The organism is uncultured Xylophilus sp., from assembly GCA_913776965.1.
In the GTDB taxonomy this organism is placed as follows: Bacteria; Pseudomonadota; Gammaproteobacteria; order Burkholderiales; family Burkholderiaceae_C; genus Xylophilus.
Genome location: CAJYQL010000052.1, coordinates 1 through 55,940 on the forward strand (window position 1 = coordinate 1; position 55,940 = coordinate 55,940).

At 64.0% G+C, this 55,940-nt stretch carries 52 protein-coding genes, 1 tRNA gene and 5 pseudogenes (1 of these 58 running past the window's edge); 25 read left to right on the plus strand and 33 right to left on the minus strand.

Annotation, left to right across the window (positions count from 1 at the left end):
- Window positions 1-301: 301 nt before the first annotated feature.
- From QZ500_RS07145 to QZ500_RS07165, 5 genes are all read right to left on the minus strand, one after another.
- Complete coding sequence (locus QZ500_RS07145; RefSeq protein WP_295852851.1) at window positions 302-2,545, minus strand: phage/plasmid primase, P4 family; 2,244 nt, start codon at window positions 2,543-2,545, stop codon at window positions 302-304.
- Window positions 2,538-2,897, minus strand: coding sequence for a helix-turn-helix domain-containing protein (locus tag QZ500_RS07150; RefSeq protein ID WP_295852854.1), 360 nt, complete (start codon window positions 2,895-2,897; stop codon window positions 2,538-2,540). Before QZ500_RS07150 ends, QZ500_RS07145 begins: the two co-directional genes overlap by 8 nt.
- Window positions 2,898-3,016: 119 nt before the next feature.
- Entirely contained in the window at window positions 3,017-3,712 is a 696-nt protein-coding gene (locus QZ500_RS07155; RefSeq protein WP_295852857.1) for a hypothetical protein, read from the minus strand.
- Between the two features lie 455 nt (window positions 3,713-4,167).
- The gene (locus QZ500_RS07160) at window positions 4,168-5,379 is read right to left on the minus strand and encodes a DUF4268 domain-containing protein (protein WP_295852861.1); all 1,212 of its coding nucleotides are present in this window, start codon (window positions 5,377-5,379) and stop codon (window positions 4,168-4,170) included.
- A gap of 24 nt (window positions 5,380-5,403) precedes the next feature.
- Window positions 5,404-5,859 carry a helix-turn-helix domain-containing protein gene (locus QZ500_RS07165; protein ID WP_295852864.1) on the minus strand — a complete coding sequence of 152 codons (456 nt, stop codon included), beginning with the start codon at window positions 5,857-5,859 and terminating at the stop codon, window positions 5,404-5,406.
- A 265-nt stretch (window positions 5,860-6,124) separates the two neighbouring features.
- On the opposite strand from QZ500_RS07165, the gene QZ500_RS07170 reads away from it, so the two are divergent.
- On the plus strand, window positions 6,125-6,625 hold the full coding sequence (locus QZ500_RS07170) for a hypothetical protein (protein WP_295852868.1): 501 nt from the start codon (window positions 6,125-6,127) through the stop codon (window positions 6,623-6,625).
- A gap of 341 nt (window positions 6,626-6,966) precedes the next feature.
- Entirely contained in the window at window positions 6,967-8,286 is a 1,320-nt protein-coding gene (locus QZ500_RS07175; protein WP_295852871.1) for an ATP-dependent helicase, read from the plus strand.
- A gap of 104 nt (window positions 8,287-8,390) precedes the next feature.
- Here the strand turns inward: QZ500_RS07175 and QZ500_RS07180 are convergent.
- A pseudogene (locus QZ500_RS07180) lies at window positions 8,391-9,742 on the minus strand (IS5 family transposase).
- A gap of 237 nt (window positions 9,743-9,979) precedes the next feature.
- On the opposite strand from QZ500_RS07180, the pseudogene QZ500_RS07190 reads away from it, so the two are divergent.
- Window positions 9,980-10,273 (plus strand): annotated as a pseudogene (locus tag QZ500_RS07190) (IS3 family transposase); the annotation flags it as partial.
- Window positions 10,274-10,328: 55 nt separating this feature from the next.
- Here the strand turns inward: QZ500_RS07190 and QZ500_RS07195 are convergent.
- From QZ500_RS07195 to QZ500_RS07230, 8 genes and pseudogenes are all read right to left on the minus strand, one after another.
- A pseudogene (locus QZ500_RS07195) lies at window positions 10,329-10,499 on the minus strand (LysR family transcriptional regulator); the annotation flags it as partial.
- 140 nt (window positions 10,500-10,639) lie between these two features.
- Window positions 10,640-11,920, minus strand: coding sequence for a TRAP transporter large permease subunit (locus QZ500_RS07200; RefSeq protein ID WP_295852874.1), 1,281 nt, complete (start codon window positions 11,918-11,920; stop codon window positions 10,640-10,642).
- A 1-nt stretch (window position 11,921) separates the two neighbouring features.
- Window positions 11,922-12,524 carry a TRAP transporter small permease gene (locus QZ500_RS07205; RefSeq protein WP_295852877.1) on the minus strand — a complete coding sequence of 201 codons (603 nt, stop codon included), beginning with the start codon at window positions 12,522-12,524 and terminating at the stop codon, window positions 11,922-11,924.
- 43 nt (window positions 12,525-12,567) lie between these two features.
- Entirely contained in the window at window positions 12,568-13,479 is a 912-nt protein-coding gene (locus QZ500_RS07210) for an NAD(P)-dependent oxidoreductase (RefSeq protein ID WP_295852880.1), read from the minus strand.
- Window positions 13,479-14,543, minus strand: a complete 1,065-nt coding sequence (locus QZ500_RS07215) for a TRAP transporter substrate-binding protein (protein ID WP_295852883.1) — start codon at window positions 14,541-14,543, stop codon at window positions 13,479-13,481. Before QZ500_RS07215 ends, QZ500_RS07210 begins: the two co-directional genes overlap by 1 nt.
- 41 nt (window positions 14,544-14,584) lie before the next feature.
- Window positions 14,585-15,568, minus strand: coding sequence for a tripartite tricarboxylate transporter substrate-binding protein (locus tag QZ500_RS07220; protein WP_295852885.1), 984 nt, complete (start codon window positions 15,566-15,568; stop codon window positions 14,585-14,587).
- Between the two features lie 629 nt (window positions 15,569-16,197).
- A complete protein-coding gene (locus QZ500_RS07225; protein WP_295852887.1) occupies window positions 16,198-17,001 on the minus strand; it encodes an enoyl-CoA hydratase/isomerase family protein in 804 nt (267 codons plus the stop codon).
- Window positions 16,998-17,681: a GntR family transcriptional regulator gene (locus QZ500_RS07230; RefSeq protein WP_295852929.1), complete on the minus strand. Its 684-nt coding sequence runs from the start codon at window positions 17,679-17,681 to the stop codon at window positions 16,998-17,000. The genes QZ500_RS07225 and QZ500_RS07230 overlap by 4 nt, the downstream gene beginning before the upstream one ends.
- Before the next feature lie 139 nt (window positions 17,682-17,820).
- Between QZ500_RS07230 and QZ500_RS07235 the strand changes: the two genes are divergently transcribed.
- The 12 genes and pseudogenes from QZ500_RS07235 (at window position 17,821) to QZ500_RS07290 (ending at window position 32,332) form a co-directional block, all read left to right on the plus strand.
- Window positions 17,821-19,284, plus strand: coding sequence for an NAD-dependent succinate-semialdehyde dehydrogenase (locus QZ500_RS07235; protein ID WP_295852933.1), 1,464 nt, complete (start codon window positions 17,821-17,823; stop codon window positions 19,282-19,284).
- 46 nt (window positions 19,285-19,330) lie between these two features.
- Window positions 19,331-20,140 carry an aldolase/citrate lyase family protein gene (locus QZ500_RS07240; RefSeq protein ID WP_295852936.1) on the plus strand — a complete coding sequence of 270 codons (810 nt, stop codon included), beginning with the start codon at window positions 19,331-19,333 and terminating at the stop codon, window positions 20,138-20,140.
- A gap of 33 nt (window positions 20,141-20,173) precedes the next feature.
- Window positions 20,174-21,355: an acyl-CoA dehydrogenase family protein gene (locus QZ500_RS07245; RefSeq protein ID WP_295852940.1), complete on the plus strand. Its 1,182-nt coding sequence runs from the start codon at window positions 20,174-20,176 to the stop codon at window positions 21,353-21,355.
- Between the two features lie 5 nt (window positions 21,356-21,360).
- Window positions 21,361-23,127 (plus strand): FAD-binding protein, encoded by a 1,767-nt coding sequence (locus QZ500_RS07250; RefSeq protein ID WP_295852942.1) that lies wholly within the window; start codon window positions 21,361-21,363, stop codon window positions 23,125-23,127.
- 23 nt (window positions 23,128-23,150) lie between these two features.
- Entirely contained in the window at window positions 23,151-24,413 is a 1,263-nt protein-coding gene (locus QZ500_RS07255; RefSeq protein ID WP_295852948.1) for a CoA transferase, read from the plus strand.
- Between the two features lies 1 nt (window position 24,414).
- Window positions 24,415-26,100, plus strand: coding sequence for a GMC family oxidoreductase N-terminal domain-containing protein (locus QZ500_RS07260; RefSeq protein WP_295852951.1), 1,686 nt, complete (start codon window positions 24,415-24,417; stop codon window positions 26,098-26,100).
- Complete coding sequence (locus QZ500_RS07265) at window positions 26,097-27,008, plus strand: AEC family transporter (protein WP_295852954.1); 912 nt, start codon at window positions 26,097-26,099, stop codon at window positions 27,006-27,008. Before QZ500_RS07260 ends, QZ500_RS07265 begins: the two co-directional genes overlap by 4 nt.
- 9 nt (window positions 27,009-27,017) lie before the next feature.
- Window positions 27,018-28,040 (plus strand): D-glycerate dehydrogenase, encoded by a 1,023-nt coding sequence (locus tag QZ500_RS07270; RefSeq protein ID WP_295852957.1) that lies wholly within the window; start codon window positions 27,018-27,020, stop codon window positions 28,038-28,040.
- A gap of 42 nt (window positions 28,041-28,082) precedes the next feature.
- Entirely contained in the window at window positions 28,083-29,225 is a 1,143-nt protein-coding gene (locus QZ500_RS07275; protein ID WP_295852959.1) for a phosphoenolpyruvate carboxylase, read from the plus strand.
- A gap of 10 nt (window positions 29,226-29,235) precedes the next feature.
- Window positions 29,236-30,555 (plus strand): annotated as a pseudogene (locus tag QZ500_RS07280) (glycerate kinase).
- Window positions 30,556-30,647: 92 nt separating this feature from the next.
- Window positions 30,648-31,397: an electron transfer flavoprotein subunit beta/FixA family protein gene (locus QZ500_RS07285; RefSeq protein WP_295852962.1), complete on the plus strand. Its 750-nt coding sequence runs from the start codon at window positions 30,648-30,650 to the stop codon at window positions 31,395-31,397.
- A gap of 2 nt (window positions 31,398-31,399) precedes the next feature.
- On the plus strand, window positions 31,400-32,332 hold the full coding sequence (locus tag QZ500_RS07290) for an FAD-binding protein (protein ID WP_295852965.1): 933 nt from the start codon (window positions 31,400-31,402) through the stop codon (window positions 32,330-32,332).
- A gap of 37 nt (window positions 32,333-32,369) precedes the next feature.
- Here QZ500_RS07290 and QZ500_RS07295 read toward each other — a convergent pair whose 3' ends face one another.
- Genes QZ500_RS07295 through QZ500_RS07315 form a run of 5 tightly spaced genes read right to left on the minus strand, consistent with a single transcriptional unit; the run spans window position 32,370 to window position 37,012 of the window.
- A complete protein-coding gene (locus QZ500_RS07295) occupies window positions 32,370-33,386 on the minus strand; it encodes an FAD-binding oxidoreductase (RefSeq protein ID WP_295852968.1) in 1,017 nt (338 codons plus the stop codon).
- Entirely contained in the window at window positions 33,383-34,342 is a 960-nt protein-coding gene (locus QZ500_RS07300) for a 4-hydroxythreonine-4-phosphate dehydrogenase PdxA (protein ID WP_295852971.1), read from the minus strand. The genes QZ500_RS07295 and QZ500_RS07300 overlap by 4 nt, the downstream gene beginning before the upstream one ends.
- Window positions 34,339-34,803 carry a nuclear transport factor 2 family protein gene (locus QZ500_RS07305; RefSeq protein ID WP_295852973.1) on the minus strand — a complete coding sequence of 155 codons (465 nt, stop codon included), beginning with the start codon at window positions 34,801-34,803 and terminating at the stop codon, window positions 34,339-34,341. The genes QZ500_RS07300 and QZ500_RS07305 overlap by 4 nt, the downstream gene beginning before the upstream one ends.
- Window positions 34,800-36,041 (minus strand): aromatic ring-hydroxylating dioxygenase subunit alpha, encoded by a 1,242-nt coding sequence (locus tag QZ500_RS07310; protein WP_295852974.1) that lies wholly within the window; start codon window positions 36,039-36,041, stop codon window positions 34,800-34,802. The genes QZ500_RS07305 and QZ500_RS07310 overlap by 4 nt, the downstream gene beginning before the upstream one ends.
- 5 nt (window positions 36,042-36,046) lie before the next feature.
- Complete coding sequence (locus QZ500_RS07315) at window positions 36,047-37,012, minus strand: tripartite tricarboxylate transporter substrate binding protein (protein ID WP_295852976.1); 966 nt, start codon at window positions 37,010-37,012, stop codon at window positions 36,047-36,049.
- Between the two features lie 126 nt (window positions 37,013-37,138).
- Here QZ500_RS07315 and QZ500_RS07320 point away from each other — a divergent pair, with 126 nt between their 5' ends.
- From QZ500_RS07320 to QZ500_RS07330, 3 genes are all read left to right on the plus strand, one after another.
- Window positions 37,139-37,906: an IclR family transcriptional regulator C-terminal domain-containing protein gene (locus QZ500_RS07320; RefSeq protein ID WP_295852978.1), complete on the plus strand. Its 768-nt coding sequence runs from the start codon at window positions 37,139-37,141 to the stop codon at window positions 37,904-37,906.
- Window positions 37,907-38,045: 139 nt separating this feature from the next.
- Window positions 38,046-38,213 carry a twin-arginine translocation signal domain-containing protein gene (locus tag QZ500_RS07325; protein ID WP_295852981.1) on the plus strand — a complete coding sequence of 56 codons (168 nt, stop codon included), beginning with the start codon at window positions 38,046-38,048 and terminating at the stop codon, window positions 38,211-38,213.
- A gap of 126 nt (window positions 38,214-38,339) precedes the next feature.
- Entirely contained in the window at window positions 38,340-38,948 is a 609-nt protein-coding gene (locus tag QZ500_RS07330; RefSeq protein ID WP_295852984.1) for a DNA/RNA non-specific endonuclease, read from the plus strand.
- A gap of 12 nt (window positions 38,949-38,960) precedes the next feature.
- On the opposite strand, the gene QZ500_RS07335 is transcribed toward QZ500_RS07330, so the two are convergent.
- Entirely contained in the window at window positions 38,961-39,395 is a 435-nt protein-coding gene (locus QZ500_RS07335; protein WP_295852987.1) for an SOS response-associated peptidase family protein, read from the minus strand.
- Here QZ500_RS07335 and QZ500_RS07340 point away from each other — a divergent pair.
- The 3 genes from QZ500_RS07340 (at window position 39,375) to QZ500_RS07350 (ending at window position 41,884) form a co-directional block, all read left to right on the plus strand.
- Window positions 39,375-39,611, plus strand: coding sequence for a hypothetical protein (locus QZ500_RS07340; protein WP_295852990.1), 237 nt, complete (start codon window positions 39,375-39,377; stop codon window positions 39,609-39,611). The genes QZ500_RS07335 and QZ500_RS07340 overlap by 21 nt on opposite strands.
- A gap of 241 nt (window positions 39,612-39,852) precedes the next feature.
- A complete protein-coding gene (locus QZ500_RS07345) occupies window positions 39,853-40,824 on the plus strand; it encodes a tripartite tricarboxylate transporter substrate binding protein (RefSeq protein WP_295852993.1) in 972 nt (323 codons plus the stop codon).
- Window positions 40,825-40,906: 82 nt separating this feature from the next.
- On the plus strand, window positions 40,907-41,884 hold the full coding sequence (locus tag QZ500_RS07350; protein ID WP_295852996.1) for a tripartite tricarboxylate transporter substrate-binding protein: 978 nt from the start codon (window positions 40,907-40,909) through the stop codon (window positions 41,882-41,884).
- Window positions 41,885-41,947: 63 nt separating this feature from the next.
- On the opposite strand, the gene QZ500_RS07355 is transcribed toward QZ500_RS07350, so the two are convergent.
- Window positions 41,948-42,700 carry an IclR family transcriptional regulator gene (locus tag QZ500_RS07355; protein WP_295852999.1) on the minus strand — a complete coding sequence of 251 codons (753 nt, stop codon included), beginning with the start codon at window positions 42,698-42,700 and terminating at the stop codon, window positions 41,948-41,950.
- 149 nt (window positions 42,701-42,849) lie between these two features.
- Between QZ500_RS07355 and QZ500_RS07360 the strand changes: the two genes are divergently transcribed.
- Genes QZ500_RS07360 through QZ500_RS07370 form a run of 3 tightly spaced genes read left to right on the plus strand, consistent with a single transcriptional unit; the run spans window position 42,850 to window position 45,941 of the window.
- Window positions 42,850-44,124, plus strand: a complete 1,275-nt coding sequence (locus QZ500_RS07360) for an aromatic ring-hydroxylating dioxygenase subunit alpha (protein WP_295853002.1) — start codon at window positions 42,850-42,852, stop codon at window positions 44,122-44,124.
- Between the two features lie 17 nt (window positions 44,125-44,141).
- Window positions 44,142-44,921: an SDR family NAD(P)-dependent oxidoreductase gene (locus QZ500_RS07365; RefSeq protein WP_295853004.1), complete on the plus strand. Its 780-nt coding sequence runs from the start codon at window positions 44,142-44,144 to the stop codon at window positions 44,919-44,921.
- Window positions 44,922-44,966: 45 nt separating this feature from the next.
- Window positions 44,967-45,941, plus strand: coding sequence for a PDR/VanB family oxidoreductase (locus QZ500_RS07370; RefSeq protein ID WP_295853007.1), 975 nt, complete (start codon window positions 44,967-44,969; stop codon window positions 45,939-45,941).
- Between the two features lie 90 nt (window positions 45,942-46,031).
- Here the strand turns inward: QZ500_RS07370 and QZ500_RS07375 are convergent, their stop codons facing one another.
- From QZ500_RS07375 to QZ500_RS07415, 9 genes and pseudogenes are all read right to left on the minus strand, one after another.
- On the minus strand, window positions 46,032-47,489 hold the full coding sequence (locus QZ500_RS07375) for an aldehyde dehydrogenase family protein (RefSeq protein WP_295853010.1): 1,458 nt from the start codon (window positions 47,487-47,489) through the stop codon (window positions 46,032-46,034).
- A 9-nt stretch (window positions 47,490-47,498) separates the two neighbouring features.
- Window positions 47,499-48,278 (minus strand): SDR family oxidoreductase, encoded by a 780-nt coding sequence (locus QZ500_RS07380; RefSeq protein WP_295853013.1) that lies wholly within the window; start codon window positions 48,276-48,278, stop codon window positions 47,499-47,501.
- Window positions 48,279-48,409: 131 nt separating this feature from the next.
- A pseudogene (locus QZ500_RS07385) lies at window positions 48,410-48,847 on the minus strand (OB-fold nucleic acid binding domain-containing protein); the annotation flags it as partial.
- Between the two features lie 6 nt (window positions 48,848-48,853).
- Window positions 48,854-49,662, minus strand: a protein-coding gene (locus QZ500_RS07390) for an IS5 family transposase (RefSeq protein ID WP_295853016.1) whose coding sequence is annotated in 2 segments (ribosomal slippage) — window positions 48,854-49,332 and window positions 49,332-49,662 — 810 coding nt in all. Because the reading frame shifts where the segments join, the coding sequence is not laid out codon by codon here.
- Between the two features lie 23 nt (window positions 49,663-49,685).
- Window positions 49,686-49,979 (minus strand): hypothetical protein, encoded by a 294-nt coding sequence (locus tag QZ500_RS07395; RefSeq protein ID WP_295853019.1) that lies wholly within the window; start codon window positions 49,977-49,979, stop codon window positions 49,686-49,688.
- Between the two features lie 128 nt (window positions 49,980-50,107).
- On the minus strand, window positions 50,108-50,461 hold the full coding sequence (locus QZ500_RS07400; RefSeq protein WP_295853022.1) for a hypothetical protein: 354 nt from the start codon (window positions 50,459-50,461) through the stop codon (window positions 50,108-50,110).
- A 9-nt stretch (window positions 50,462-50,470) separates the two neighbouring features.
- Window positions 50,471-51,445, minus strand: a complete 975-nt coding sequence (locus tag QZ500_RS07405) for a hypothetical protein (protein ID WP_295853026.1) — start codon at window positions 51,443-51,445, stop codon at window positions 50,471-50,473.
- Window positions 51,446-51,604: 159 nt separating this feature from the next.
- A complete protein-coding gene (locus QZ500_RS07410; RefSeq protein WP_295853028.1) occupies window positions 51,605-52,501 on the minus strand; it encodes a hypothetical protein in 897 nt (298 codons plus the stop codon).
- Window positions 52,502-52,515: 14 nt separating this feature from the next.
- Window positions 52,516-53,130: a hypothetical protein gene (locus QZ500_RS07415; protein ID WP_295853031.1), complete on the minus strand. Its 615-nt coding sequence runs from the start codon at window positions 53,128-53,130 to the stop codon at window positions 52,516-52,518.
- Window positions 53,131-53,489: 359 nt separating this feature from the next.
- On the opposite strand from QZ500_RS07415, the gene QZ500_RS07420 reads away from it, so the two are divergent.
- A complete protein-coding gene (locus QZ500_RS07420) occupies window positions 53,490-53,786 on the plus strand; it encodes a helix-turn-helix transcriptional regulator (protein ID WP_295853033.1) in 297 nt (98 codons plus the stop codon).
- 12 nt (window positions 53,787-53,798) lie between these two features.
- Here QZ500_RS07420 and QZ500_RS07425 read toward each other — a convergent pair whose 3' ends face one another.
- From QZ500_RS07425 to hemW, 3 genes are all read right to left on the minus strand, one after another.
- Window positions 53,799-54,248, minus strand: coding sequence for a type I restriction endonuclease subunit M (locus QZ500_RS07425; RefSeq protein ID WP_295853036.1), 450 nt, complete (start codon window positions 54,246-54,248; stop codon window positions 53,799-53,801).
- Window positions 54,249-54,700: 452 nt separating this feature from the next.
- Window positions 54,701-54,788, minus strand: a tRNA-Ser gene (locus tag QZ500_RS07430).
- 51 nt (window positions 54,789-54,839) lie between these two features.
- Window positions 54,840-55,940 carry the 3' portion of a radical SAM family heme chaperone HemW gene (hemW, locus tag QZ500_RS07435; RefSeq protein ID WP_295853052.1) on the minus strand. It continues 141 nt past the right edge of the window, so 1,101 of the gene's 1,242 nt are visible here — the last part of the coding sequence; its start codon lies beyond the right edge, outside the window; it ends in the stop codon at window positions 54,840-54,842.

The window sequence follows — 55,940 nt, forward strand, 5'->3', positions numbered from 1 at the left end:
AGCGCGGCCCAGCTGGTGGGGACAATGCGGGACTGTAGGGGCTCGATGTCGGAACCGCGCCAGAGGCCCTCAATCGCGGCCAGCGCATCATCCGCACTGCGGCCGGGCGCAGTAGGCGAGAGCGGAAAAAGCTGGGCAGACATGGATATGCGTACACCTGTATTTGCATACAGTGTAGAGTATCCCGCCAAGTGGGCAAGCATGATCATCGTCAGTCCTACTCCCGCCCCGACGCGTCGGTATGAACTCAGATCCATGTTGGTGCTGCCTTGTCGCGGTTGAAAGACAACCACAAACTGCCTCATTCCATCAATTTCAGATGCTTGTAGACCATGCCGAAATTCCGGCGCTTGCGGCGGTAACCTTTGTCCTCCATGACCTGCGGAAAGGCCTGATTGCTCAAAGGTTCACGTTTGCTTTTGCGCGCATGCTTCGCGTAGGCGTCGTACGCCATGCTTGCGGTGATCTCTGATTCGTCATCCTCGCGACAGCAGTCATCGATCCAGGCCTGAACAGAGTCTGATCGACGCTTGGCCTCGCGCAAGCACTCGCGCACCGCGTTGCACAAATCCAGCTTTCCGTCGCTGCGGCGGTACATTGCGACGCCCTGCATCAGCCAGTTGAAGATGCCCGGTAGTTCAGCATCGAGATCCTTTTCAAGGTTCACATCGCTGGTTTTGGCCGTCCAACGCGCCTTGCACGGGATCGGCACGATGCGACGCCACATAGCCTTGTCACCCGCGGCGATCTCCGGCAAGTGATTTGTCGAGATCCAGAGCTTGCCTGGCGGCGTGAAGGTCACCATCTCGCCATAGTTGGCCCGGGCTGAGATCGTGTCGCCACCGCTGGCCTGCTTCACGAAAGCTTCGTCGAGCCGGCCCTGCGCCAGCTCGGAGCATGCGATGAACAGCGCGTGCTGCAACACCATGAGGGCCGGACTGGGTCCGTTAGGGTTGCCGCTGTACGCCTTGGACAGCACGTTGGGCGAAAGCGATGTTGCATAGGGCCCCAGCACCTTGGCGATCATCCGCATGAATACGCCTTTGCCGTTGCCACCCTCCCCGATCATCAGGAAGAAGCGCTGCAGGTCAGGGTCACGGCACAGAGTTGCACCCATCGCCTGCTGGATGAATTCATGCAGCGCCTGATCTCTGCAGCAGAGCTCGTCCATGAACTGGTCCCAGCGGGATGCGCGGGCTTGCGGGTCGAACTCAACAGGGCAGTGCAGCGTCAACATGTCCTGCGGCATCGCCGGACGGAAGGTGCCCGTGCGGGTATCAATGACACCGTTCGCTACACCGATGAGATGGCGGAAGGTGTCCATTTGCTTCGAGTCAATCATCATCGTCGGTAGCGTCTGTGCATGCGCAACGATCGACTTTGCACCGGCCGCCTTCGCGTAGCCATCGAGCGTCTTGGACGGGCTGCGGGTCTGGTGGTCTTTGACCAATTCGAGCGCAAACTGCACTGGCACCCCCTTGGTAGGGATCCATGCCGGCGACCGAAAAGCGAACCAGGCCTCCCGATCGGGATCGAAGCGCAGTCGATCTCCGTATGCTGCACAGAAGTCGTCGGCGAGTGAAGCTTCGGTGTGGACAACCGCCTTGCCGTCGCCGCCGTATTGCCGCGCCAAGTAGAACAAGCTGGCGATACCGACGCCGCCGCTCTGCGTGAAGCCGTCCCACGTCTTACGCTGCTCTTCAACGTCAAACTTTTCGGGCGCCGACTGAGACCAGCGGTCCCAGATGGCACGGCCCTGCGCCGTCGGGTCTACGCTGTGGAGTGCTTGGCCCACCTTGAGCCAGTCTTTGCGATCGTCGGCGGGGATGCATTCGAGTGCCGCGAGGACCCGCTGATCGACGCCAACCTTCGGCAGGCGGGATTGATCCAGACCAAGACATCCAACTGCGCCGCAAACACCAGCAGGACTAGTACCGGCTTCAAAGTCCAACTGGAGCGACCGTACCAAGATCTCCGACGTCAGCGGCTGGTCACGCGGCTCGTCGCGCAACAGCCGAGTCTGGAAAGGCACCTTGCGCTTGAAATTCCAGGTGCCAGGCAGCCGCATCATCCGAGGCAGGTCGGATACGCTGGCGTCGGTGCCGAACTTGCCCGCGAGTGCTTTCTGCAGGATCGTGAAGTGCTCGACCGGGATATCCACCAGCCAGTAGGCGTGCAGTTTTTGGTTGGAGGTGTGCACGATGAAGTCGGGCGGCACCGCAAGATCCACGAGCTGACGAGGGGTCAGGTCACCCTCGTCCTTGTCGATGAACACGGCATTCACGCGATCGACATCGTCACGTCGCCGGCTAGCACCCGTGGTGTTGTTGATAGAAATTGCCACCTCTAGGTCTCGCGCCTGGGCACCCTCGACGAATGCCCAGGCCTTCTTGCCCCACGCGCCGTAGAAGGTTTGCGGCAATGCGTCGGTGTTGCGCTTGCTGAAGGCCAAGAGGTGGAACAGGCGATCGCCATGAAGGCGACGCACGAAGCCTTTGATGGAAGGACGGGCGGCCTGCAGAGCTTCAAGTTGCTCGTCAGTCATGGCCGGCTCCGTTCGTTTGCTCGGCGGCGCGCTGCGCTGCCCGGCGGTGCATGCGTTCGTCGCGCTGCAGACGCTGCGCCTCGATGAAGGCCAGCACATCCGACTCCAGCCAGGCGCGGGTGCGGGGACCGGTGACGATTGCCGCAGGGAAAACTCCGTCTCGGATGCGGTTGTAAAGCGTGCGGCGCGACCAGCCGGCCAGCTCAGCTACTACCGCGCTGGAGAGCATGCGCGGATACGCGAGTCGGGACGCCACGGCCTGGATGTGGCGGTTATCGGCGTTGTGCTCCTTCGTGTTGCAGGTAGCGTGCAACCGTGCTGCGGGCTCGGCGTCGGTGTCGTCTTGGTTCATGGAAACCTCTTGTTAGATGGTCCAGCCGAACATCAGCTGGTCGCGTCATCGTCGGCAAAAGGTCCCAAATAAAAAAGCGGACCCGCTAAGGGTCCGCTTTACAGGTAGCAAGAACTTAGTTATGCGCTCTGATGAACGATGCTAGCTGAGTCAGCTTCCACGATCATGTCGATCCCTTTCAGCTGCGTCACGATGGCATCGACGCCCAGAAAATTGGGAACGTTCTGGCAAACCATTTTGATGTACTTCGCCTTCTTTGTAACCGACGCACCAGCCAGCTCTTCGGGGAGCATCTTCGCCAGCAGCCCCGCCAGCAAGATTCCCTGGTTATTACGCAGTTTTGTGAGGACGGAGGCCCTGTGACCGCGTTTGCCATTATCGTCATCGTGATTATCATCATCAGCGGCGACCAATGAGGGCGCGGACTTTACAGAGTCACGGTACGCCAAACCAACAGCATCGACTTCGAAACGTTGCTTCACCAAAAGATCGATTGCATGCTTGCCGTCGACCTTGGTGTTGCCATCGACTCTACTGAATTTCGACTGAACAGCAACGGCTAATGAACCCCGACCCGACGACGATGCCAGGGAAATCAGGAACCGCCTGCGATCCGCGTATTCCTTGGACAACGAGTCGTCATCCCTGACTTCCTTTCGAACACACGGTGTAGCAGCAAAACCCATGCTCAAAAGAACAAGCTGCCAAACTGCGATCACCCTCACACCCGTCCACGGCCTCAACTTTGCGAAAACCTCGTTCGGAACCTTCGCACCGTACATTGCCATCACACCGTCATTAGAAACATTACTCATAAAAATCTCCAAGTTAGCCACTCAGCAGGAATTTGCCGAGAATCTTGAAGAAAACATGAGCTGAAGGATGTAAGAACATTGCGACCTTTTTGAATAAACCAACAAACAGTCAGTACTTATACACCAACTAAGCACCTAGATGGGAATTTCAAGTTGTACATAGAAAATTTAATTTTGACTGAAGGCCTGAACTTTTCCGTGTTGTTGCCCGCGCGCCCCCCCCCCGAGGATGAGTGGTGGGCGTGTAGGCTTTTTTTGTATTTTTGCTCTACAAAACATGGGGGGCTTAGAGCGGCGTAGACAGGTTGCAGCCAGCCCTACACCTGCTGCACACAAGCTTGTAGCGACTCCCGCTGTGCAAACGGAGATGGTTCCTGTAGCGTTGAACATTAGCGCTTCAACTTGACGATGTGGATCCCCTAGCCTGTGGGTGAAGTTCGGGGCGCCCTCGCCTGCTAAGTTGCAACAACGCCTGGGGCAGCATCGTCATCAAGACCATCCATGCTTGCATCGTCAGGCACGTCAATCGGCCCATAGCTTGCCCGAGCTACTTTAGCCATAGCCCGCATGGTGCCGATCTCGCCGTCGAACGTCCGCTCCATCCGTTGAACATGTTCAACCAGCCACGCGATCATTGATGGCCAGCTTTCACGGTTGTATCCGTCGAACGGTGCCTTGAATTCGACAAGTGATACCTTCTTTTCTTCCAGGCGGCGCCATGTAAGAGCTTGGCCGTAAGTCGCTTCGATTCGAGCGCGATTGGCAAACAAGTGATCAAAGAGCGCTTTGTTGATGTCTTTGGATCGCGTGTTGACCGCAAACTCGACACGTGCTTGGTCATGGTTGAAGATCATTGAGTAGTAAATACCACTCATGCCCGATCCCGCATTGAGCCAGTGATCGCGACCGGGGCTGACATTGCCGTAGAGTTCGACGTTCGCTATACGAAGCGCGTCAAGCGTCGCATGCCAAAAGTCAGCACGAAGCTGATGGCGAGCAGCTTGGCCTCGTGCAGATTCCTCTTCTTCCTCTTCCTTTTCGGAAATGCCGATCATGAGTTGCTCGGCCTCCGGCAAAGGAATCACCTGTTCGACTGACAAGAACAACTGGCCGCCGTCTGCGAAGGGCGTGACCCTGAAGCACTTGACGAACACCCGGTGCTTGAGCAGCCACAAGACGGTAGAAGTGACTTCCTTGCGGAACTGCGCGGCCACCATGATGAGGCGCTGGTCATGCCCCGTGTTGATGACAGCCTCATCGAAGTCTTCTAGCCCGAGGAAATCGCAGATCAGCGATTGCGCGTTCTGCCCCAACTGCTGCTTGTCCAAGTGCATCTGGAAGATCGCCGCAACTTGAGACTTGGACAGCGTCGAGCAGTACGACGCATACTTGAGCGCCTGCCACACTACATCTTTGCCTGAATCGTCGAGCTTGTTTTCGATGATGACTAGGCTGCCTTGCTTGTCGAGCGCGAGGAGATCCAGTCGCTCCTTGGTGTCATCAAAGCCGTCGAACTCCTTCTGAATGATCAGTAGTTCCTCGCCCAGTGCGTCGGGCTGATGGGCTAACCACTCCTGCAGGTGATGCCGTTCGGTGAGGCCGAGCGCCGAGAACGACATGCGTTTTAGTTTGGCAATGCGGTTGGAGACGCTGTCGATACGGTACATAGACGGGCGTGATGGAAGTGGATGTCAATCGGTAGGCAGAGCACCTGCCCGCATGGAGCGCACGGCGACTAGTGTCAGCAGTTGACGGTCATCTGGGCGGCAGTGCCCCTGCTCCCAAGCATTGATCTTTTGTGCCGACACGCCAGCGAGGCGGCCGTACCGCGCGGCGGACACGCCAAGCTTCGCGCGGTGGGCCGCCAGACGTGACGGGCTAAATCGCCGGCGTACCGATCCGTCATCCGCAACACCAGCAGCATCAACATCATGGGATCGGCCGCTATGGCGCGGGTGGCCGACTGCTGCGTTCCACTTCTCCAGCTGCCTGATCACCTTGGTCAGGTTGTTGACCTCAACCCTTAGGTCTGTCACCGCCTTGCACTGTTGCGCGAGCGCTTTGCGCAACGTCTCAGCTTCGGCTCGAACCTCTTTGCGGGCGAGACATTGGATCTCATCTTTGAGGATGGCAGCAATGTTGGGCATGGGCGCATTCTGCGACAGGCGATGCCGATGCAGAGCAGCTCACACTGCTGGTGACTGCGCAGAAGAGTGGCAATGCACCCACGTGCCCGGACCAGCATACTGACCTTTGATCCATAGCAACTACCACATCCACGAATTCTTAGCTACCGACCCCGAGGTGGGTCCGTTGGTGCTCTTTTGCCTAGCGGGCAAACATTGGCTCATCTGGACCGGTTCTGTCGAACCGCCGGATTCATTAGCCTAACCTCCACGCAAAGGACTCCACATGCCTACCAAGCTCGAAGAAATTCTCCCCTACCACTACCGCATCGTCAAAGCGCTTCCGTTCACCACCGAAATCGGCACCACCCTCGAAATGCAGTTCGGAACGAGGCCACTCGAGCTCAGATTTCGTAAGCCCAAAGAAGGCGCGGATACGATCACGTGCGCCAACCGCTCGAACGGCTTCATCGTCCGCGTCGAGCGAGGAGCGATGTGTACTTGGGCGGGCCCGTACCCGTTCAAATTGACTGACCACGGCTTCTACGAGTTCGTCCTCCACGCGGAACCGAGATCGAGTCGGACAGTGTGTGGAACTATCCATATCGTCTGTCGGCCGCTGAACGACGATGAAAGAATCTGCTTGCATCCGGTGATCTTCGACGCTTATGTGATGGGAGGCTCCGGGGAAATGGCGAGCGACGAGTTGTTCACCCTCGAACATTATTACGACACGGTCACAAACGAAGACGATCCCACGGAGTGGACGGGATCCGAGTTCGGCTGAACAATAAGTTGGTGACATAGACAGCATCACAATCCGAGCGGCCCTGGATCTTTGAACGTTCAGGGCCGTTATTCATCTGGCTTCGTTATCGGTCGCAGGCCGGGACCTTGGTGGATAGACCTTAGCAGCCGGCCCAGAGCATTACCGAACAAAGCAGATGACGCGGACGACTTCGACCGTTGGACTTGGCTTCGCACTCTACCGGGCTAGTGACTTTCGCTGTCGACTGAAGCAGGCGAACATTGGTGGTGTTCCGATCGTGTACGGCGGAACCTGCGCGTCCAGACCTGAACCTTACATCGACTTTTGATGTGACTGGTGCAAAGGCTACCCTCGACGCAATGCCCGCCGCAGGAACCGCTGTTGTGCGCGAGTTGAGGGCAAAACGGCTCGGCATCGATCACCTGATAGTCGATGAATACCAAGACTGCACGCCCGCTCAACATCGGCTGATCGCTGCGTTGGCCCGCAAGGCGCGGACGACGATGGTGGTGGGCGACCCGATGCAAGCTATCTATGGGTTCGGCGGCAGTCGCTATCGCTCGCTCCGCAAGGTGCTGCGCAAAGCAGGCGTCGAGGGCGAGGTGCAGGTCCGCCGTCTTGACCGGTCGCGTCGCCTGACACCGCAGATCGCTGTCCTGGCCTCGGCCATCAGCCGGCCGTTGGGTGCAGAGACAATCAAGTCGGCTAAGCATGAAGTCGATGGTCGGGTGCCCAAGCTGCTGATGGCCCCGGACATGAACACCTTAGGACGCGACATAGCTGGGCGCATTCAGCGTCTGCTGTCCAAAGGCATCAAACCTCGCCAGATCGCGCTACTTGGCCGGGTGAAGGCCCTGCTTCACCCCGTGGCGCAGCACCTTCGTGCCCTCGGCATTCCGACCATCCTGGCGGACACCGACAAACACCTGGGCGATGTGTTGAACGTGCTGTGGCTAGCTGACCGTGTAGAGCAGATGCACGACTTGGGAGCAGGGCTCTTCGGGGTCGGTGCAAAGAAGCGCAACCGAAGGCGAATACAGTTGTCTCCGGATTTCGAGCGTGACTTACGCGATGAGTTGAGTACCGGTCAGGATGTCTACCTTAGCCTGACTGGTGATGACGCAGTTACCGAAACCGTGGATGTCAATAACTGCGACGAGTCGAAGGTCAATGCCCGGTGGACAAAGTTCGTCGCTGAGTTGGCAAAGATGCGACGTGGAAGTGATCTCGAAGGCCGGTATCGCATGTGCGCCCTCGCCTTTTTGCGGCTGCATGGCGGGGTACGTGCCAACAAGGGCATGCGCGACCAGCTGAATGCCTGGACGCCCCGATGCCGAGACTTCGCAGACGCTGCAGCCATGGCCCAGCAGCTGCGAGCTGTTCAAGGTCGGAAGGCCATTCATTGCTCGTCCATCCACGGCGCCAAGGGCATGGAATGGGACTATGTATTCGTATTGGGTATGACCGAGGGCGTGTTGCCTGACCGTCGCGCGAAGACGAAGGAGCAGCGGGATGAAGAGCGGCGCATTTTGTACGTTGCCGTCACGCGGGCCGCGCGTAGGCTGTGGTTGGCGCATGCCCCGGTAAAAGTGGCAAAAGTCCAGCGCGAGTACCGCCAGTTGAGCGCCCTTGTAGCTGGTCTATCGCCTATAGTCCTGAAAAAGACCAAGGTGCGTTGACGGGCTTGACAACGGGTTTGCTAGATGCAAACGCAAGATAACTTGGCAAATTTAATCTCGGGGCACTGGTGTGCTTTAGTAGTCCGCCCTGAACAATTCCGCTCTCAGTCGCTGGCCGGTCGGTGATTGCTTGGAGCGGCGAGCAGTGCCGCGATGACTGCCTGCATCGACAGTCCGAATCGGGCGCATAGAAGCCGCAGCGCGGCCAGGATCAGGCGCAGGTTGTGCCCGGCGCCGCACATCACCGCGTGCAGCGCATCGCCCAGCGCGCCCTTGAGCGGATTGCGACCCAGCCGCCCGTCCATCTTCATGTGTCCTATGGCCGGCTCGATGGCACTGCGCCGGCGGATCATGGCCTTGAGCGTCCTGGTGATACCGCGGCGCTGTCCCGAGCGCAGGATGCGCACGCCTTCGATCTCCACGCCCCGATAGCCCTTGTCCACGACCGCAGTTGCCGGTGGCCTGTCCATGCCGGTGAGGATGCCCACCTGCTCCAGCGTCTCGACCAGCGTATGCCCGTCGTAGGGGTTGCCCGGCATGGAGCGCATGCCCACCACCAGGCCTTCCTTCAACGTGGTGGCGATGCTGACCTTCACACCGAACTCGCAGGGTGTCCTGGCTTTGCCTTTGCTGATGCACTCCACCTCGGGCGCGTGCAGGGCGTACAGCTTGTTCTTGTCCTTCTTCGGGTCAGGATGCGGCCGGTGCGCTGCAGCAAGTCCTGGACCTTGGCCTGGGCCGCCTCGGGTAGTACGTGGAGTTGGCGCTGCACCTCGCGATGCACCCGCCCGACGCGGGTGCGCAGCGTGCGCACCGCCTTGCGCATGCGCTTGAACTGCTTGGCGTGCGCGTAGCGCCCGATCTGTGCGGCCAGCCGCGGAGCCACCCGGTTGTAGTTCTGGCGCAGCCGCAGTCCGTTGTCCTCGGCCGCCTTGACCAGGTGCTGGCGGCTCCTGTCCAGCAGCCGGCTGTCGGTCGGATGGGCGATGGCCTTGGGCATGACGGTGGTGTCCACGATCACCTGCTGCGTGCTGGCCTTGTGGATCACGCCGCCACGCCGGGCGGCATCGATGCTGGCTGCCAGCAGTGTCTCCACGCCCTCTTCTCCGACGCGCTTTCTCCAGCGCGTCAGGCTGGACGAATCGATGGGTAATTCGGTCTGCAGGTAAGTCTCGCCGCAGAAGAACTGCCAGTACGGGTTCTCCACCCAAGTGTTGACCACGGCCTCGTCGGAGGCATCAAAGGTGTGTTGCAGGTACAGCAGGCCAGCCACTAGACGCGGCGGCAAGGCTGGCCGGCCACGGCCGGAAGTGAACGACACCGCGAACGTGCGCTCGATCTCAGCCCAGTTGATCAATGCGGCCAGCCTGACCAGTGGGTGCTGCATGTTGATCTGCTCGTCCAGCCTGGGGCGGAACAGTTCGGCCGTTTGCGGCTGCGAAAGCTTCGGACCCATCGGCCTCCTCGGAGCGATTTGCAAGAAAACAGGAACTGGCAAAACCATAACCTGCAAATCCTGCGCCAATCAATCTGAAAAACCGCCAACCAGATCAACAGCTTGCAAGTTGTTCAGGGCGGACTACATACCGGCAGCTTTCCGTGCGGCTCGCCGAGATCGACGCACCGGAAAAGGCGCAGCCCTTTGGTCAGCGATCGAGAGCATCGTTGGCGGCCCTGTGCTTCGGCACACCTGATCGTGCGCTCCGACCAAGGCTGGCACTACAAGATGCAGCCCTACCGAGCGATGCTCGCGCGACGCGAAGCCAGGCAAAGCATGAGTCGCAAAGGCAACTGCTTCGACAACGCGGCGATTGAAAGCTTCTTCGGCACCCTCAAGGCCGAGTATTTCCATCTCGAGAAGCCCGACAGCATTGATGCGCTCGAAGCGGGCGTGCATGATTACGTCCACTACTACAACCACGAGCCCATCAAGCTCGGTCTGCAAGGGCTCAGCCCGGTGGAATACCGGCTGATAAGTACCGCTTGAACGGCGGCATCGTTACCGTCCAACTTCTGGGCGTCAGTTCAAAGCCGGGGCGGTTCAAGTCCAGCTTTCGGGGAAGTCGGGTAAACAATGGCGCGCCCAGTTGATCTTCCAGATCACGGATCGCCCGTGAAAGCGAGGCCTGATCAATATGGATCCTTTCGGCTGCACGGCGGAAGTTGAGTTCCTCAGCAACCGCAATGAAATAGCGAATATGTCTAAGTTCGATCATTAAGCCCTGACCCACTCCCTCCCGTAAATCCACTCTTCCGGGCTAGAACACGCGACGCGCAATTGCATTGCAAGCGCCCCGGCTACGCGGGCGTTGCGAAGATCAATCTCTTTTCGAACCTACGAGTAAGCCAATGCTTATCCACCCAAGAGCCTAGCCGGCCAGATCACCAGTTGAGGAAACAGGACCATCAGAAACATCATTGCGAACTCCGCTGCTGCGAAGGGCAGAGCGCCCCGCGTCAGCTCGTCCATCCTCATTCTCCCGACACCTGCGACAACATTTAGTACGACGCCAACAGGCGGAGTGATCAAGCCTATTGAGTTGTTGATGATGAAAAGCACACCGAAGTAGATTGGGTCGATCCCCGCTTTGGTGATGATCGGCATCAGGACCGGTGTGAGGATGAGGATCGTGGGTGTCATGTCCATGGCGGTACCAACCGCAATGACCAAAGCCATGATGAGGAACATCAGGAGCATCGGACTCGAGATGAGCGGCTCGAGTAACTCCACCAACATGGTAGGCAGATCGGCGACGGTGATCAGCCAAGCAGACACCATGGCAGCAGCGACCAGGAACATCACGACGCCACTTGTCTTGGACGCCGAGACGAAGAGGGCGTAGAACTGGGAGGGCCTCAGCTCCCGATAGACAACCGTGGCGACGAACAACGCATAGACAGCAGCCACAACGGCCGCCTCGGTAGGGGTGAAGACGCCGAACCGCAAGCCAACCAAGATGATCAAGGGTAGCAACAGCGCCCATGTTGCCTCCCGCAGGGCCTTGAGTACCTCTGTCGAGGATTTGCGTGCGGGAGGAATCACCTTTTCGCGGCGAACGAGCCACCACCAAGTAGCCCACAGGGACGCGCCAATCAGCAGACCCGGAAAGATGCCCGCCAGAAAGAGCTTGGATATTGAGACATTGGCCGTGACGCCGAAGATGACGAAACCGATGGACGGCGGAATGATCGGTCCGATGACCCCCGATGCGGCAATGAGACCACCTGAACGGCTCCTGTCGTGACCAGCCGCGACCATCATCGGAATGAGCAATGCCGCCAAGGCAGCGGCGTCGGCCACTGCGGATCCTGACAGTGCGGAAAGCAGGCATGCTGACACGATCGCAACGTAGCCCAAGCCGCCACGGATGTGTCCAACGACGGCCATCGCGAGGTTGATGATGCGTCGCGACAACCCGCCCTGGTTCATGGCCTCGCCTGCGAGCATGAAGAAAGGTACCGCCAGCAGAGGGAAGCTGTCTGCGCCGTTGATTACGTTCTGAGCAAGGATCTGGGCATCGAACATGTCGAGATGCCACATGAGCGCGACGCCACACAGGAGGAGCGAGTAGGCGATGGGCACGCCGATCGCCATGCACCCTAGCAGGGCGCCGAGGAAAACTGCAATCGTCATATCAGGAGCCTCGCGTATCGGAGCCGTTGCCCACCTGCGGTAGTCGTTCGTTCGCGTCACGGTGCGCGATCTCTGCATTGATGCGGTCGATGTCGGCTTGCTCTTCCGACTCATGCACCATCACCAGTTCATCCTCTCGCAATTGACCGGTGAGAGCTCTCCAGAGATCGTGGAAGAGGAAGACAATGGCTGAGACGCCATAGATAACGCCGACGAAGTAGAAGATCGCCACCGAAGCGCCGGAGGTCGGCGCTCTTACATCCCAGTTGACCAGTGTCTGCTGCCAGCTTCCACTCAATAGCAGCCAGGTCGCGTACAGCATCAGCCCGTGAGAGACGATGAGGCACACCTTCTTGCCCCACACTGGAAGCCTTCGAATGAGCGCGTCGGTCCCTAGGTGTGCGTGCTCGCGGACTGCGACGATGGCTCCGAGAAAAGTCATCCATACGAAGAGCCAGCGCGATACCTCTTCCGACACGGGAATGCCCGAATTGAAGCCGTATCGCAATACGACATTGGTGAAGACCATCAACACCATCAGCGCAAGAAGGACCGCCATGACAGCCTCCAGACTGCGGCAGTACAAGGAAAATAGTCGGGTCATTCAGTAGCCCCAGATGTTTTAAACGAGGTGTTTCAAAAGGCACTCAACCACCGGGCCGCGTTGCGTAGAGTCGGACAATGGATACGGTCTCGTCGTCTCCATGGCCGCTCTGCACGAACCGCGAGTACTGGGCGGTTGCGGCTTCGACTACGGGGAGATTGAGCGGAATGCTGCGCCGAAGTGACTCAACATGGCCCAAGTCCTTCAGCAATTGCGCGGCGCGCCCTGTGGGTGGTACAAAGTCTTCCGATGCCATCCGCGGCCACGCTCTTTGGAGCGCCTGCGAGTCCGCCATGCCTCCCGCCAGGCTTGTTGGCACAAGAGCGGCATCCAGGCCGAGCTCACGGGTCAGCGCCAGTGCCTCGGCGAGCAACACGAATGTTCCACCCACCAGGGCTTGGTTGATCGCCTTCATGACCTGACCTGATCCGACGTCGCCGACACGCGTTGAGCGTGTTGCCAGGGCTGCGAGGATGGGCTGGACACTTTCCAGGGCGTCAGCGCTACCGCCGGCCATGATGGTCAGTCCGCCTGTTTCGGCGGCGGCTGGTCCACCGGATACCGGCGCATCGATCCATTCGATGCCATGGGCGAGCGCGCGCTTCGCGATGTCCCTGCTCTGCTCAGGCGCCAGTGTCGAGAAGTCCAGCACTAAACGCGGGCGCCGGCTGTGTGCGTGAGCGACACCCTCGGGACCGAATACCACGGCGTCGACCGCGACGTGATCCAGGACGCACAGGCAGATGATGTCGCACTGTTCGGCCACGTCGGCGGGCGATTGGGCACGGCTTCCGCCGGCAGCCGCCAATGCGTCGCATCGATCCGCCTCGCGATTCCAGCCAACCACTGCAAAACCGCGCGTCGCCAAACGCCGCGCCATCGGCAGGCCGAGCAGGCCCAACCCGATGAAGCCCACACGGTTGCCGTGCGCTTCGAACGTCTGCGCGCGGTGCATCACTGCCGGGCAGACGTGGCTGTGACGCGTACCCGGGCGACTTCGTCGCGCAGCTCCTTGGTGATGGTTGCGCCCGAGTCCTGTGCGAGTTTCTCCGCGACCGGCTGCACCTTCTGGCGCAGCCGCTCGACCTCGGCCGATGCCAAGTCGTTGACCTTCAGGCCCGCCGCCTTGATGGTCTCCAGGGCCTTGGCCTCTGCATCGCGGGACACTTTGCGCTGGTAGGGTTTGGCTTCATTCGCTGCTTCCAGCAGGATCTTGCGCTCGTCCTCTGACAGCTTGTCCCAGGTTCTCTTGCTCGCGATGACAAGCAGAGGGTTGTAGGTATGGCGAGTAATGGACAGGAACTTCTGTGCTTCATGCAGCCGCGAACCGACAATGGAGGTGAGCGGGTTCTCCTGACCGTCCACGGCACGGCTCTCCAACGCGCCGTAAAGCTCGGGGAACGACAGCGCAACGGGATTGGCATCCAACGCACGCATCATGTCGACGTAGATCGGAATCTGCTGGACCCGCACCTTCAGCCCACGAAAGTCCTCGATCGTGTTGATCGGCTTGGTGCTCGTGGTGAAGTTGCGAAAGCCATGGTCCCAGTAGCTCAGGCCCACGAGGTTCTTGCTGGGCAAGATGGCCAGGAGCTTGGCGCCGAACGGTCCGTCCAGAACGGCATCCGCTTCCCCGGCGCTTTGAAACAGAAACGGCATGTCGAACATCCCGAACTCCTTGCTGACTCCCGTCAGCGAGCCGGGCACCATCACCGACAGGTCGATCGTCCCGCCCTGCATCGATGAAACGATCTGCATGTCGCTACCCAGCGTGCCGCCAGGGTACAGACGGACGACCAGCTTGCCCGCGCTCTTTGCATTGACCAACTCGGCGAAGCGCTCGGCGCCGACACCATGCGGGTGCTCCTTGACGTTCACGAAGGACATGCGCAGGATCTTCTTGTCCTGCGCGTGGGCATTGACGCCGCCGCCGAGCGTCAGCGCCATACCGAGCAGTCCTGCGCCGATCGCTCCGCCAAGAGAGCGAAGGTGCGGGAACTTCAGAATCGAAGGAATCATTGGTTGTCTCCAGGAGGTGACGCTATAGCGCCGTTTAAGAACTAGCTGCCGCTTTGGTCGAACTTGATGCCCTGGCTTTGCACGATGGACTTCGCGCGATCCAGGGCCTTCTTGATCTCGACCCCGAACTCTTCGGATGTGGTACTGACTGGCTCGGAGCCCGTCTGCACGACACGCGCCTGCACGTCGGGCTGAGACATGACCTTTTTTGTGACTGCGTTGAGCTTCGTCTGGATGTCGCGAGGGAGGTTCGCAGGGGCTACCAGGCCGTACCAGACGCCGTCGTTGATCGCGCCAAGACCCAATTCCGCGTAGGTGGGAACTTCTGGCAAGGTGGCTAGCCGCGTAGGCCAGGCCACGGCCACGGGTCGAGCGCGCTTGCTCTGGATTGCTTGGATCGACCCAGGCATGCTGTCGAAGAACAGTTCCAGCTGCGCCCCCATCAGGTCCGTCAATGCGGGGCCGGAGCCGCGGTAGGGCACGTGGGTCAATTGGGCACCGATGAGTGACGAGAACAGCGCCCCCGTGAGGTGGTGGACGCCGCATGTTCCTCCCGTGGCGTAGCGCACAGCGCCGGGGGCTTTGCGGGCGATGTAAGACTTCAATTCTTCAAAGTTCTGGGCCGGTACGTCCATGTTCATGACCAGCACGTTGGGTGTGCGGGCCAGATTGCCGATGGGCGTGAAGTCCTTGACGGGGTCGTATCCGCCCTTGGGATTGCAGGCGACATTGGCCGCATGGGTTCCGACCGTTGCCAGTCCGAGCGTGTAGCCATCGGCGGGTGACTTCGCGACTGCCAAGGCCCCGATCGCCCCGCCCGCTCCGGCGCGGTTGTCCACGACGACAGGTTGACCGAGTTCCCTGCTGGCGGCATCTGCCCAGATCCGGGCCACGATGTCCGTAGCCCCGCCGGGTGCGAAGCCCACGACGAGGCGGATGGGTTTGGTTGGGTACGTCTGGGCTGAGGCGCAGACCGCCGTGGCCATCAGCAGGCAGGCGGCAGCAATTCGTTGAACACAAGACATCTAGTTTGTCTCCTTGTTTGTGGGCTTTTCTGTGACAAGTGTTCCGCATATCTTTATAAGTGTCAACACTTGAATACAAAGTGCATGCTTTGAAGGAGGGCTGCCCCATGCGGTGCAGATGACCGCCGTTGCATCAGCAGGCCAGCATCATTGGCGGGCGCGCGTGCCGGGCTTGAAGCGGTGGCTGCCGTGGCGCCGAAGCTCTCCCGCGTGGCATGGCTCAAGGCCATGTGGTCCTGCCAAGGCGTGTTCCATAGCGGCGCGCCCACGGCGGTGAGAGTCGTTCAAAGGTGTGGCGGCAACTGCGCGTGAGTGGTGGCCACTGCGCTCGCGAGGGCAAGCGTTCGTCCACTCGCAAGCACGCTCTGCACTGAAGCGCCGGCTGCATGAGAAGGGCGCGACGTTCCGGGAGATTTCAAACATCCCTCGCCTGGACTGGGCCAACACCGGTTCGGGAGGGCGGCATTTCCCCCGGCGCAGATGGCCGCCGACTTGGAGACCAGCGACCCAACCACCTTCACTCAGGCGAACAAGACATCGACCAGCGTTGCGCTGAGTCGTGCCAGGTTGGCGCGAAGCGCCTGAAAATCTCACATGGTCAGCGATTCCTGGTCACTGCGACGTACGTCTCAGTCCTGCCGCCACTGGGGTGCGCGCTTCTCGAAGAAGGCCTCATAGCCTTCGCGCGCGGCCGGCAGTTGGTAAGCGTGGACGAAGCACTCTGCTTCGTATTCCAGATGGGCACGGAACTCGGAACGAAATGTCCGGTCGGCGAGCCGCGCCATCGCTTGGATGGACGAATTCGGCTGCGCCGCAATCTCGCCCGCAAGCGTCCGCACCCGTTCGTCGAGTGCTTCGTCATCGACCACCTCGTCGATCACGCCGAGAGCAAGGGCCGTCGCCGCGTCGAGCGATTGGCCGGTGTAGAGCAGCCGCTTGGCCAGGGACGGGCGGATCTGGCGGGTAAGAAGAACGATTCCTCCGGTGCCCGGCCATGCGCCCCGCTTGACTTCAGGCAGGGCCAGCATGGCGTTGCGGGTAGCGACGCGGTAGCTGCATCCCAGTGCCAGCTCGAGTCCACCGCCCATGCAGGCGCCACGGATGGAGGCGATGATCGGAACGTCGAGTTCGACCAGGGCGAGGATCATCCGGTGCGCGTTATGCACATGCGCACGGGCAACCGCAGGGTCGAATCGCTGCGGATACTCGCTCAGGTCGGCACCGGCGCAAAAGCTTCTCGGGCCGCTGTCTAACACGATGCACCGCACGTTCGGATCATCTTGAACAGACAGGAAGAACGAACCCAGTTCCCTGCGCACGACCTGGTTCAGCACGCCGAGCGGCGGGTTGTCGATGGAAACGTGGCGCACTGCTGCCGTCGAGCCTACCCGCACGGAGAGGGCGCTCCATGATGGAGTCGTGATGTCGTTCACGGGTGGGGAGCGGAGCGGGTCACCGTGTCGAGCATCCGTTGCTTGCCGGTGAGGATGTGGCTCTCGAAGTAGTCGGCCGCTTCCGCGACCTTGCCGTTTCGAAGCGCCTCGACGAGCGCGGAGTGCTCCGCATGCGACAGCTGCATCTGCGCCATGGTGTACACGCCCTTGCGCAGGTACAGGCTCAGTTCGGCCTCGATGGTGTTGTTGAGCTCGATGAGCCGGGGGTTCTTGGTGATGGCCATGAGGTGGTCATGAAAGGCATTGTTGAGCTGGTGGTACGTGCCACCATCGCGGTTGTTCAGGGCAGCCTCCATCTGCTCCAGCAACTCCACTAAACGCCCCTCCTCCTCCGCCTCCAGCCGGGTGGCAGCAAGACGACCCGCAGTGCGGGCAATTCCGGCACGGATGTCGTACAGATCGAGCGCCGCTTCAAGCGACACCTTGCGGACCTCGGCCCCTCGATTGGGAATGATGCGCACAAGGCCGCTGCGCTCAAGGGCGCGCAGAGCCTCCCGGGCCGAATTGCGGCCCACACCCAAATTTGCGGCCAGGGCTTGCTCGTTGACTCGCTCGCCCGGCTGGAGTGTGCCGTTCGCGATCATCTGCCGCACCCTGTCTTGGATCTCGTCCAGCCGTGTCGCGATCACCTCGGCATCTCGAACTGCAGCTTTGCTCATAGCTTTTCCAAGAAGTTTTCATTGAGTCTACAGCACAAAACAAAACCCATCCATTATGCGTACACTTTAAAATCAAGTGTTGACACTTCAAGAGATATTGTTATGATTCGACCGTCTTTATCGCTCGGCGGATCACATCATGGAACTTGAGGACCTCTACGTCTCCCACGGACAGTTCATCGGTGGGGCGTGGCGTCGCGGCGCCGTGGACGCATGCGTCATGCTCAATCCAGCCACTGAGGAGCCGCTGGGCGAGGTGGCTCAAGCGGATGCGGCACAGGTGGCCGAGGCCATTGCCGCCGCCTACGCGGCACGCAGCAGCATGCGCGCCTTGACGGCGTGGAACCGCTCCGCCTTGCTGCGCCGGGCCGCCTCACTGATCGATGAGCGGGCCGAAACACTGGGGCGGCTGGTGGCGCTGGAAACCGGCAAGCCAGTTCGGCAGGCGGTTGGCGAGGCCAAGGCCTCCGCCGAATCCGTGGACTGGTTCGCCGACGAGGCGCGGCGTGTGTTCGGCCTGAGCTACGAAAGCCGTGTAAAGGGAGATCGGTACCTGGTGCACATGGAGCCCCTGGGCGTGGTCGCGGCCTTCGTGCCCTGGAACTTCCCTTTGCTGCTCCTGGCCCGAAAGATGGCGCCGGCCCTTGCGGCCGGCAATGCCCTGGTGATCCGTCCGTCCAGCGAGGCTGCTGGAACGACCATGGCTCTCGTCAAGTGTTTTGAGGATGCGGGCTTTCCCGCGGGGGCCATCAATCTGGTCGTCGGCCGCCCGGCCGAGGTCACCCCGACGATCATGAGCGATCCCCGGGTCGCCAAGGTCAGTTTCACCGGCTCGGTGCCCATCGGCCGGCAGATCGTGCGGCAGTCGGCCACTACGCTCAAGCGCGTCAGCATGGAGTTGGGCGGCCATGCGCCAGTGATCGTGCACGCCGATGCCGACATCGACGCCTTCGCTCGCCTCGCCGCGGCAGGCAAGTTCCGCAACGCTGGCCAGGTGTGCGCGGCGCCGACACGGTTCTACGTCCATGAGTCCGTGGCGGCGCAGGTCGAGGAGAAGCTGGTGGCGGCGACGCGGGCGTTGAACGTCGGCTCGCCGCTGGCCGATACCACGGACCTGGGGCCGCTCACCACCGCGCGCCGCCGCGCCGCCATCGAGGAGATGGTGGAACAGGCTGTTGCGGGCGGGGCACGGGTGATGACGGGAGGGCGGCGACCCGCATCCTCGGAGCGCGGCTACTTCTACGAGCCCACGTGGCTCACGCAGTTGCAGCCGGACGCCTCGGTGCTCAATGACGAGCCCTTCGGGCCGCTGGGCACGCTGGCGCCCTTCTCGACGCTCGACGAAGTGGTAACCGAGGCCAACCGGCTGCCCTTTGCCCTCGCCGCCTACGTCTTCACCCGCTCGCTGGCCAAGGCCCACGCGACCGCCGACCGCCTTGAGGCCGGGGTCATCGGCATCAACACCTTCGTCGCATCCACCGCCGACACCCCCTTCGGCGGGGCCAAGGACAGCGGCTATGGCCGCGAAGGCGGCCCGTACGCCATCCGAGACTACCTTGACACCAAGTTCATCAATGTCGCGATGCCGGCCGATGCCGAATGACGCGGCAAGCGACGGCCCACCATACCCCAGCGCACCAGGAGACACCATGAAAGTCATTCCCAACCACGCCAAGCAACGCCTCTTGAACGGCGAGCTGGCCCTCGGCATGGGCCTGCGCCAGGCCCGCACGGTCGACATCTCGCAGATCGCCAAGAGCTGTGATTTCGACTGGCTGTTCATCGACATGGAGCACAACTCCATGAGCATCGACACGGCAGCGCAGATCTGCCAGGCGGCGCTCGGCGTTGGCATCACCCCCATGATCCGTGTGCCCGCTCATGACGCGTTCCACAGCACCCGTCTGCTCGACACGGGCGCGCAAGGCATCGTGGTGCCTCATGTCAGCACCGCCGAGCAGGCGCGTGCCGTGGTGTCCTTCTGCCGGTTCACGCCGCTGGGTCACCGCTCGATCCCGGGCGTCCTGCCGCAGACCCGTTTCATGTCGCTGCCGGTGCCTGAGACGGTTTCGCTGATCAACAGCGAAACCCTGCTGGTGGCGATGATCGAGACGGTCGAGGGCCGCGACAACGTGGACGAGATCGCCGCCGTGCCGGGCATCGATGCACTGCTGGTCGGATGCACCGACCTGGCAGCGGAACTGGGCGTGCCGGGCCAACTGGGCCACCCCGGCGTCAAAGCTGCGCTTGACACGGTGTTTGCCGCCTGCACGCGCCACGGAAAGGCTTGCGGAGTCGGCGGCGTCTATGACGAGGTCCTGATGGAAGAGTACATCCAAAAGGGCGCGCGGCTGATCCTGAGCGGCTCCGACCTGGCCTTCCTCATGGCCGGCGCGCGCAGCCGATCGAGCCGGCTACGCAGCATCGAACTGGCTGCCCCGGCGCGCACGTTCGCCTGACGGGCACCGCAGAACAAACCAAGCGAGACAACCATGAATTCTGCATACACGCTGGCCATGCTCGATCGGCCAGACCTTCGGCCTTACCTGAGCGACGAGCAGTTCGAGTTCCGCCGCAGCGTCAACCGCGTGCTGGCCAAGCACGCCAGCCCCGACTACATCGGCAAGTGCGATGAGGACAAGCGCTTTCCCCAGGAACTGATCGACGTCGGCGTGCAGCAGGGGTGGTTCGCGCTCACGCTGCCGGAAGCGTACGGCGGGATCGGCGACTACATGGACATGACCGCCTTCCTGGAGGTCGCCGCCTACTACAGCGTGGCCCTGAGTCGATTCTGGAATGCCAACATCAACATGGTCGGCGGGGCGCTGGCGCGCTTCGCCTCCGAGGAGATCAAGTCGCAAGTCCTGCCGGCGCTGGCCCAGGGGGACGGCTGGCTGGCGTTCGCGCTCAGCGAGAACGGTTCTGGCTCGGATGCCGCCTCATTGACTACGCGCGCCACGATCGACGGCGATGACTTCGTGATCGACGGCACCAAGATGTGGATCACCGGTGCCCTGCAGGCCAAGTACATCCTGACTGCAGTGCGCACGGACAAGGACGCCAAGAAGCACGAGGGCATCAGCCTGCTGCTGGCGCCCACCGACGCGCCGGGCCTGGACATCCGGCCGATCGACCTCCTGGGCGGCAGCGCGATCCGGACCTGCGAGGTGAACTACGTGGGCGTTCGGGTGCCCAGGCGCCTGCTGGTGGGCGAACTGCACATGGGGTGGAAGCGGCTAACCGCCGTGCTGGCCAAAGAGCGTGTCGCGCTCTCGGCCATGTGTGCAGGCGCAGCGCAGGCGGCAGTGGATCTGGCGCGCTGGTATGCACTGGACCGAAAACAGTTCGGCCAGCCCGTGTTCGACTTCCAGGCCGTCTCGCACATGATCGTCGACATGCAGACGCAGGTCGATGCGGCAAGGATGATGGCCTATCGTGCCGCGCGACTGCTCGCGGATGGACAGCCCTGCGATGCCGAATCGTCGCAGGCCAAGTACTTCGCATCCGACGTCTATGTGCGTGTTGCCACCGAGGGCCTGCAGATCATGGGTGCCAACGGCTACGCGATGGAATATCCGATGCAGCGGCACTACCGCGAATCGAAGCTCTTCCAGATCTTCGGTGGGACCAACCAGATCCAGCGCAACATCGTTGCGCGCAGCCTCAGGGGATGACGCACATGGCAAAGAGCATTACCGAACAATTGACGTCGTTGGGCCTGAAGGTCGCGGAAGACAAAGCGGATGTCGTGGTGGTGGGCGGCGGCGGCGCGGCGTCGCGCGCCGCGTTGTCCGCCCGGCTGACTGGCGCCGACGTGCTGGTGCTGGCCAAGGCCCCGTTGGGCACGGGTGGCAGCACCGTCCATGGTGCCAGCGAGATCATGAGTATGGGGGCCTCAGGCTACGGCGACACCGCCGACAACCCGCAGGTGCACTATCACGACACGATGGCGGCCGCCAGCGGCTTCATCGACCGCGACCTCGTGCGGGTCCTGGCAGAGGACGCACCCAAGCGGATCGCCGACCTGATCGAACTGGGCGTTGCCTTCGACCGGGCTCCGGCCGAGAGCGTTCCAGGCAGCTACGCGTCGGACTACAAGCTGATCCGCAGCGATTTCGGTAGCTATGCACGGGCGCTGGGCGTGTCCGGAAAGACAGGCAAGGCCTTAGTCAGCGCGCTGAACGAGCAAGCGATCGCCCAAGGCGTGCGAGTGCGAGCGCCGGCGGCTTTGGTCGATTTGCTGCTCGATGCGTCCGGCCGCGCGGCCGGTGTGCTGGCTTACGACGCACAATCGAACGAGTGGATCGTGGTGCAGGCCAAGGCCGTGGTCCTGGGGACGGGTGGTGCCCACGGCATCTTCTCGCAACAGGTCTCCACGGCGGAGATGACCGGTGACGGCCAGGCCGTGATGTACCGCGCAGGCGCCGAGTTGGTGAACATGGAGTTCCACCAGTTCGGCCCGGCCCTGATCCATCCCTACGTCCAGTTGTTCTCGAAGTCGTGCTTCGTGCTTCACCCGAAGATAACGAACTCGTCGGGACATGCCTTCTTGAAGGACTACCTGCCGGCGGGGGTCAGTGAGGAGGAGGTGATGGACGAGAAGGTCTTCCCCTTCACCGTGAGCAATCTCTCACGCTACCTGGACATCGCCATCGCTTCAGAGATCGCCGCTGGCCGTGGCACCGGCCGCGGTGCCGTGAACTTCTCGCTGGCGCACGTGGCCGCCGACCGCCTGCAGGCCACCATCCCTAACACGATGCGATGGATGAAAGCCAATGGCGTGGACCCACAGCGCGACCTCATGGAGGTCGGGATAGCCTTCCAGTGTCTCAATGGAGGCGTGCGCATGGTCGATGCCGATGCGCGCTCGACAATCCCCGGTGTTCATGTGATCGGGGAACTGGCTGGTGGCGTGCGTGGCCCCGACCGGCCCGGCGGCAATTCGCTGGCCGAGGGCCAGGTATTCGGCCACCGTGCCGGCGATGCGGCGGGCCATGAAGCACTCGGCAGCCGGGCGTCAGCCTCCCCCGAAGGCGAAGCGGTCGTGCAGCGTCTGGCGACCGCGCTGGCCGCCAATCGCGACATCGACGTCGAGGGCAGTGCCAAGCACCTGCAGAAGGTCATGCAACGCCACGCGCTGGTCGAGAAGAACGAGGCCGGGCTTTCCGAAGCGCTGGTCCAGGCCCGCGACGTTGAAACGCAGCTGGCACAAGGGGGCGGCGCAGATCCGTCGACTCTACCGCGTGTGCTGACGCTTCAAAACATGGCGACTACCGCCGCGATCATCTTGGAGGCCTGCCTCGCGCGCCGGGAGACTCGCAGCGGCCACCTGCGTACCGATTTTCCTGAGCGCGACGACGCGGCCTTCGGGTTTGCCTTCGTGCAGACCCGGTCCGAGAGCGGCGCGAGCCGGTTCACGCCCCTGGCTTACCCGGCAGCAGAGTAAGTCAAAGAACGGAGACAACGAGTATGAGCAAGGAAACCGGCAGTCGGCTGCCGTTAAGCGGCTACACCATCCTGGACCTGAGCGTCATGACAGCCGGTCCGGTCGGCACCATGCTCCTGGGCGACATGGGCGCTGATGTGATCAAGGTCGAGGAACCCGCGCGCGGCGACCTCGCCCGCGATCTCGGCAACCAGTTCGTCCATGGCGAGAGCGTGCAGTTCATGTCCCAGAACCGCAACAAGCGCAGCCTGCGCCTGGACCTGAAGTCGCCGCAAGGCCACGACGTCTTCCTGCGCATGGCCCAGACCGCCGACGTCATCGTCGAGAACTTCCGGCCCGGCACGGTCGATCGCCTGGGCATCGGCTACGAGGCCGTGCGCGCGATCAATCCGCGCATCATCTACGCGAGCGCGTCGGCGTTCGGGCAGACGGGGCCCTACGCCGCATGGCCGGCCAACGACCCGATCGTGCAGGCGGTGGCCGGGCTGATGGACATGACGGGAGAGCCCGAGGGGCTGCCGGTGCGCCTGGGCGCGCCGCTGCCTGACTTTGGCGCTGCCGCCATGATGGCACTGGGCATCACTGCCGCGCTGCTGCATCGCGAGCGCACGGGAGCGGGGCAGCGCCTGGATACGTCGCTGCTGGGAGCCTCGCTTTTCAGCACGATCCCCCGGGACGGGGAAGCCATCCGCAGCGGCAAGGCACCATCGCGCCTGGGCAGCGGGCACCCGACCATGGTGCCCTACAGAAACTATCAGGGATCGGACGGCAAATACTTCTTCGCCGCGTGCTTCACCGAGAAGTTCTGGCGCAACTTGTGCCAGGTGCTGAACCGGGCCGATCTGCTGACCGATGCGCGCTTCATCGACAACACGCGCCGCACCGAAAACCGCGAGCAGCTCGACGCGATCCTGGAAGAGATCTTCGCGACGCAGCCAGCGTCGCACTGGGTCCAGGTCCTATCGCAGGCTGATGTTCCCAGCGCGGCAGTGCAGGACTACCACACGGCCTTGACCGCCGATCTGCAGATCAAGCATATCGGGGCGGTGCTCCACCTCGACCATCCGGTCGCCGGGCCTCTGACCAATCTGGCCAATCCCATCAACTTCCATGGCTCGCCCACGCAGGTTCGCCACCCACCGCCCGTGCTCGGGCAGCACAGTGCGGAGGTGCTTCGGCAGTTCGGCTTCTCGCAGGAGGAGATCGATGGGCTGACGAGCCAGGGCGTGGTGAGGGGTTCGCGCCTGGACGACGCCGCCGTGCATGACGAGGCAAAGGGGCGCTGAGATGGTGAACCGCCACCATGAGGAAGTGACGGCCGACTACGTGATCGTCGGCGCGGGCACGGCAGGCTGCGTGCTGGCCAATCGCCTGTCGGCCGATGGCTCGCAACAGGTGGCCTTGGTGGAAGCGGGCGGCCGGGACCGGCATCCGATGATCCACATCCCGGCCGGCTTCATGCGGCTGCTCGATCATCCTGGCGTGACCTGGAGCTACCGGACCGCACCGCATCCGGATACGGCTGACCGGCCCATCCTTTTTCCGCGCGGCAAGGGGCTGGGCGGCTCGAGTTCGATCAACGGCCTGCTCTATGTCCGGCCGTTCGCGGCGGACATCGACACCTGGGAGTCGATGGGTGCGGCAGGGTGGAACTACCTGAACTGCCTGCCCTACTACAAGCGCTGTGAGACCTGGCAGGACGGAACCGACCCCCGCCGAGGCGCCGACGGTCCGATCATGGTCACGCGAGTGCTGGCGCCGCCTGCCGTCTGCGCGCCTGTCGTCGAGGCTGGCCGCGAGCTGGGCTTTGAGTTCCTCGATGATCCCAACGCGGACCCGCGCGGCCCGTCGATCTGGTACTACCAGCAGACCCGCCATGGCCGTGTGAGGTCGAGTGCCGCACGAGGCTATCTTTGGCCGGTCGCGTCCAGAAGGAATTTGACGATTCACACCGAACTGCGGGCCCTTCGGGTTCTCATGGAGGGTGAAGGTCCTCAACGTCGCGCGGTCGGGCTGCAGTGCATACGCGCTGACGGAGCCATCGTGGTACTGAAGGCGCGCAAGGAGCTCATCCTGAGCGCGGGCGTGATCGGCACGCCGAGGTTGCTGGAGATGAGCGGCATCGGCGATCCCGACGTCCTCGACAACGCAGGCGTGCCGACCCAGGTTGAGTTGCGCGGAGTCGGAGCCAATTTCCAGGACCACTACGTCACGCGCCTGTGCTTTCGTATCCAGGGCATCGCGACCGCGAACGAGCGTGCGCACGGAACGGCTTTGGCGAGCGAGGTCGCCAAATACGTCGTGTCCGGCAGTGGCATCCTGACCTACAGCGCAGCGGTTGTGGGCGCTTTTGCCTCCACGGGCCTGGTGGAGCGACCCGACGTCCAGTTCGTGATCGCGCCAGGCAGCTTCAAGGAGGGGCGGATCGGGGAACTCGAGGATCTGCCTGGTCTTTCGCTCGGCGTGTGGCAGATGCGGCCGGAGAGCCGGGGCAGCGTGCACATCGGATCCGCGAGTAATGACGAACCACCGCTGATCGACCCCAAGTACCTCAGCCACCCACTGGACCGCGAGACGGTGGTGGCTGGCCTGCGTATCGGACGCGCCCTGGCGCAGCAACCCGCTCTGGCGCGATATGTGGTGGAAGAAACCCTGCCTGGCGGACGGGCTGGGGACGACGAGGCCTTGCTGCAGTATGCGAGGGTCAACGGTTCCACGGTGTACCACGGTGTCGGCACCTGCCGCATGGGCCCGGATGCAGCAGCCGGTTGCGTGGTCGACGAGCGGCTGCGTGTTCACGGCGTTGCAGGCTTGCGCATCATCGACGGTTCGGTCATGCCCGCGGTGACCTCCACCAACACCAATGCGACGGTCTTGATGATCGCCGAGCGGGCGGCCGACATGCTCCTGGCTGATTATCCAGGGGCGGGGACGCCTGGCCTGGGCGCGTTGCTGTCGCCATACGCGGTATGACGGGGCAGGGCTGGCTGGCGGCCTATGCCCACATCGCTTCGCTGCTGCTGCCCGTCGCCTGCTGCGCCAGCGTCGGGGCGTTCTGGGCACGTTCCGGAAAGTCCTACCCCGGGGAGTTCGTAGCACACTTGGCCACGGTGGTCAGCACGCCGGCGTTGGTGTTCCACACCCTGGTGACCACGAAGCTCGACGATGCGCGTCTGCTGGAGGTGGGAGTCGCTGCCCTGGTCGGTCTGTCGGTGGCCGCTGCAGCCAGCAGCTGTGCCCTCGCGGTGTTTAAGCTGCCGGTTCGCGCGTTGACGGCGGCGGCGACCTTTCCGAATGCCGGCAACCTCGGCCTGCCCGTGGCTTATCTGGTGTTTGGCGAGGTCGGCATGGCCGTAGCGATCACGTTCTTCGCCGTCAACTCGGTCGTTCAACACACGTTGGGAGTCTGGTTCACCAGCCGAGGCGGAGCCCACGGGCAGCGTTGGCCCAAGGGCGTCGCGATCGCCTGCGTACTCGCCCTGGCTGCGCGCGCCAGTGCGATGCCCGTGCCGACCCCGGTGCTGGAATCCGCCCGCCTGATCGGTTCACTCGCCGTGCCACTAATGCTGCTCAGTCTCGGCTATGCGCTGGCGACGGTATCTCGCAGCGGCCTGGGCCGTGGGGCGGTGCTCGGCGCGACACGCCTGCTGGCAGGCCTGCTCGGCGGCGCGGCGGTTGTCTATCTGCTCGGACTGCCGCCGTTGACGGCGGCCGTGGTCGCATTGCAACTGGTCATGCCAGTGGCTGTGGTGAGCGCTATCTACGTGCAGCGGTTCAGCTCCGAGGGGAACGTGGCGGCCGGAGCCGTGCTCGTGTCGACCGTGGTGTTTCTTGCGCTGTGCCCCCTTTGGATTGCCTTGGTGGGCAGTCGAAACCTATGAGGACCATAAATGACTTCGAAAACGGAAGACGGCGCGAATCGGCGCCGCAGGTTGCTGGTGACGGGCCTTCCGACCGACGCGGTCGTCGAGCGTGCGAGTGCGGAGTTCGACGTGCAGTTCTGGCGTGAAGCCGATCCCATCGGAGACCGACTGCTGGACGTGGCCAGCGGCTTCGAGGCAGTTCTGATCATGCCCGACGATAAGCTCAATGCAGAACGCATCGGCCGCTTGCCTGCCAGCGTCGAGGTCCTTGGAACCCACTCCGTGGGATACGATCACATCGATCTGGACGCAGCGACGGCACGGCGGCTGCCTGTGTTCAACACGCCGGATGTCCTCACGGATGCCGTCGCAGATCTTGCACTGTTCCTCGTCCTCGCTGCGGCCCGTGGGACGACATCGGCGGAAGCCGCGCTGCGACGCGGCGAGTGGGGACGATGGGCGCCGACGCTGTTTCTGGGCCGCTCTCTGAGCGGACTTCGCCTGGGCATTTTCGGGATGGGACGCATCGGGCAGGCGATCGCGCTGCGCGCAGCTGCATTTGGCTTGCGTCTGCACTACCACAATCGCACGCGGCTGGCGGAAGACAAGGAGCGAGGCGCTCAGTTCCATGAGAGCCTGGAGAGCCTGTTGAGCACGAGTGACGTGTTCTGCATCTGCGCTCCCTCAACCCCGCAGCTCAGGGGCAGCATCGATTCCCAGCGTCTGGCACTGCTGCCTCGCGGGGCGATCGTCGTGAATGTCGCGCGGGGAGATCTGGTGGACGAGGCTGCGTTGTTTGCAGCGGTTCAAGAAGGGTGCTTGGGAGCCATCGGCACGGATGTGTATCGCGGGGAACCGAACATCGATGCACGATGGCTGAAGCTCAGCAATGCAACATTGCTGCCGCACATCGGCAGCGCAACGCACGAGGTTCGCACCGCAATGGGCATGCTGGCGCTCGACGGCATCCATTCGCATTTCAGCGGTGCGCCTGCCGCCAATCTCCTCAATCCGCAGGCCTATGCGGCGACGCACAGGAGCTGGGATTGAGCCACAACCACCAGCCACTACCAGCCACTGATCGAGGACATCGTGCGCGCCTTCTACGGCCTGCCGGGCGTGCACGCGATGCTGCAGCGCTCGGGCGCCGAGCAGGACGTGATGCTGGGCTACAGCGACATCAACAAGGACGGCGGCATCTTCACCAGCAATCGGGAGCTGTACCGCGCCGGCCGCGCGCTGGTGAAGCTGTTCGACGAGCTGAACGAGAGCCAGGGCCTGCCGATCCGGCTTCGCATGTTCCACGGGCGCGGCGGCACGGTTGGGCGCGGCGGCGGCCCGAGCTACCAGGCCATCCTGGCGCAGCCGCCGGGCACGGTGCGCGCGCAGCTGCGCCTGACGGAACAGGGCGAAGTGATCGGCTCCAAGTACGCCAACCGCGAGATCGGCCGGCGCAACCTCGAGACGCTGGTGGCCGCCACGCTGGAGGCCACCTTCCTCACGCCAAACAAGGCCGCGCCCACCGCCTTCCTCAACGCGGCGGAGGCGCTCTCGCGCGCCAGCATGGCCGCCTACCGCGCGCTGGTGTACGAGACCCCAGGCTTCGTCGACTACTTCTTCGGCGCCACGCCGATCCGCGAGATCGCCGAGCTCAACATCGGCTCGCGCCCGGCCTCGCACAACCCATTCACAACATCGAGGACCTGCGTGCTGTGCCCTAGAGCTTCAGTTGGGGGCCAGTGCCGGCTGGCCATCAACGGCTGGTACGGCTTCGGCAGCGCCGTCATGGGCTTCGTCGAGGGCGCGCCCGACGCCAAGGGCCGCAAGGAGCGCGAAGCGCTGCTGCAGCGCATGTACGCGCAGTGGCCCTTCTTCCGCACGCTGCTGTCGAACATGGACATGGTGCTGGCCAAGAGCGACTTGCAGTTGGCGCGACGCTATGCCGGATTGGTTGGCGAACCCGCCCTGCGGGAAACAGTGTTCTCGATGATCGAAGCGGAGTGGCACCGGACCTCCGACACCCTTACGCTGATCACGGGCGCCCATCGGAGGATCCAAGACAACCAGGAGCTCCAGTTGTCCATGCAGTACCGCTTCCCCTATATCGACCCGTTGAACTTGCTCCAAGTGGAGCTGCTCAGGCGTTTCAGGAACAGCGATCATGGGGATCATGTGCAGCGCGGGATTCACATCTCCATCAACGGCGTAGCGGCCGGCCTGCGCAATACCGGGTGATGTGGCCATCATGGACAGTCGACCTTCCTCTGATCTCAAGCCGCGCGCCTTCCTCAAACACCTCTACCGCACGGCCGTGCGCCGTGCTCTGCCGCTGGAGAACATGGAGACCTTCCTGCCCGCGCCGCCCAAGGGCCGCACGCTGGTGCTCGGCGCCGGCAAGGCGGCCGGCTCGATGGCCCATGCGCTGGAGGCGCTGTGGCCGAAGGACGCGCCGCTCGACGGCCTGGTCGTCGCCCGCTACCACCACATCCCGCCGCGCCCCGAGGGCCTGGCGCAGCGCATCGAGATCGTGGAAGCGGCCCACCCCGTGCCCGACGAAGCCGGCCTGAAGGCAGCCGAGCGCATGCTGGCGCTGACCGAGGGCCTGACGGCCGACGACCTGGTGCTGTGCCTGATCTCGGGCGGCGGTTCCTCGCTGCTCACGCTACCGGCCGAGGGCCTCACGCTGGCCGAGAAGCAGCGCATCAACCGGCAACTGATCGAATCCGGAGCCCCCATCGGCGAGATTAACTGCGTGCGCAAGCACCTCTCGCGCATCAAGGGCGGCCGGCTGGCGGCGGCCTGCGCGCCGGCGCAGGTGGTCACGCTCACCATCAGCGACGTGCCGGGCGACGACCCGGCCGTCATCGCCAGCGGCCCGACGGTGCCCGACGTCACCACCTGCGCCGACGCATTGATCGTGCTCGACCGCTACGGCATCAAGGTGCCCGCCGCCGTGCGCGCGCGGCTCAAGAGCGGCGCGCTGGAAACGCCCAAACCGGGCGACGCCGCCTTCGCTGGCCACATTACGCACCTGATCTCCACGCCGCAGCAGTCGCTGGAGGCGGCGGCCAAGGCGGCGCGCGCCGCCGGCATTGAGGCGCATATCCTCTCCGACGAGATGGAAGGCGAGTCGCGCGAGGTAGGCAAGGTGCATGGCGCGCTGGCGCGAGCCGTGGCCCTGCGCGGCTAGCCTTTCGCACGGCCCTGCGTCATCCTCTCGGGCGGCGAGACGACGGTGACCGTGCGCCAGCGCCCGCCCGGCACGCCCAAGGGCCGCGGCGGGCGGGCCGGCGAGTTCTGCATGGGCCTGGCCGGCGCGCTGATGGGCCGGCCCAGGGTGTGGGCCCTGGCGGCCGACACCGACGGCATCGACGGCGTGGAAGACAACGCCGGCGCCTTCGTCACGCCCGACACCCTGGCGCGGGCGCAGGCGCAAGGCCGCAAGCTCACCGACTTCCTCGACCGCAACGACGCCTACGGCTACTTCGAGGCGCTGGGCGACCTGCTGGTTACGGGGCCGACGCACACCAACGTCAACGACTTCCGGGCTGTGCTGGTGCTCTAAGCCTCCTCCGACAGCCCTGTCGCGGTCGCCGGAGCTTGAAAACTGAGATTTGCAATCGCGCCGACAGGCGCATCTATTTGAGGACAAAGCGAATGAAGATTCTGGTCCCCGTCAAACGGGTCGTCGACTACAACGTCAAGGTTCGCGTCAAGTCCGATCAAACGGGCGTAGACATCAGCAACGTGAAGATGAGCATGAACCCGTTCGACGAGATCGCCGTAGAAGAGGCCGTGCGGCTGAAGGAAAAGGGCGTGATCACCGAAGTGATCGCCGTGTCCTGCGGAGTCGCGCAATGCCAGGAAACCCTGCGCACGGCGATGGCTATCGGCGCCGACCGCGGCATCCTGGTCGAGACCACCGAAGAACTGCAGCCCCTCGCCGTGGCCAAGCTGCTCAAGGCGCTGGTCGACAAGGAACAGCCCGGCCTCGTCATCCTGGGCAAGCAGGCCATCGACGACGACGCCAACCAGACCGGCCAGATGCTCGCCGCGCTGGCCGACCTGCCGCAGGCCACCTTCGCCTCCAAGGTCGAAGTCGTCGGCGACAAGGTCAGCGTCACGCGTGAGGTCGACGGCGGCCTGGAGACCATCTCGCTGTGCCTGCCGGCCGTCGTGACGACCGACCTGCGCCTGAACGAGCCGCGCTACGTCACGCTGCCCAACATCATAAAGGCCAAGAAGAAGCAGCTCGACAACGTCAAGCCCGAGGACCTCGGCGTGGACGTCAAGCCGCGCCTGAAGACCCTGAAGGTCGCAGAGCCGCCCAAGCGCGGTGCGGGCGTGAAGGTGGCCGACGTGGCCGCCTTGGTCGAGAAACTGAAGAACGAAGCGAAGGTGATCTGAACATGACCGCACTTGTCATTGCCGAACACGACCACGCCACGGTCAAGCCCGCCACGCTGAACACCGTCACGGCCGCCGCCGCCTGCGGTGGCGACGTGCACGTGCTGGTGGCCGGCGCCAACGCCGCCAAAGCCAGCAAGGCCGCCGCGCAGATCGCCGGCGTTGCCAAAGTCATCATGGCCGATGGCCCCAGCCTGACCGAAGGCCTGGCCGAGAACGTCGCCGCCCAGGTGCTGGCGATCGCCTCCAACTACAGCCACATCCTGTTCCCGGCCACGGCCGCGGGCAAGAACGTGGCACCGCGCGTGGCCGCCAAGCTCGACGTGGGACAGATCTCGGACATCACCAAGGTCGACAGCCCCGACACCTTCGAGCGCCCGATCTACGCCGGCAACGCCATCGCCACCGTGCAGAGCAGCGACGCTACCAAGGTGATCACCGTGCGCACGACCGGCTTCGACGCAGCAGCCGCCGCCGGTGGCAGCGCCGCCGTCGAGACGGTGGATGCCGTGGCCGACAGCGGCAAGTCCGCCTTCGTGGGCCGCGAAGTCACCAAGAGCGACCGCCCCGAACTCACCGCCGCCAAGATCATCGTGTCGGGTGGTCGCGCGCTGGGCAGCTCGGAGAAGTTCAACGAGGTGATGACGCCGCTGGCCGACAAGCTGGGCGCTGCGCTGGGCGCGAGCCGTGCTGCGGTCGATGCGGGCTACGCCCCAAACGACTGGCAGGTGGGCCAGACCGGCAAGATCGTTGCGCCGCAACTGTACATCGCCGCCGGCATCTCGGGTGCGATCCAGCATCTGGCAGGCATGAAGGACTCCAAGGTGATCGTGGCGATCAACAAGGACCCCGAGGCACCGATCTTCAGCGTGGCCGACTACGGCCTCGAGGCGGACCTGTTCAGGGCCGTGCCGGAACTGATCGCCGCGCTCTGAAATAGCGTCATTCCGAGCATCCGTGATGTGCTGGTTTTCAGGGAAGCGGATCTGCACTAGGCACAAACACATCGGCGTGGAAGTCATCCACGCTCAAACCTTTCTCCAACGCGGCAACACGCACCGCCGCCACCATTGCAGGGGAGCCGCAGCAATGCATCACGCAGCCGGCCAGGGAATCGAAGCGGCCGCGCAGCGCATCGTCCGCGCGGCCGGCGAAGGCGCCGGGTACCGCATCGGCGGCTGCTTCGGAGAGCGCGGGCACATAGACGAAGTCCGGCCACTGCCGGCGCCACTTCTCCACCGCCGCTGGTAGATACAGACCGGACGGATCGCGGGCACCCCACACCAGCGCGATCGGGCGGACGATCTTGCGTCTGGCGATGTCGTCGAGGATCGATTTGACCGGCGCGAATCCGGTGCCGCCGGCGACGCACACCAGCGGCCGGGGGTCGTCCGCATCCAGCGCTACGCCGCCGAAGGGCAATTCGATGCGCAGCGTGTCGCCCGGCTTCAAGGCCGACGCCACTGCGGTGAAGCGGCCGCCCGGTACATGCCGTACATGCAGGGTCACACTGTCGCTCTCCTGCGGCGGATTAGCCATCGAATAGCTACGTACGTCGCCCTCGTCCAGCCGCACCTGCAGGTACTGGCCGGCCTGGAACTTGGCGCGCTGGCCGGCCGGCAGCCGCAGCCGGATCACCGACACATCGGGCGCCGCCCGGTCGTTACCGTGGACCTTGACGGTCAACGTCTTGCGTGCCGAGGGATCGATGCGCTTCCACTGCGTGGGGCGCAGTACCACGTCGCCGCCGACCGGCTCGCAGGCGCAGTAGAGGACTTGGTCGGGCCGGCAGGTCTCGTTGCGGATCGCGGCGCCGGCGACGCCGCCCACGGTGCCGGCCGCGATGGCGCCGGCACAGTTGCCGCACACCCCCTTGCGACAAGAGTAGGGCAGTTCGATGCCGTTGTGCAGCGCGGCGTCGAGCACCGTCTGTCCGGGTGCGCAGTCGAAGGCAACGTCGGTGTCGGCGATGGAGATGCGGTGGGTCATGACGAAGAAGAGGAGTCGTGGCCGGAAAGCAAGGCGATCGTCCGCAGCAGTGCGGTCGGATCTGCCGTGCCGCGCCCGGCGATGTCCATCGCGCTGCCGTGGCCGACGCTCGAGAGCAGTACGTCGGCGCCGATCGACAATGCGCTGGCCGCATGCGGGGCGAGCAGCTTGATGGGGATATGCCCTTGGTCGTGCAGCATCGCGACGTAGAGCTGGTGCCGGCGCTGGGCGAGCACCATGTCCGCGCCGAAAGGGCCTTCGGCAGCGATGCCCTGCCGGCACAGTGCCTCGACCGCCGGCCGAGTTACGGCATCGTCCTCCGCGCCGAAGAGGCCATCTTCGGATGCATGCGGGTTGATGCCGAACAGCGCGATGGACGGCTGCGGCAGCCCCAGCAGGCCGCAGGCGCGCACGCCCGCCAGTGCGGCGCGCTGTACCAGCGCGGACGTCAGGCGGCCGAGCGCCGTCGCCACGCTTTCGTGCAGCGTGACATGCACGATCCGCAGCCCTGCGCCGACCAGCATGAGAAACACTTCGTCCTCGGGCACGCCGCAGACCTGCGCCACCAGCGACGGATAGCCGCTGAACGCAATGCCCGCCCGGTGAATCGACGTCTCGTGGTGCGGGCAGGCGATCACCGCATCGGCCTCGCCGCGCCGGCAGGCTTCCAGCGCTGCCGAGGCCGCCGCCACGGCCGAGGCGCCGGCTTCGGCGGCGACGACGCCGAACCGGGCGTCGCTGTCGAGCGTGCCGGCTTCGACATGACGCATCCCGGCTGGCAAGCCCCGGAGGCCGCACGCCTCCGCAGCCTGCTCGAGCACCCGCCCCGGGCCATAGACCACGATACGCGAACGCGCCTGCACATCGAGTGCGGAAACGGCCTTGAGCGCGATCTCAGGACCGATGCCATGGGGGTCGCCGGTGGCGAGCGCCAGCTGGACGGACTTTGCGTTCACAGCGGCAGCGCTAGCAGCGTATCAGTTACGGTGCTGTCGCAGACAGCGACGCGCTCGGCCAGCAGCAGCCGGCCGTCCTGCCGCACGAAGCGGTCGCGGTATGCGCCGGTGGCGAAGACCGCGGTCTCGCCTGTGTGCATGATCCGCGCGACGACGAACGGCGTACTAGCGGTGGCGTTGTCGGCTTCGGCGGTCTGCACCATCGGTATGCCCAGCAGGTGGCGGTAGCGGTGCCGCTCGTAGATGTTGGCTTCGCGCAGCGCGGCGATACGGTCTTCGAGCATGTCGCGCGAATCGGCCCATACCACGCCGGCGGGCAGGCCCTCGCGCTCGTTCTCTACGTGAGTGATGCGGTAGTGACAGTGGGCGGTGAAGAACGCCGGCCACTGCTCTAGTGAGTCGCTGTCGATCGTCTGGGCATAGGCCGCGTTGAAGGCGGCGATCTCGAGCAGGTTGATCATGCCTCCGCTCCCATGTGGCCGCGGTAGGCTTTCCAGAAGCCGCGCACCGACGTCTCGGTCGCCCGGCCCTCGCTCGAGCCGGTGTCGCCGCCACCCATCTCGACGACAGCGTCCAGGTCGGCTGCGCCCGCGATCCCGCGCTGCACGAAGCCGCCGACGGCGCCGTCTTCCATCGAGATGAAGCCCGCCGGCCCCACTAGGTTGGACTGCTTCAGCCGCACTGTGCGCTGCGCGGGCGTGTCGTCGGTATAGCCCAGGTAAGTCCAGTTCAGCTCGGTGCGTGCCACGCCTTTGGGTAGAACTTGCCGCACCGCCAAGCAGTTCTGGATCTGCTGCAGCACGAAGCCCGGGAACACTGAGAGTATCTGCAGCGTGACGCCGTCGTCGTACTCGACGAAGCCCTCCAGTACGCTCGGGTCCTTCAGCCGGTAGCGGTCGTTGTCCGAGCGGAGCGCCTGATCCTTGTAAGTGTTGTCGCGGGCGGACTTGTCGATCATCGAATAGCTCACGTGATGGCCACCCGTTTCGTCGACGATTACGCCGCCCTTCTGCGAAAGGCGGTTGAGCTCGAATGTGGTGAAGAACATGTGCAGCAGGCTCGCGTGGTAGCTGTCCTTGACGTTCTCGACATAGAGCTTCCAGTTGTTGGGCAGCGCCTGGGTGAAGCGGCCGATGACCTCCACCGGCTTGTGAAGCACCCGCTCGATGCGCTCGCAGATATCGGGCCCAAGATAGTCCTCAATGTCGGGCACGTCGTCGGAGAAGCTGCCGAACACCAGGCCGCAGTAATTCGCGACGCGCAGCTTGCGCGGACCGTGCTCCTCCTTGCAGAAGGTCTCGGGCATGCCGCCCTGGCCCTTCACGCCCTTCTCGAAGGCCACGCCGGTCAGGTCGCCCTGCAGGCTGTAGCTCCAGGCGTGATAGACACACTGGAAGTTCTCGGCCCTACCGGACTTCTCGAGGGCGATCAGCGCGCCGCGATGCGCGCAGCGATTCTCGAAGGCGTAGATGTCGCCGTCGCCGTCGCGCGCCACCACCACCGGCGTTTCGCCGGCGAAGGTGGTGCGGTAGCTGCCGGCCTCGGGCAGTTCGGCCTCCAGGCACAGGTAGTTCCAGACCGGGCCGCGGAAGATACGCTCCTGCTCGCGGTCACGGGTCTTCGGGTCCACATACAGCGCGTAAGGAATACGGGTGTTGTCCCGGTCCTTCCATCGAATCGTGTGTTCCAGTATCGACATGCTTTTCACTCCAGTGTGACGTTGGCGCTTTTGATGACCTTGTCCCAGCGGTCGGATTCGGCCTGGATGAAGCGGCCGGTCTGCTCCGGCGACCAGCCGCGGGGCTCCGCACCCTGCTCGGCGAAACGCGCTCGCACGTCGGGCAGCGCCAGCGCGCGGGCGAGGGACCTGTGGGCGGCGGCGACTGCGGACGCCGGCGTGCCGGGCGGCGCCACCACGCTGAAGAAAGTCACCGCGTTCATTGCCGGCAGTCGGGATTCCGCGAAAGTTGGCACCTGCGGCAGCGCCCTGGACCTCTGCTCGTCCGCGACCGCGAGAATGCGCAGCTTGCCCGACTGGTGAAAAGGCGCCGAAGAGCTCAGGTTGTCGAAAAAGGCGTCGATCTGCCCGCCCACCAGATCCACGAGCGCGGGTGCGGTCCCCTTGTACGGTACATGCGTCATTTCGGTGCCGGTCAGCTGCATGAACATCGCCGCGGTCAGGTGCGACGTCGAGCCGTTGCCCTGCGATGCATACGTCACCTTGCCCGGGTTCGCCTTGGCGTAGGCGATGAATTCCGCCAGGTTCTGCACCGGCATGCGGGTGCTGACCGCGAGCACGTTGGGCACGGTGGCCAGCACCGTTACCGGCACCCAGCGCGCCGGGTCGAATGCCAGCTTCTTGTAGAGGTGCTGGTTGATCGCGATCGGCCCCGGTGGCGAGGCCAGCAGGGTCGAGCCGTCGGGTTCGGCACGGAACGCGGCCTCGGCGCCGATGTTGCCGCCAGCGCCGACGCGGTTCTCTATGAAGACGCCGGCCGGATAGTCCGAGCGGATCTTCTCGGCCAGCACACGGGGCAGCACGTCGGCCGTGCCGCCGGGCGAGAAAGGCACGATCAGTTTGAGGGGCTTGGGCTGTTGCGCGCCCGCGTATCCGAACGCGAACAGGGTCAGCAGCACCGTGGCGGCCTTGCGCCGTGCGGAAGGAATCATCGTCGTCTCTTCGATTCGTCGTGGGAGAAGGTATTGGGCCTCCGACATATCGCTGGATCAAGCCGGTTTTGCGCTATGCGCAAGAATGGTGTTCTCTCGATTTGTCCTTGCTTGCGCAACCCCACCATGCCCGAACGCCATTTCGTCGCCTCCCTAGACAAGGGCCTGGCGGTGCTCACCTGCTTCGGCCGACAGCACGGCCGGCTGACGCTGTCGGAGGTGGCGCGGCGCACGGAAATGTCGCCCGCCTCGGCGCGGCGTTCGCTGCTAACGCTGCGGGACCTGGGCTATCTGGAGAGCGACGGCAAGCATTTCTGGATGCAGCCGCGCGCGCTGCTGGTCGCACATGCGTTTCTCGCGTCGCGGCCGGCTCCCTCCCTGGCGCAGCCGCTGCTCGACGCGCTGTCCGAGCGCACGCGGGAGTCGGCCTCGCTCGGGCAGCTGCTCGACGACGACGCGATCATCGTCAGCCGCTCCACCGCACGGCGCAGCCTCAGCGTCGGCCTGGGCATCGGCTCGCGCCTACCGGCCTACTGCTCAGCGCTGGGGCGGGTGCTGCTGGCCGGGTTGCCGCCGGCCGAAGCGGCGCGGCGGGTGCACGGCATGGCCCGCCCGGCCTTGACGCCGCGCACTGTGGTCGACGCGGCGCAGGTGCTGGCGCTGCTGGACCGCTGTCGTGCCGTGGGCGACGCGGGCAACGACGAAGAACTGGAAAGCGGCGTGCGCTCGATGGCCGTGCCGGTGCGCGACGGCGGCGGGCAGGTTCATGCCGCGATCAGTATCGCAGTGCGCGCGGAGAGGATGGGCATGGAAGAGTTCCGCGATGCCTTCCTTCCCGCACTGAAGCGGGCGCGGGACACCCTGGAAAAAAGGCTGTTCCCGGCCGCGCCGTAGGTGACATATGGCGGCCTTGCCGCCCCATCCCGCGTTCGGGACGGTATTTCCCGGATTTGAAGCTTCCGCCGCGCAGTTCCGGTCCCTAGCATTTGCACGCATGCGGCCCGCTGCAGGCCGTCTATGACCTGGAGACAACGTGACCACAAGACGCCATCTGATCCGGCAAGCTGCCGCTGCGGCCGCTGCGGCCGCTGCGGCCGCTGCCTTCTTGCCGATACCCCACGCCTTCGCCCAGCCGGATGCCTATCCGAGCAAGCCCATCCGGTTCTACTGTGGCTTTCCCCCGGAGCCGTGGCGGACGTAGTGGCGCGCATCGTCGCGCAGCCGCTCACCGCCTTCAGCGTCCGCCCCTTCACAGTCCAGCACAGCAGGATCGATACAGGCAGGCTTCGAGAAATACCTCCAGCACTTTCCATCTGCACCGCCGGCGGTGGCCGCCCCGACTAGACAGCGTGCGCTTTGCTTCGACGGCTATGCCGTACTCTACAGCGGCGATAGCAAGACCCCCGTGTATGCGGTGCAGCGCTTGACCCGCAGTAGCCTCATCGCTGCGAACGGCCTCCCCCGCAGCGATCGGTTCTATCCCGAGGCTCGCCTACCAGTCGCTGACCGTGCCCAGCTGGAGGACTACCGCGATTCGGGCTACGACCGCGGGCACATGGCACCTGCAGGCGACATGCCGACCTTGGCCGCCAAGGACCAATCTTTCTCGTTGGCCAACATGGTGCCGCAGCATCCGCAGCTCAATCAGAAGGCCTGGAACCAGATCGAGGCGGCCACGCGGAAGTACGCGATGCGCGCAGCCACCGACGTGTATGTGTTCACCGGTCCCCAGTTCGGTCGTTCGCCGGCGTCCATCGGTCCGAGCAAGGTCTGGGTGCCGGCCGCCACCTGGAAGGTGGTCTACGTTCCGTCCGAGCGACGCAGTTGGGCCTATTGGATGCGCAATGATGCGGGCCCGCACTCGCTTCAACCGGTCGAGTACAGCGACTACCTGAAGCGTGGCGGCCCAGATGTGCTGCCGCAAACGATTCACTGATTGCGGTAGCGCCTAGCCTGCCCTCGGCTCTCGCGGCTGCGCCTCGGCCACCAGCCGATCCGCTGGGAACTGCCGCATGAAGTCAATCGTCTTCTCCGCCGGCGCATCCAGCCAGTCCACGTACAGACCCCGCGGCAGGATCACGACCATCCGCTTGTCCTGCATGTCAGGCGGCCGCTTCGGGTCTGGACGGTGTAGCTCTTTGAAGATCGGGTGCGTATCGGCGTTAATGGTGAGCATGGTGTAGCTGCGCACGATCTGGCCTGCCCTATCGGTCCATTCTTCCCACAAGCCGGCAATGCCCAGCAGTTCGCCATCCGTGCGACGAATGCGCGTCGGCACATGCAGACCCGAGCGCCAGTCAGGTTCGTAGATCGCTACCGCCGGAATGATGCCTTCCTGCGCGCGCCACGGGTGAATGCGCGCGTGGCCATGAAGGTCGGGCACTTCCTGTCGATCGGCCCCATCGTGGCGGAGACCGATTTCCTGGCCACCATTCCCCGCAACCTGGCCTTGAGCTTCGAACGCACGCTCAACGTCCGCACGCACCAGCCTCCGTTGCGCTTGCCGAGTTATGCCGTCAGCCAATACTGGCATGCCCGCTTCAACAAGGAAGCCGGCTCGGTATGGCTGCGCGCCACCCTCAAACAGCTTTTCAGCTAAGCCGCGGCGCGGGCGAACGCACGCGCCGGCGCCCTCACGCCCACACCCTTTCCTCAGCCTGAAGCCATGCCGCTGCGCAGCCTGCGGCAGGGTTGCGCACGCCTAAGGAAAACCCTAGCTTGTCTCGCTTTTGTCCGTGCAATGATACACGTGTCCTATTAATGGACTCACCACAACGCACTGGTGCACCGCCTTCCGAGGCTTGGTGCGCCCCTTCTCCACGCCCCGCGAGACAAGAGACATGAAGCGACGCACCCTGGCCGGTCTGACCGCCATCGGCCTGTTGGCCTCCCTAAGCACCTACGCGCAGGAGGCATTTCCCTCCCGCATCCGCATCGTCACCGCGTTCTCGGCCGGCTCGGGACCGGACGCCATGCTCCGCGTCATCGCAGACAACCTGTCCACCGCCTGGAAGACTCCGGTCATCGTGGACAACAAGCCGGGCGGGAGCGGTTTCATCGCGATTACCGAGGCCAAGCGGTCGGCACCCGACGGTGCGACCTTGCTGCACATCGAGGGCATGAACGTGACAGCGGTCCCGCACATGTATGCCAAGCTGCCCTACTCGGCCAAGCGCGACCTTTTGCCCATCACATCGCTGCACGGCAACTACTTCTACGTGGCCGTGCCGGCTGATTCGCGGTACCAGACCGCAGGCCAGTTGATCTCTGCGGCGAAAGCGGCGCCCAACAAGGTGTCCTTTGGTTCATGGCAGATCGGCAGCATCGCGCACCTGGGCGGTGAGATGCTGTCCGACCGTGCGGGCGTGGCCATGCTGCACGTGCCCTACAAAGAGAACTCAGCGCTGTACACCAGTCTGGCGCGTGGCGATATCGACTGGGCCTTCGCGTCGATAGCGAGTGCAGGCAACCTGCAGAAGGCCGGCAAGCTACGTTTCATCGCGGTGGCCGGCCCCCAGCGAGACATTGCACACCCTGAGGTCCCGACGGTGGCGGAAAGCGGCGGCCCGGCCGGCTTCGAGGCCTCATCCTGGGTAGGCCTTTTCGCGCCTGCCGGAACGCCAGCACCGCTCATCGCGCGCATGAACGCCGACATCAACAAGGTGCTGCAGAGCGATGCCATCGCAAGCCGCATGAAGGATGTGGGCTACACGTCCATGGGCAGCTCCGTCGCGGCCATGAACGCACTGATCGACCGGCAAGGCGATGAACTCGGCAAGGCCGTCAAGAAGATCAATCTGACGCTGGATTGAACCCAGCGCCTCAGGCCCTCCCACGCGGTCCCGATGAATGGCCGTGGCCCCGTGCGCCCGGCCGCCCCCACAGGAGATAGACATGACACAGATGCAACGCCGCACCGCATTGGCCCTGATCGGCGCGACCGCGGCCGCCACCAGCCCCTTTGCGTGGGCTGCCGACGAGTGGGCACCGACCAAGGTGGTCCGCATCGTCGTTCCCATCGTAGGCAGCACCAATGACACGCTGGCACGCCTGGTGGCGTCCAAGCTGCAGGATGTCCTCGGCCAGCCGGTCATCGTGGACAACAAAGGGGGCGCCGGCGGCAACATCGGCGCCAACGAGGTGGCCAAGGCCGCACCGGATGGCCATACCTTGCTGACCGGCTTCAATGGTCCCATCGCCATCAACAAGTCGCTCTTCAAGTCGATGCCCTACGACCCCGAGCGGGACTTGGCCCCGATCACGCTGGCGGTGTCCTCGCCGCAGTTCCTGGTGGTGCACCCGAGTGTGCCGGCCAACAACGTCAAGGAACTGATCGCCCTGTCGAAGAAGAAGCACCTGAGCTACGGGTCGGTGTCCGTCGGCAGCGCGTCGCACCTGACGATGGAAATGCTGAAGACCGCCTCTGGCGCTGACATCACCCACGTGCCCTACAAAGGCGCGACCCAGGCCGTGGTCGATCTGGTCGGCGGAGTCGTGGATGCCGCCTTCCTGGTGCCAGGCAACATCCTGCAGTTTGTCCAGGAGGGCAAGGCCAAGGTCATTGCCACCACCGGCGCCAAGCGCTTTCCGTCGATGCCCCAGGTACCGACCATGATCGAGCAGGGCTACCCCGGCTTCATCGCCACGTCCTGGATCGGCTTTCTCGCGCCCGGCAAGACGCCGCCCGAGATCATCCGCCGCTACAACAAGGAGATGGTCAAGATCCTGCAGATGCCCGAGATCAAGGCCCAACTCGAGAAGATGGAGTTCGAGGTGGTCGCCGGCTCACCGGAGCAGTTCGCCGCCTGGATCAAGGCCGAGATCCCGCGCTGGGGGGCGGTCATCAAGTCGACAGGCGCGACCGTCGACTGAACACCTGGGCTATGGCGGCAGGCGCCTGCCCGGCCCCGGACCCGGTGTTTGCGGCTCTGCGGCTCAGCGCTGCCCCAGCGCCTGCGACAGCTTCTCGGCTTCCTGCTTGAGCAAGCCAGCGACATGTGCGACGCGCTTGTCGTCCATGCGCACGCTGGGCCCGAACACGGCCAGCGAGCCCATCACCTTGCCGCCGCCTACGAAGTAAGGCACGGCCACGGCCACCGCGCCAGTGATGAGCTCATCCTTGCTCACGGCGAAGCCGGCCGTGCGTATTTCCTCCAGTCGTTGCAGGTAGGCCGGCACATCCGCCTTCTTCACCTTGTCCTTGGTCAGGTAGGTCTCGGGATTGGCCACGTGCGCCAGGATGACCCGGCCGCTGGCGCCCAAGGTGACGTCTTCGCGGTAGCCCACGCCGCGCTTGAAGCTCAGGGGCTGCGCGCTGGGCAACTCCGCCACGCAGATCCGGCTCGGCCCCTGGTGCACCAGCAAAGACACCGTCTCTCCCGTCTCGTCCCACAGCCTGCGCATGGTCGGTTGTGCAACCGTCGCCACATCGAGGCTGGAACTCCACACGTGCGCAAGGTGGGCCACCGAGGGGCCCAACTCGAAGCGCTGCGGATCGCCAGAGGACACCACGAAACCGTTGTGCTCCAGCGCCTTGAGCAGACGGTAAAGCGTGGGCCGGCTCAGATCGACCCGCTTCAGCAATTCGCTGGCCGTGAGGCGCTGGTCGTTGACCGTGAACGCAAGAAGGATCTCCAGGGCACGGTCGACGGCGCGAACGCTGTCTCCCATTTTTTCGATCTCGGACATGGAATGGCGCTTTCAGTGGACTGCACCGATGTTACCCGTGCAGGCGCGACCGCCCAGAGGCTGCACATCCCCATTGACCTCGAGATCTTAGTTCGTAAAATGGACTAAGTTATCAACCAACGGACAAATGATCCGGCGAGAGGCCCAAGATGAACAAGGAAATGTCTGAGACACTGACCCGCGTTGGCCCGGGCACGCGCATGGGCAACCTGCTGCGGCGCTACTGGGTGCCGGCACTGAAGTCGGACGAAATCCCCGAGCCGGACGGCCCGCAGGTGCGGGTGGGCTTGCTGGGCGAGAAGCTGCTGGCGTTCCGCAACTCGGACGGCCGGGCCTGCCTGATCGGTGAGTTCTGCTCGCACCGCGGCGTTTCCCTGTACTTCGGCCGCAATGAGGACAACGGCATCCGCTGCGCCTACCACGGCGTCAAGTTCGATGGCAACGGCCAGTGCGTGGACGTGCCCTCTTCTCCGCAAGCCTGCTCCCGCATGCACATCAAGGGCTACCCCTGTGTCGAGCGCGGCGGCATCGTGTGGGCCTACATGGGCCCGCCGGAGGACCAGCCCGCCCCACCGGAGCTGGAGTGGTGCATTCTGCCCCCTGAGCATGTGTTCGTCTCCAAGCGACTGCAGTACACCAACTACCTGCAGGCCATGGAAGGCGGCATCGACACCGCCCACGTGTCCTATGTGCACAGCTTCGAGGTCGACCATGACCCCATGCACAAAGGCGTCAAGGCCCTCGACTACATCAAGGCCGATGGCAATGTGAAGTTCGAGATCGAGCAAACCCCGTTCGGCCTCAGCCTGTTCGGCCGCCGCAACGGCGAGCCCGACTCTTACTACTGGCGCATCACCCAGTGGCTGTTCCCGTGGTTCACGCTGATCGCGCCTTTCGGCACGCACGCGCTTGGGGGGCACGTATGGGTGCCCATCGACGACCATAGCTGCTGGGCCTGGAGCATGAACTGGCAACCCGACCATCCGCTGACCGACGAGGAACGCGAGGCCATGGAGGCCGGCAAGGGCATCCACGTTGAGTATGAGGCTCCGGGCAGCTTCATTCCCGCACAGAATCGGGACAACGATTACGGCATGGATCGACTGGCGCAGAAAGAAAAGCGTGCCTACAGCGGCATCTTCGGCTTCTCGGCCCAGGACTACTCCTTGCAGGAAAGCATGGGAACCATCCAGGACCACGAGGCCGAGCGGCTGCTTCCGACCGACCGGGCCATCGTGATGGCGCGGCGCATGCTGCACGAGGCCGCGCTGGGCCTGGAGGAAGGCAAGACCCCGCCGGCACTCGATGCCGCGGCACAGCACGTGCGCCCCGCCGGCGTGCTGCTGCCCCGTGACCTGGATCCGCTGGAATGGTCCAAGGAGAACCTGGCCGACAGCACCAAGAAGCCGGTGTTCAGCCTGTGACCGCCGGAGCCCACCCCATGCACCAACCCCGACTCGGCGGCAAGGTCGCCCTCATCACCGGTGCCGGCTCCGGCATCGGCGCCGCGGCCACGCTGCTGTTCAGCCAGGAAGGCGCCTCCGTCGTCATGGTGGACGCCAATGGCGAGGGCCTGGAGCGCACCCGCGCCCGCATCCTGGAGGCCTTGCCGCCGGCGAAGCTGCACACCATCGTGGCCGACGTGTCGGACCGTGGCGCCGCGCTCGGCGCGGTGGAGCAGGCCGTGTCCCGCTTCGGCCAGCTCGACGTGCTGGTCAACAACGCGGCCATGCGCAATTACACGGCGGCGGCAGATGCCAGCCCGGAAGAATGGCAGGCCATGGTCGCCGTCAACCTGGTGGGCATGTCCAATTACTGCCATGCCGCATTGCCGGCGCTGCGGCAGTCGGGCCAGGGCGCGATCGTCAATGTCTCGTCCTGCTATGCCGTCACCGGCCGCAAGGGGATGGCGCTGTACGACGCCACCAAGGCGGCCCAGCTGTCGTTCACCCGCTCCCTGGCCTTCGAGGAATCGCCGCATGGCGTGCGCGCCAATGCGGTATGCCCCGGCTCCACGCTGACCGACTTCCATGTCGGCCGCGCAGGGACCGCTGGCAAGAGCGTCGAGCAGTTGAAGACCGAGCGCAAGGACACCTCGCTCATCGGGCGCTGGGCCGATCCGACCGAGATCGCCTGGCCCATCCTGTGGCTGGCCTCGTCCGAGGCGTCCTTCATCACCGGCACGACCCTGCTGGTCGACGGCGGCCTGCACATCATGTAAAGCTGCCACCCGCCGTCTCCGGCGGGTGGCCCGTCGAGGAATACCATGGCTTCCACGCCTCCCCAGGCACAGATCGTCGGCATCCGGCTTGAAGCGCCCGATGTCATCAGCCTTGAGCTCCGCCCCGCCACCGGGGCGCCCGCATTCCAGCCCGTGACAGCGGGTGCGCACCTGGACCTGCATCTGGGCAATGGACTGGTGCGCAGCTATTCGCTGACCAATCCCGGCGAGACACACCGGTATGTCGTTGCTGTCAAGCACGATCCGAACAGCCGGGGTGGTTCCCGCTTCGTGCACGAACAGCTGCGCGTCGGCCAAACCTTGGCGATTGGCACGCCCCGCAACCACTTCGCCCTCGATGAGGAGGCTGACCGCGCTGTCTTCGTAGCCGGTGGCATCGGCATTACGCCCATCTACGCCATGCTGCAACGCTGGTCGGCCTTGGGTAAGCCTGCCCACTTGGTCTACTGCGCCCGTAACCGCGAAGGCGCTGCCCTCCTGCCGGCCATCGAAGCGCTGCAAGCGCAGAACCCAGCGCTGTTGACCGCACAGTTTCACTACAGCGAGACCCAAGGCGGCGCGGCGGACCTTAAAGCCTTGCTGGAGGCGCACCCCCAGGACACGCATTTCTACTGCTGCGGGCCCGCCGGCATGCTGGATGCGTTCGAACAGGCCTGCGCCGAACTGGGCCATGTCCACAGCCACCTGGAGCGCTTCGCGGCCTCACCCAAGGCGTCAGAGCAGGAAGCGTTGCCGGGCTATACGGCCGTGCTGCAGCGCTCGGGAATCAGCGTGCATGTGGCGCCAGGCGCCTCGCTCCTCGATGCCATCGAGGCCGCCGGCGTGCACTTGGAATACAGCTGCCGCGAAGGTGTCTGTGGCGCCTGCGAGACGCGTGTGATCTCCGGCGATGTCGACCACCGGGACCACATCCTGAGTCCCCAGGAACAGGCGGCCAACCGGTCGATGATGGTGTGCGTTTCCGGCTGTCGGTCCGGGCAGTTGGTACTGGACGCCTAACACCGGGCCTGGAAGTGACAAGCGGGGCACAGCCCCGCTTTTTTTTTGCCTGAATGCGCCCGCGCTATCGACGCGGACGCTGTTTCTTAGTCAGCCTCCAGGCGCAACAACCCCCACACTCTGGTAGATGTGCTTGATTTCCGTGAAGTCGAAGAGCGCATCGACACCATGCAGGCGGCCCAAGCCACTGCGGCGGTAGCCACCGGTCTCCGCTTCAGCAAACAGCCGGTTGTGGTCGTTGATCCAGACCGTGCCATTGCGCAGCGCACGCGCCATGCGCCAGGCACGCGCACCGTTGTCGGTCCAGACGCTGGCCGAGAGACCGAACTCGGTGTGGTTGGCGCGTTGTACCGCCTCCGCCTCGGACTCGAAGGATTCGATTACCACGAAGGGTCCGAAGATTTCCTCCTGCACGAAGAACGCACTGGTGTCCCGATGCGCAACCAGGATGGGAGACACGAAGCAGCCGCCCGCCCATGCACCGTCCAGGCGCCGGCCTTGCAGCACCACTTCGTCGGCCAGGTCCATGGCCTGCGCGATACGTGCCTGGACGGCATCGGTGGTACCGGAGTCGATAAGCGGTCCCATGTGGTGGCCTTGCACCAAGCCGGGCCCTATGCGCAGGGCGCCCAGCGCATCGCGCATGGCGTTCTTCATGGCTTCGTAGCGCGAGGCATGGACCAGAATGCGGCGCGCTGCCGTGCACTGCTGCCCCGAGATGACCGTAGCTGCGGCGGCCAGCTGCGGCGCGACTGCGGCCACGTCGGCATCTTCGAAGACGATGCAGCAGGACTTGCCGCCCAGCTCCAGCGACAGCTTCTTCATGGTCGGTGCCGCCGCCGCCATGATGCGCTGGCCGGTGAGGGTGGAGCCTGTGAAGCTGATGACATCCACCAACGGCGAGGTGCTGAGATAGTGCGCCCCCGCGTGGCCGGTCTCGGTCACGAAGTTGGCAACGCCTGCGGGCATACCCTCCACCGCAAACAGCTCCTGCAACACCGCCGCGGAAATGAGTGCCGTCTGCGGCGCAGGCTTGACGACGCAGGTGCACCCGGCCGCCAGGGCAGGCGCCAGCGAGCGGATCAACAGCACCACTGGCGCGTTCCAGGGCACGATGATGCCGACCACGCCGGCCGGCTCCTTGAGCATGGTCGAGAAGACGCCAGGCTCCACTTCCAAGGCGTGGCCCGGGATGTGGCGCGCCAGGCCTGCGTAATAGCGGATCTCGGAAATCGCGCCCGCCATTTCGCCGCGCGACTGGGCCAGGACCTTGCCGTTCTCCCGGGTCAGCAACTGGGCGAGTTCCTCGGATTTGCTTTCAAGCCGGTCGGCCCAGCGGTTGAGCACCTGCTGGCGCAGGCGGGGGTTCTGGGCCCATAGAGGCGTCTGGAAGGCGCCATGGGCGGCAGCCACTGCAGCCTGGAAGTCCTCGACGCCTGCGTCGACAAAGTGCCCAAGCGCCTCGCCCGTAGCAGGGTCATGGCTGGGGACCACAGTGCCCCCGGCGCTCGGCGTCCACACGCCATCGATGTAGAAACTGGTATTCATGCAATGCCCTCAGTGCGTGACGGATCCACCATCGACCACCACCGTCTGTCCGGTGACGAAGTCGCTGTCGGCGCTGGCCAGGTAGATCAGGGTGCCCGTCAGGTCGTCGGGCGTCTGGTCGCGCTTGATGGCTCGCGAAGACACGATGCCTGCGGCGATGTCGCCCTGCCAGTCCGGATTGCTGGCCACGTTGGCGCTCAGCGTCAGCCCCGGGGCCAGGGTATTCACGCAGATGTTGTCGTTGCCAAGCTCACGGGCCAGGCAACGCGACATGGCGACGATGGCGCCCTTGGACGTCACGTAGTGCAGAAACAGAGGTGTGCCCTTGAAGACCGTCCCGGAGGCCACATTGATGATCTTGCCGTAGCGCTGCTTGCGCATCACGGGTGCCACTGCCTTGGCGCACTCGAAAGCCCCGCGCACATTGACGGCCATGACCTTGTCCCACTCGTCGGAGCCGATCTGCTCGAAGGGCTTGAGCGCCAGGTTGCCGAAGATTGCTGCGTTGTTCACCAGCACGTCGATGCGGCCGAAGGCACCCACGGTGCGCTCCACCATGACGGCCACGGACGACGCGTCGGTGACGTCCACTTTCAGGCCCAGCACAGGCGCCCCTATGGCATCCAGAGCGGCAACGGTGCCAGCGAGGTCGAGGATGTCGGCGCATACGACCTTGGCTCCCGCCTTTGCCAGCGCAAGTGCATAGGTAGCACCGATTCCCTGTGCTGCCCCTGTAACCACTACAACCCGATCCCGCAACCGGCCGCCATCGCTTAGTGAATTGCCCATATGTTTCCTATTGAGTAGTTCGCCGGTAAGGCCGACGACAAACAATTGTTCATCAAACGAACAATATTCTCAACAGACGGACAATTGACGCAGCTGCCATAGCTTTCAGCCACCTCCTCGCAGATGACCAATTAACGAAAATCCCGGCTCTCCGTCGCCAGCCGCCCCAGCATCGGCGACAGATCCGCTAACCTGTCCGCGATCAGGTTGCACACCTCTTCTTCCCGCTGCCAACGTCCCTTGACCGCCAGCAGCCGAGCCCCCAGCAGCACCTCGCGCTGCGCTTCCTTGACGCTGCGCCAGACGATGATCTGCGTCGCCCCGTACTCGTCTTCCAGCGATACGAAGATGGTCCCGTTCGCCGTATCCGGCTGCTGGCGCAGGGTCACGATGCCCGCGGTGCGCACCATGCGTCCATTGGGCGTCTTGCGCAGCTCGTCCGAGTTCTTGAGCTTGTACTTGGCCAGCTTGGGTCGCAGCAGCTTCATTGGATGGAATCGCAGCGTGAGACCGAGCGAAGCGTAATCCCAGACCACCTCCTCTCCCTCTGGCGCTTCTGGCAGCTCTAAGAGGCGCTAACACCACCGGTCGACGAACCGCGAGCAGATGATGGCTGCGGCCAGCGACAGCAGCGCTTGATGGATGTCGAGTCGGCGCTCGAAGCGGATACGGAGCTTGCCGAAGCCTGCGAACCACGCGTGCGTGCGCTCCACCACCCAGCGGTGCTTGCCCAGACGCTCGCTGCTCTCGACACCTCGTCGGGCGATTCGGCTCGTGATGCGCCGTTGCCTCAGGTGGGCCCGGCACCGCCGGTAGTCGTAGGCCTTGTCCGCATGCAACTTGGTGGGTCGCTGGCGAGGCCGGCCCGGCAGCCCCTTGATGGCAGGCATGGCATCGACGCATCGCTCGAACATCACCGAGTCGTGTCGATTGGCTCCACTGACCAGCACCACCAGCGGGATGCCGCGCGCATCTACGACGAGGTGGCGCTTGGAGCCGAGCTTGCCGCGGTCCGTGGGATTGGGCTCTGTCTCCTGGCCCCCCGGGGGCTGGGAACCGAAGACCCATCGATGCTGGCACGATGCCAGTCGATCTGATCGTGCTCGCGCAGACGCGTCAACATGGCCTCGTGCAATTGCTGCCAGACACCGGCGGCATTCCAGTCCCGCAATCTTCGCCAGCACGTCATGCCGCTGCCGTAACCCAACGACTGGGGAAGATCCGACCACGGGATGCCAGTCTGCAGCACGAACAAGATGCCGTTCAGCGCTGCCTCATTGCTTACCTGGAGCTGGCGAGGCCCGCCCCTGGCGGATGCGGTGAAGGCGGGAATCAAGGGCTGCAGCTGCTGCCACAACGTGCTGCTGATGGGGTGTCGAGCCATAAGGACGTGCAGCCTACCGGCTCTCAAAAAACCCTGGCAGGGGGTCGTGTTAGCGAGTCTAAGACGCTCTTGGTCGGGCTATCGAACCCACCGTCGGCGTGGGCCCGGTTGATGGCCACAATGCGATGCGCCAGCGTTGCCGCGGACAACGTGCCGCCGAACGCTGCCAAGTACTCCGCCACCATCAGCGGCGTCGCAGGTATTTTGCCACCGTGCTGCAGGTAGTGTTTCATGTCCTGCGCATAGCTGCGCCGCGTGGCTGCCGACTGCGCTGCCTCGGTGTAGTGGCGTACCCGCGCCGAAGGTTGTTTGTTCATGGTGTTGGATGGGCATGGCTGCGCCACCGACGGGCTTTACCCGTCGATGGCTTCGTTTGTTGTGGGTGGAGTTGGTTAGGCGGGGTGTTCAGGCGATCGCGTGTGCTCCTCGCGACCACCCTACCCGCCTACGCGATGTGGTGGTTTTCGGCCAACGCCTGCCGGGCCTGCGCGCCGACCAGCCAGCATTCCGCGGCCAGGTCAGCAAGCTCGCTCATGAGGAAGCCCAGGGCCTCGACGCTGTCGGCCCCGATCGTCCCGTCCTCGACGAAGACAGCCGAGTGCGCCAGCAGCTGTCCAAGCGCTGCTGTCCCTCGATGCAGGGTCTGCATGCTGGCCTCTGCATGTTCGATGAGCTGGGCAGGTGTTTGGTCGTCGCAAGCACGGTCAAAATTGCATGTCGCAAGCAACCGCAGCAGACTCCGCAGCGGGCGTATTGGCTCGTGCCGGGTTTCGTAGGTCGGATGGTGAGGCGTATGCATCCGCACTCCTCAAGCCATACGCACGCTGACAGCCACCGTCACGGTAAGCACATCCTCCGGACTGTCATAGCCCAGCTCCGGCATCAGCGGCAGGATGAACACCCCCGAGCCCACCCAGCGCCGCACCACGTCCGTGGCATCCCGCAGCTCCCGCAGCCGATGCATCCCCTCGCCTGCCGCCAGGACTAGCAGCACCCCGCTCGCCACTTCGCTTTCAACACCTTGCTCTGTCAGCGCCTCGATGGCGTCTTGGGTCGCCTGCTCCGCCCGATTCGCCCCAATGGCTTCCGCTGTCATGGCATACAGCACCGTCCCCGGCGTGCACAACACCTCCTGCACATCGAACATGTCCCAGGACTGCCAGACCATCATTCCCTCCTGTGCCAAGTGCAGCAGCGCAGCAAACAACCAGCGCATTGCCTGCAGCTCTGGACTGCCCTGCCAGTCGTAGGGCAGGGCCAGCGTCGCATCGGATAACTGCTGCAGCGCCTTTGCCGCTGGGGGCTGCGGCACCCGACTGCCCTCCTTTCCTCGCAGTGCGATCCGGAACACCGCAATGCTCCGATCCTGCGCCAGCACCGTCAGCGCCTCTGCCTCCTCTAACTCGACCGGCGGTGGGTTCTCCTCCTGCGCGATGAAGAGTGCGGCAGCACCCCGGAGCGCCCAGCCATAGGTGTGCAACAGCTGCTGGCGCAGGTAGTCCGGTATCGCGCTCAGCCGGTTGTAGTGGTCTTCGTCCCGCGGCACCTCCAATCGATCGGGCGCATGGGCATCGACACCGATGAAGACCACAGGTGGCAAGTCCTTCGACTGCATGAACTCGCGCAGGAACACCCTTCCTCGGTTGCCAAGCCCGATCAGGTTCACGGTCTCAGGGTGGCTGCGGAAGATGTCGCTCGAGTCATCGTTGGCGTCTTGGTTGGTGTTGTGATCGGCGGTGCCGTAGTTCGCATCGTTTGTTGGGTGGTGTCGTCGAGTGGACATGGTGAATCCTTGTGTGGGGCCTGTTCTTCGCTGGCAATTGCGCTTTGCCAAGGCCCAGAAACAGAAATGCCGAGCAGGGTTGCTGCTCGGCATTGGGAAGGGAACGTACGGGTCAGCGGCGCAGGTGGTGCGCCACAACTCTTGGCATGAGGTATCGCGCTACTTGCGGGCCTCCTGCGTCAGTTGCAGTTCGCACCGGCGCAGGACCTCGGCCGTGGTCATCGTCCTCGGATCGAACGGCAAGGCGAGCGTGCCGGTGGCCGTCAGCTGCTTGCCCTGGATCTCCCCGGCGAACTTGGTGACCCAGAAGTCATCGGCGTTGTTCTGCCCCTTGCCTTCCAGGAACGCTTGCTGTGACAAGGTTCCGTTGAGGACTTCGACCCCACCACCCTTGGTGGTGCGCTCGAGCTTGGCATTGATGCCGTCACCTACCAATGTGACGTCCTGCTTGTAGGGGCCTTGTGGTCCGCTCTCGGCGCCATCGACGCCAGTGCAGCTGTAAGTCCCATTCCAGTTGCCGCTGTAACGGTGGCGAAGGTAGTGCTGCTGGGCGAAGACGCTGACCGTCTCGATCAAGGGCTCCATACCGATGATCTCGACCAGCGTGTCGCGCTTGCCACTGGGGGTGATGTCTTCAGTCAGCCGGGAGGTGTAGAGGATGGGCCGCTCCTGCGGTTTGAAGTCGTCGTGGGTGACCCGCATGGTGGCTTTGCAGATGTTCTTCTTGGCTTCGGCGTTGTAGCCCTCGTAGACGACTTGGACCAGTTCGGACTTGACGGTACGCAGATAGCCCGGAAGGACGCCGTCGGGATCGTCACTGCCGTAGCCTGCACGGACGACACGCTTTTGCACTTGCTGGAGCAAGGTGGTGTGGACATCGGCTGCGGTGCTGGTGTCGCCGCAGGCTGGGGGCTTCTCGCAGCCTGCGAGGGCGATGGACACCGCGATGGCGCCCACCGGTAGCAGCCAGCGGGAAGGTAGATCAGACGCCAGATGGACTGTGGAAGTCTTGGCGCCGTTGCGCTGGTCTTGGGGGTTGTTGGCGTTCGTGTTCATGGTGTTTCCTGGATTCAGCCGGCCACGCGGTTGCGCTGGATCTGCTGGCGGCGTTGTTGGTCGGCTTCGATGCGGGCGCGTTCGGCGTCGATGCGTTGCTGTTCGGCCGCGCGTTCGGCAGCCTGGGCGCGGGCGTCGGCGTCGGCAGCGGCCTTCTGCTGGGCTTGCAGTTGGGCCTGCTGCTGGGCATAGGCTTGCTTGCGTCGATCGCGCTCGGCTTCGACGGCGACTTGGGTGGCTTGGCCGTATTCACCCATGAGCTGGATCAGGGCCTGCTTGTAGGGATGGGGCTGGCGGATGCCGACCATCTCGAAGTCGCAATTGACAGACGACTGGATCTGCGGGACCACGATCTCGGGCGTCAGGCCACCCGGGTTGCTCGGACGGGTGAAGTCGGGGCCCTGGTCGCTCACGGTGCTGGTGAACCGGGCGGTGACGGCGCGCATCAGGCGCAGCACGTTCTCGCGGTACTGCAGTTCGCAGCCTTGCTGGCCTACCGGGATGGGTGGGACACGATAGTCGTTGGAGAGAACGGCACCGACGGAGTTGAGCGCAGGGTTGAAGCGCTGGTCGACGGCGTTGTTGATGCGGACGACACCGAACAACTCGCCGCGGGCAGTGGCTGCCAAGAAGGCTTCCTTGGTGGGCCAGGGGGCAATGAAGGCCTGCTCAGGTGAATTACCGACCATGCCGGGTGGTAGGGGCTGGCCCTCACCCGGTTGCGGGCCGGAGCGGACCTGCTGTTGGACGGACTGCAGGACCCCTCGGAGGAGTTGGTCGCCTAGGGATTGGGCGTGTCCCTGACCAACACAGGCCAGAAATAAAGCGGCGGCAGCAATACGGCCTAGCCGGTTCCGGGATTGAAGTTTTTGACTTTGATTCATGGTCCAAACAAAACAAGAGAAAAGCCGCAGTTCATACTACCAAATCGGTAGTATTTAGACCGCGACTTCTCGGGACTATCTTGATCTTTGGCAGCAAAGATCACATGAGCGTTTTCGGGGCGCGACTCAAGCAAGCACGCCTTTTGGTTGGCCTGTCGCAGGAACAAGTCGGCATTCAGGCAGACCTAGATCCAATGTCAGCCAGCACGCGCATGAACCGGTATGAGCTCGGCAACCGTGTTCCGACTTACGAACTGGTCAGCCGGTTTGCAAAAGTGCTCAAAGTGCCAACGGCCTACTTCTATTCAGCTTCGGAGGAAGAAGCCGAGCTATTGCTCGCCTTTCACAAGTTGAGCGCTGCAGAAAAGCGTGATTTGTTGAAATCACTTCGCAGATCTTGATCAGCGAATTACTTAATACTCTTCCGGCAACAACAGAGTTGTCGTACTCCGATCGCCTTCCGTGATCACCAAGATACGGGGCACTTCCCTCTCCAGCACCTCCTGTCCATGCGGCAGTGCCGAGGGCAGCGTGTAGACCGAGAGCAGTCGGCCGCCGAGCTCCACCGCCTGGTCGTTCGATTCGGCGTCTTCTTCACAGCAGTCTCCCCAGTCACCGCGGCAGTGGCGGTCCAGCAGTTCTCGGCCGTCGACCTGGGCCTTTTGCAGCAGCTTTAATGCGCCAGGGGTGCCGTACAGCGCCCCCATGTCGAACAACGGGAGGGTTCGAATTGGCTTGGTTGACGGCGCGGCATTTGTATTGGCGGAGGCACTAGGTGCAGCAGCCGGTTCACCTTGGGCAGGTGCAACAGTGGCTACAGCAGTGCATGCAGATGCAGGGCGGTTCTTGGGTGTCGAGGTCATGGCAGTTTTTCCTTGGCAAGGGTCAGAAAAGCCCAGACGACAGCAAGCCGCAGCCGGGTGAACGGCCGCAACAAGTGGCGGGTGGGTTTGGGGGTGTGCTGCCCGGCTAAGGCGCCGGCCCGGGGTGGGCGGCACCCACTAGCAAGGGTGGGCAGCGGGGGCGGGTGTTAGCGGCCCCTGGCGGCCTATAGGCACGTCTGGGGGCTATCCCTGGGGGTATGGGCTTGCTTGGCTACTCGCCGGCAGGACTATGCCCTTGCTTATTGTAGCATAAAAACAACAGAATGCTAACTATCTGCTCAAAAATTCAGCAGTCTCGTTGGCGCCCCTCAAACCCGGCAGCGCACATTCGCAGGTACAAAGCTGCGCAACGGCGCGCAGTAGTGCGCAAACAGGAATGGGGGTAAACACCTGGGCAATGACCTTTGTAGCGGCTTGCCCATAGGCGAATTTGGCGGAAGCTCAGGGATTCGAACCCTGGAACCCTTGCGGGTTGCCGGTTTTCAAGACCGGTGCAATCGACCACTCTGCCAAGCTTCCGCAGGAGGGACCGCGATTCTACCGGCGCGCGTCGCGCCGGCTGCCGCGCGCTCATCCTGCGAGGAACATCGACTGCAGATCGCTCAAAAAATCGAATCCCCGCTCGGTCGGCTGCACCCGCTTCAGGTCGCGCGCCAGCAGTCCCTTGCGTTCGGCCTCGTCAAGCGTGCGGCCGATGGCGGCGACCGACAGGCCGGTGCGGTCGGCGAAATCCTGCAGCAGGAAGCCGTCGCGTAGGCGCAGCGCATTGAGCATGAATTCGAATGGCAGGTCGCGCCGCGCGACCTCCTCGTCCTGTGCCAGCGGCCGGCCGGCCAGCGCCTGCTCCATGTACAGGCGCGGTTCGCGGAAGCGGGTCTGGCGTACGATGCGGTGGGCGAAGCTCAGCTTGCCGTGGGCGCCGGCGCCGATGCCCAGGTAGTCGCCGAACCCCCAGTAGTTCAGGTTGTGCCAGCAGCCGTGGCCGAGCTGCGCATAGGCCGAGATCTCGTAGCGCACGAGACCGGCATCGGCGGTCGCCTCGGTGATGCGGTCGAGCATCGCGTAGGCGGTGTCGTCTTCCGGCAGGGCCGGCGGCGGGTGCTTGGCGAAGACGGTGTTGGGCTCGATCGTCAGGTGGTAGATCGAGATGTGCGGCGGCGCGAACGACAGTGCGGTGGCGATGTCCGCATCCAGCTCGGCCATCGTCTGCCCCGGCAGGGCGTACATGATGTCGAGGTTGAAGGTGTCGAACGAGGCGGCGGCCTCCTCCACCGCGGCCAGCGCCTGTGCGCGGTCGTGCACCCGGCCGAGCGCGTGCAGGTGGCCGTCGTGAAAGCTCTGCACGCCGACCGACAGGCGGGTCACGCCGGCCGCGCGGAAGGCGCGGAAACGGTCGCGCTCGAAGGTGCCGGGATTGGCCTCCAGCGTGATTTCGGCGTCGGCGGCGAGCCGCAGGCGGGCGCGGATCGCACCGATCAGCCGCTCGATCGCCGCCGGCGAGAACAGGCTGGGCGTGCCGCCCCCGAAGAACACGCTGTGCACCGTGCGACCCCAGACCAGCGGCAGCGAGGCTTCCAGGTCGGCGATCAGCGCATCGACATAGCGGTCTTCGGGCAGCGCATCGCCCTCGCGGCCGGGCCGCCATTCGTGCGAATTGAAGTCGCAGTACGG

Coding starts and splice junctions, on each gene's coding strand:
- QZ500_RS07380 (WP_295853013.1), bottom strand. CDS start 48,278: ATGGGCAATTCACTAAGCGATGGCGGCCGGTTGCGGGATCGGGTTGTA.
- QZ500_RS07245 (WP_295852940.1), top strand. CDS start 20,174: ATGAATTCTGCATACACGCTGGCCATGCTCGATCGGCCAGACCTTCGG.
- QZ500_RS07355 (WP_295852999.1), bottom strand. CDS start 42,700: ATGTCCGAGATCGAAAAAATGGGAGACAGCGTTCGCGCCGTCGACCGT.
- QZ500_RS07420 (WP_295853033.1), top strand. CDS start 53,490: ATGAGCGTTTTCGGGGCGCGACTCAAGCAAGCACGCCTTTTGGTTGGC.
- QZ500_RS07295 (WP_295852968.1), bottom strand. CDS start 33,386: ATGACCCACCGCATCTCCATCGCCGACACCGACGTTGCCTTCGACTGC.
- QZ500_RS07165 (WP_295852864.1), bottom strand. CDS start 5,859: ATGCCCAACATTGCTGCCATCCTCAAAGATGAGATCCAATGTCTCGCC.
- QZ500_RS07260 (WP_295852951.1), top strand. CDS start 24,415: ATGGTGAACCGCCACCATGAGGAAGTGACGGCCGACTACGTGATCGTC.
- QZ500_RS07305 (WP_295852973.1), bottom strand. CDS start 34,803: ATGATCAACCTGCTCGAGATCGCCGCCTTCAACGCGGCCTATGCCCAG.
- QZ500_RS07375 (WP_295853010.1), bottom strand. CDS start 47,489: ATGAATACCAGTTTCTACATCGATGGCGTGTGGACGCCGAGCGCCGGG.
- QZ500_RS07205 (WP_295852877.1), bottom strand. CDS start 12,524: ATGACCCGACTATTTTCCTTGTACTGCCGCAGTCTGGAGGCTGTCATG.
- QZ500_RS07155 (WP_295852857.1), bottom strand. CDS start 3,712: ATGAGTAATGTTTCTAATGACGGTGTGATGGCAATGTACGGTGCGAAG.
- QZ500_RS07365 (WP_295853004.1), top strand. CDS start 44,142: ATGCACCAACCCCGACTCGGCGGCAAGGTCGCCCTCATCACCGGTGCC.
- QZ500_RS07360 (WP_295853002.1), top strand. CDS start 42,850: ATGAACAAGGAAATGTCTGAGACACTGACCCGCGTTGGCCCGGGCACG.
- QZ500_RS07315 (WP_295852976.1), bottom strand. CDS start 37,012: ATGATTCCTTCCGCACGGCGCAAGGCCGCCACGGTGCTGCTGACCCTG.
- QZ500_RS07410 (WP_295853028.1), bottom strand. CDS start 52,501: ATGAACACGAACGCCAACAACCCCCAAGACCAGCGCAACGGCGCCAAG.
- QZ500_RS07200 (WP_295852874.1), bottom strand. CDS start 11,920: ATGACGATTGCAGTTTTCCTCGGCGCCCTGCTAGGGTGCATGGCGATC.
- QZ500_RS07160 (WP_295852861.1), bottom strand. CDS start 5,379: ATGTACCGTATCGACAGCGTCTCCAACCGCATTGCCAAACTAAAACGC.
- QZ500_RS07230 (WP_295852929.1), bottom strand. CDS start 17,681: ATGAGCAAAGCTGCAGTTCGAGATGCCGAGGTGATCGCGACACGGCTG.
- QZ500_RS07350 (WP_295852996.1), top strand. CDS start 40,907: ATGACACAGATGCAACGCCGCACCGCATTGGCCCTGATCGGCGCGACC.
- QZ500_RS07175 (WP_295852871.1), top strand. CDS start 6,967: ATGCCCGCCGCAGGAACCGCTGTTGTGCGCGAGTTGAGGGCAAAACGG.
- QZ500_RS07150 (WP_295852854.1), bottom strand. CDS start 2,897: ATGAACCAAGACGACACCGACGCCGAGCCCGCAGCACGGTTGCACGCT.
- QZ500_RS07400 (WP_295853022.1), bottom strand. CDS start 50,461: ATGCATACGCCTCACCATCCGACCTACGAAACCCGGCACGAGCCAATA.
- QZ500_RS07370 (WP_295853007.1), top strand. CDS start 44,967: ATGGCTTCCACGCCTCCCCAGGCACAGATCGTCGGCATCCGGCTTGAA.
- QZ500_RS07265 (WP_295852954.1), top strand. CDS start 26,097: ATGACGGGGCAGGGCTGGCTGGCGGCCTATGCCCACATCGCTTCGCTG.
- QZ500_RS07320 (WP_295852978.1), top strand. CDS start 37,139: ATGCCCGAACGCCATTTCGTCGCCTCCCTAGACAAGGGCCTGGCGGTG.
- QZ500_RS07170 (WP_295852868.1), top strand. CDS start 6,125: ATGCCTACCAAGCTCGAAGAAATTCTCCCCTACCACTACCGCATCGTC.
- QZ500_RS07345 (WP_295852993.1), top strand. CDS start 39,853: ATGAAGCGACGCACCCTGGCCGGTCTGACCGCCATCGGCCTGTTGGCC.
- QZ500_RS07240 (WP_295852936.1), top strand. CDS start 19,331: ATGAAAGTCATTCCCAACCACGCCAAGCAACGCCTCTTGAACGGCGAG.
- QZ500_RS07210 (WP_295852880.1), bottom strand. CDS start 13,479: ATGCACCGCGCGCAGACGTTCGAAGCGCACGGCAACCGTGTGGGCTTC.
- QZ500_RS07270 (WP_295852957.1), top strand. CDS start 27,018: ATGACTTCGAAAACGGAAGACGGCGCGAATCGGCGCCGCAGGTTGCTG.
- QZ500_RS07145 (WP_295852851.1), bottom strand. CDS start 2,545: ATGACTGACGAGCAACTTGAAGCTCTGCAGGCCGCCCGTCCTTCCATC.
- QZ500_RS07215 (WP_295852883.1), bottom strand. CDS start 14,543: ATGATTCCTTCGATTCTGAAGTTCCCGCACCTTCGCTCTCTTGGCGGA.
- QZ500_RS07250 (WP_295852942.1), top strand. CDS start 21,361: ATGGCAAAGAGCATTACCGAACAATTGACGTCGTTGGGCCTGAAGGTC.
- QZ500_RS07255 (WP_295852948.1), top strand. CDS start 23,151: ATGAGCAAGGAAACCGGCAGTCGGCTGCCGTTAAGCGGCTACACCATC.
- QZ500_RS07310 (WP_295852974.1), bottom strand. CDS start 36,041: ATGTCGATACTGGAACACACGATTCGATGGAAGGACCGGGACAACACC.
- QZ500_RS07235 (WP_295852933.1), top strand. CDS start 17,821: ATGGAACTTGAGGACCTCTACGTCTCCCACGGACAGTTCATCGGTGGG.
- QZ500_RS07220 (WP_295852885.1), bottom strand. CDS start 15,568: ATGTCTTGTGTTCAACGAATTGCTGCCGCCTGCCTGCTGATGGCCACG.
- QZ500_RS07405 (WP_295853026.1), bottom strand. CDS start 51,445: ATGTCCACTCGACGACACCACCCAACAAACGATGCGAACTACGGCACC.
- QZ500_RS07395 (WP_295853019.1), bottom strand. CDS start 49,979: ATGAACAAACAACCTTCGGCGCGGGTACGCCACTACACCGAGGCAGCG.
- QZ500_RS07285 (WP_295852962.1), top strand. CDS start 30,648: ATGAAGATTCTGGTCCCCGTCAAACGGGTCGTCGACTACAACGTCAAG.
- QZ500_RS07425 (WP_295853036.1), bottom strand. CDS start 54,248: ATGACCTCGACACCCAAGAACCGCCCTGCATCTGCATGCACTGCTGTA.
- QZ500_RS07290 (WP_295852965.1), top strand. CDS start 31,400: ATGACCGCACTTGTCATTGCCGAACACGACCACGCCACGGTCAAGCCC.